Raw genomic sequence first — 54,594 nt, 5'->3', positions numbered from 1 at the left:
ATGTCGACATCGTCAAATGTGCGTCGCCTGCTATTGTGCGCGTCCACGGCCCTGGTTCATGTCCCCTATTCCGCATCTGCGCAGGATGACGAGAACGAAACCTTCACACTCGATCCGATCATCGTCAGGACCAACCGTGAAGAAAGCACCGTTCTCGATGTTCCGGCGAACATCTCCATCATCGACGGCGAAGAGATCAAGGATCGCAACATCACGGATTTTGGCGATCTGACCCGCACGATACCCGGTGTCACGGCCGGACGGCAGACAACGGCGACCGATCCCTTCAGCACCTTCGGCGGCATCAACATCCGCGGTGTCGGCGGAAACCGGGTGCAATTGCAGGTGGATGGCTCGCGCATCCCCGAACGGATCATTGACGGCACCCGCGACTATGTTGATTTCAGTTTCATCAAGCAGGTCGAGATTTTTCGTGGGCCGTCCTCCGTCCTGTGGGGATCGGATGCGCTTGGCGGTGTCGTCGCTTTCGAGACGATCGACCCCGAAGATATCCTCGACGGCCGGGACCGGGGGCTGAACGCCCGGCTTGCATATAGCTCGTTCGACAAGGGAACCACGGCGTCGCTCAGCTACGCACAAAGGCTGTCGCCAACTCTCGAAGTGCTACTCGGGCTTTCACATTACGCTGGAAGCGAGCCTGAACTGTCCAATGCCAGGGCAGATGGCGGGATCTATGGATGCCCGCGCAACCTGAATTGGGGTGCGACCCCCTGCAACGCGTTCGATCCGACAGACAGCAGCTCTGACAAGCTGCTGGCCAAGATGGTCTGGACCCCGGACAGCCGGCATCGTTTCGAGTTTACCGCGGACATTCTGAGTCGGGAAACAAACGTTCAGCAGAACTATCTCCTGGGGCCGCAATACTCGTCCTTTACCGGACTGCCGACCGGCGAAATCGTCCACAACAAGAACCGAAGCCTGGACCTGAAACGCGAACGCTATGCGATCGAGCACATCTGGACACCCGACAACGGGTTCGTGGAAAACGTCAGGACGGTGCTGTCGTATACACCCAACGGCTATGAACGGACCGGAACGGAGCTGTCCCAATCAGTTGTTGGTGACAGCATGAGCACACGGGACTATCTGAGCTACAGCGAAGACTTCCTCGAACTCGATGTCCAGGCCTATTCGGTTTTCATCGCCGGGCAGACCGAACACAACCTGATCTACGGGTTTGACGGTGATCTCACCAAGTCCGACTACTCACGGCTTGATGTCGAAACAAACCTGACGACCGGTGCAGTAACATCGAAACCGGCCGGCGGTTTCAACTTCGCCAATTCCGACACCCGCCGTGCGGATATCTTCATTCAGGATCGAATAGTCTTTGGCAACGGCCGGTTCGAGCTGACGCCGGGGCTTCGCTATGCGACCTACAAGATCACACCTCGGACCAATGCAGATTATCGGCCTGTCATCGGCCTCGAGCCCCGCGTGCGTGAGGACAAGAAGCTGCTCAAGAGCCTGGGCGCGCTCTATCGGTTCAATGACACCTATTCGGTTTGGGCCAAGTATGGCGAAGGTTTCAAGATGCCGACTGCCCAGCAGCTCTTTACCTCGGTTCCCGGCTCGTTCTTTGACCTGATTCCCGCGCCGAACCTGGAACCGGAAGAAGTGGAAAGCTATGAAATCGGCCTGCGCGGAGAATATGGCAACGGCTTTTTCGCGATCAACGGCTTCAACGCGAAATACGACAATTTCATTCAGAGCTTCTACAACATCCCCGGCACGGCGCAGTATACCTACAGGAACCTGTCGAGCGTCGATGTCTGGGGTGTCGAGGCATCTGCGGCATGGGCATTCTCGGATTTGCTGAGCGGTTCGATCTCGGCGTCATGGCAGAAGGGAACGCAAATGGTTTCCGCGGATGCCGATGAAACGCCGCACACGTTGCCGCCCCTCACGGCAGTGATCAGCCTCCGCCAGGACCTGCCGCAATATGATCTTTCGCTCGAAGCCGTCGGCACGTTCGCATCCGCGGTCAGCGAGACCGAAAACCCGGATGATTTCAAGCCCGCCGGATACGGATTGCTCGACCTCTATGCAAGCTGGCAGATCATTCCGAACGGGGCGCTCAACTTTGGCGTTCAGAACGTGTTCGACAAACGCTACTTCACCGCGAATGCGGCGACCTATTCGCAAAGCGCAACCGCAGCCGTCGCGCGTTCGAATCCGATTGAACTTCAGACCGGACTGGGACGCACCTTTACCGTTTCATTCGACATGGCGTTCTGATTGCAATGAACACGTTGTCGGGCGGCATCTTCCGCTTGATCGGTCGCGCGGCTCTCGGGCCGCGCGCCTGGATCGGTTTGGCGCTCTATGCCGTCGTGCTCGGACTCGAGTTTCTCGGTGTCTGGGTCTCGGTCCAGATGATTTCGTGGACCAGGGTTTTCTATGACGCGCTGGAACAGTTCGACGTGGCCGCGGCCGTGGCCCAGCTATGGGTCTTTGCCGGCCTGGTCGGGCTTTGGGCCGGGGCAGCCTTGTTCGGGCAATGGGTCCGCGACAGGTTGCTGTTGTTCTGGCGCGAACGGCTTACGGATGCCGCGTTGCAGCTCTGGCTGGGCAAGGCGGCATACTGGCACTTGCGTCCGGGGCTCTCTCCTGCGGCGGTGGACAATCCCGATCAAAGGGTGGCCGAAGATTGCCGCAACTTCATTCGTCTGCTGCTCGTGGTGTCGGTCGATGTGATCACGAACATCGTCGCACTCGTTTCCTATGTGGCGATCCTGTGGAACATTTCGGATTTCGCTCTGGAATTCGAACTGTTCGGGGCGGATGTGTCGATCCCCCGATACATGGTCTGGCTCGCGTTCATCTACGTTGCCGGGTCGACCTTGATTACCCATTTGCTGGGCAAACCTCTCAAGGGGCTGGTCTTTCGGCAGGAACGACGCGAAGCGGATTTCCGGCACGCACTGGTTCAGATCCGTGACAACGCGACCGAGATTGCCCAATCGCGGGGTGAAGAGGCAGAGCGCAAGCGGCTCGACCGGCGATTCCTCGCGATCAAGGACAACTGGAACCGGCTGATCGGCCGAGAATTCATACTCGGCCTGTTCACCAAGCCCTACTATCGTTCGATCCTGCGTGTGCCGCTGTTTTTCGCCTTGCCGGCCTATTTCGCCCGGTCGGTGAGCTTCGGTGGCCTGATGCAGTTGGCATCGGCATTTTCGTCGGTTGCGACAACACTCAGTTGGTTCATCTTCAACTACAGGGATCTCGCCGAGATCGCCGCTGTCGCGCAGCGTCTGGATGATCTCTTTGTCAATACGGCGGATCCCAAACCCTTGCCCGGCATCCCGCGCGCGATACGGCGACGCCGATCAACCGGCGCAGGGATGAGCGTCGACGGTTTGCGACTGTATACGCCCGACGGCAAGGCATTGGCGCCGGTCCCTGACATCAGGGTCGAAGCCGGTGAACATATCTGGATTTCCGGGTTTTCCGGTGTTGGCAAGACCACGCTACTTTCTGCCCTGTCGGGGCTCTGGCCCTATGGCGAGGGCGCGATCGACATGCCGGCTGCGGGATTGCTCGCTCTGCCGCAGGTGCCTCGGGTCTTCAACGAAAGCCTCGCCGCTGCGATCTGCTATCCGTCCGATCCCTCGGATGTTCCCGAAACGCGCCTGACCGAGATTCTGATGCGGGTCGGGATGCCGCATTGTTTGGATCGGCTCGCTCTCGACGGAAGCGAAGCTGTCGAAGGGCTCTCGATGGGAGAAAGACAGCGGCTCGCGATTGCCCGGTTGCTGATCCATGAGCCGACCTTCGTGTTGCTGGACGAAGCAACCAGTGCGCTCGACATAGAGGCCGAGGCGGAGTTGTTTGCCCTGTTGAGGGAAGACCTGCCGAACGCGACGATCCTGTGCGTCGCGCACCGGCCTCCCGAGGCGCTCGCGCCCTATCGCACCTGGACCATTGGACACAGAACCCGGATCGAAAGGAAATCCGCATGATGCAATCCGAAAAAGGCCGTTGGCATCTGGCTGGCGCAACACCGTCGGAGGTGCTTCTGATGCTCCCGGATATGGGAAAGATCATGGTTATCTTCCGTGAGAATGGCGTCACGCACGAACGGATCGGTGTCGTCGAGACTGCCACCGCACATGACTGTTGCGTGGACTTGAAAGGCGGGGCGCATGATGCCCGGGTTGATGCTTCGGTGCTGTCGGGCATGGTGCTCGACACCTCGTCCGAAATGCAGGGCAGAACGTATCCCCGGCTCGAATTTATCGGTGCCGGTGGCGAAACGGTCTTTGCCGTTGTCGGCATGGAAGGCGCCGCGCCATTCATCACGGCGCTTTCCAATGTTGGCCGCAGTGACGCGGAAGCTCGTAGTTCCGTCGGTTCATCGCGAGACCCCGAGCAACCCGGACTGGAAACGGACCGTGGACACGCCTTTCTGAAACAGTTGATCGGTTCGGCTGTCGAGATCGTCGCGCGCCGTCCGGGTTTCCGGCAGGCCTGGCAGGGGCGTATCGACGGCGTGAAGCCTGCGATGGGCTTCAGCAACGTCATGACCGGCGATTTTCACCTGCATCTGAAAGGTGGCACCGTGGCGGATTGGCAGGCAGACGGTGATACCTCTTTCGCACTGGATGACACGGGAGCGCGCACAGGTCTGGAGATCCGTCGCGTGGGTGCGCACCCATGAAGGCCGGAACCTGGGTATCGCCCCGTGACGGCAAGGTCCTGACCCATGCCGATGTGATCGACAGGGCCGGCAGATCACAGGTCGTCCTGCTGGGAGAGCAGCATGATCGGGCCGACAACCATCGTTGGCAGATGCATGTCACCGCCGGGTTGCTTGCCCATCGCCCGGATATCGTCATGGGGTTCGAGATGTTTCCCGCACGCCTGACGCCGGTTCTGATGCAATGGAGTGACGGCCAACTGACCGAAGCCGAGTTCATTCGCCAAAGCGAATGGAACGAGGTGTGGCGCTTCGATCCTGAACTCTACATGCCGATCTTCCGTTTTTGCAGGGATCACGCGATCCCGATGGTCGGCCTGAACTGCCGCCGCGGATTGGTCAGCGAGGTTGGAAAGGACGGGTGGGACGCGATTGCCGAAACACAGCGTGAAGGCATAACGCCGGCACGGCCCGCTACGCCCGAGTATCGGCAATATCTTTTTGACATTACCGGCGGTCAACGCGCCGACCGGGCCGCTCAATCACCTGATGACAGTGCATTTGACCGGTTCGTGCGCGCGCAACAGACGTGGGACCGCGCCTTTGCCTGCCGCATCGCCCAGGTTGTCCGACAACCGGGTGAACCGCTGGTCGTGGGGATTATCGGTCGTGGCCATCTGGAATTCGGGCACGGCACACCATTTCAGCTGACCGACCTGGGCATCACGGCTTCCACGGTCCTGCTTCCTCACGATTCCGGGGTTCCGATCGTTCCAGATGTGGCAGAAGCTGTCTGTTTCATGGCGCCGTCTCCGAACCTCGGCACTGACTAGGTGGGCATCGTCAGGCGGTTGACCGACCCCGCGAAGAGGTACGCGAAGGCGTGAATGAGTGAGGGTCGCGCACGGCGCCAGCCGTTTACTAAATCGTAGCCGCAACGAGAACGTCGCGGCTACATTTTGTAGGGCAGTGCGGAACGCCTGCAAATGATCGTGTGTCTGGATAAATAGATTGTAAGACGTCAGCCTTGATCTGACGGACGCCTCAGCGAACGGCGCTGAGAATGGGTTTCTGGCTGTCCGATGGCTCGGAAGCCCTGATCGTCTTGTCCACCGCGATGTGTAGCGTTTCACGGAAGGTCTGCCTAGGTGTTTTGCCATAGCACTATCTTCCTGAATGCGGCCGCTGCTCGTTGTATTTGTCCAGCCAGATATCGAGATCGGTCTGCAACTCCTCCACCGACCGGTAGAGATTCTTGCGGAAGGCAATTTCGTAGAACTCGTCCTTGATGGTTCCGGGACGGCTGGGTGAAAGTTCAGCGACGGGTCTCTAGCCGCTTTGTGTCCGCATTTGTTCAGTTTTCCAACGCCTCGGAGACACTCCGAAATGCTGCCGAAACGTGCGGGCAAAATGGGAAGGGTTATCGAAACCGACGCGCTGCGCAACGCTCAGGATGTTGCAGGTCTGTTCCTGCTCAAGCAGCTCGGCGGCATGTGCCAGTCTTCGCATGATTGCGAATTGCAAAGGAGAGCGCCCCGTGGCTGCCTTGAAGCGTCGTGAAAAGTGGTGTCGGCTGACCCCGGCAAATTCTGCCATTTCCGTCACCGAAACCTGGCGCTCGAGATTGCCATCCAGCATCGTTTGCAGTCGGTCCAGGGTGGCCTTGCCAAGAGGTATCACGCCACCGACGGGCGCCATGCCGATATCTGAAGGCTGATCGAGCAGTTGATGCGTTACCATATGCGCTGCATGGACCAGCCCGGCATCCGAGACGACACCGGGACGGGCATGGCCCATATCCATCATGGTCGCCTCGACCAGCGGGTCGCGGAATATGGTGGACAACACATTGCTTTTCAGTTTGTCGATCCAGGCCTTGCCAAAGCTCTCGACGACCGCATCGACTGCGATGGCAAATGTGATCGCCGTCATCCCGGGCCAGCGACCAGTTCCCCGGGCGCCTGGTGGAAAGACTCCGATCGCGCCGGGCCCAATGTGCTCTGAAATCTTTTGAAAGTTCGTGGCTATGGTTATAGGTCCGCCGCCGTCGACGCACAGATGCACGAAAAGTACGGGACTGGGTTGCACGGCATCAGCATAGGCTCCGTTTCACCACCAAGAACCGCGACTGGAACACCAAGGAGGCGCTGGAGGGGGGGCGAAGCCTGGGCGCGGGACAGCAACGCCGCCCTGGAACGCGCCGGCATCGAGGACCGGGTGGATCACCGGACCCTCGTGGCGCAGCGCGACGAGGCGCTTGAGCTGGCGGCGGCGGCGCGGGAGCGCGGCGACGAGGGCGCGGAGCTGCGCGAGACCGTGCAGGCCGTCGAGCTGAACTGTCCGCCCCTGCCGCAGCTTTCCTCAGGCGCTTGACAGATGAAGGCGCGGCATCGAGGTCGGCCGTGCCTGGCACGAGGCCAAGGCCCGCGCGGCCGAGGTCATGGAACTGGCGCGGGATCTGGCAGGCCATGTCTGCGACTGGCTCGACCGGGCCGCGGATCGGGTGCTGGACCGCCTGGGATCGGGGCAGGGTGAGCTGGCGCTTGCCGGAGACCGTGGCGGGCGGGACCAGGGCCCCGACCGGTTCGACCGGCGCGAGCTTGCCACGCGGCTCAGAGAGGCATGGGAGGCGCGGCATCGCGACCGTGAGATACCGGACGCGGCTATGCCGGAACGCGACGCCTCCGATGATCTGGCGGCACGGTTGCGCGAGGCGGCGCAGGGGGTCGACTGGGAGGCCCTGGCCGACCGCGCGGCTGCATTGCGCGAAGGCCGAGAGGCCAAGGAACGACAGGTTGCGGAGGACGCAGCGCGAGAACGTGAGCTGGAGATCGAAAAGGAACGGGACAGCATTGCCGAGCGCGATCGGGGCCGCGGGCACATCCTATAGACGGTTGCAGATGGCCCGCGCCCTCCCCGCCATATGGAGGCGGTCGGGCGCAATCGTCTCACGCCTGTTGCTTTCGTTATAGCTTAGGCGCGTCCCCACTCGGCACAGGCTTTTCTTTGGTCTTCTCAAAGGCTGTCGCTTCTTTCAGGTATCGAAAATCGGCCATACTCATCTCTAGAGATTTCAGAATGTCATTCGCAGGGTCACCCCTTAGCACGATCTTCAGAATGCCCTGGCATCCAACTGGCATTGCAGAAAACGGCTTGGTGACATCTACACGCACCGAGATTTTTTCGGGACAGTCGAACACCGCTCTCATACCCTCGAAGTAATCCACGCCCTCGTCCTTAGCTGCGTTAAGCGTGTTGCCTTTCATATCCTCAATCAGGTTTTTTGTCGCCTCAGCCGAGATGATGGAGACCAGATCAGGATTGAAGACGTATGTAAGGCCGCCAGGGGCAGTATAGGCAGTCGGTAGGCCGAATTTTTCGATGACATTGTCCTGCGTCTCCCGGAAGGACGGAGCCGCGGCGGGATCGAAAATTGTTTGTCGTGTGACAGCGAAAAGACGATTGCTAGACCCGGCACCCGTGAAACGTAACTGGATTTGCTCGGGCTGATTCCGTTGCCTATGAATAGTCAGTATACTTGTGAACTCCGACCCATCATGTCGGTTCTTACCAACGTTGGTTGCCACACGAACGCCCGGAAAACTGCTCTTCAATTGGGCCTAGGCTTCTTTAGCCGTCATTCCTACGTAAAGCCCGATAATTTCTGGTCCAGTCTTCCCGGACATCGCTGTACTGATGTGTTGCGAAAAGGCTGGAATTGAAAAGTTAGTAACGCCTAAAGCGGCAATGGAAAACGACAGCAACTAAAAAAAAGCACCTCTATGCCTCCTATTGAAAAAATTTCACTGACATTCCTAAGATAGAACGCCCTCGCTTCCAAGCTGCCACGGTGCGCCATGTAGAACAAGCCTCGTGGGCAGGCAGCGCCGTGGTTCGAGCATCTGACGTGCGAACTGAGCGATAATTCTGGCCTCTGCGGTGGGGTCGATCCGGATTTTGATCGGATCGACAATTGTTTGAGCAGATCAAGCGTGCCGCCCGACAGGGGTCTGTTCCGGCTCAGTGCAGAATGACACCTTAAGGCGTCACGTCAGTGATTTTCCACCTATACTCGCCGGTGAGCAGGATAGGGGCATCCGTCTGGTCTGGCGAAGTTCGTTATATCAGGACCCCGCCTTGGAGCTAAATTCGTTCGTTAGCTTCGGATCCCTGTGGATAGTTTCCTGTTTTGCGGCCAGTGGGTTAAAGGTAATTTTCGGTTCCGTAACATACTCCGTAGGTAACACTATGGGACTGTTGCGTTAATCACGGTTCGTGGCGAGGCTGTGGCTCTGGAGGTCCATCATACCGCTTAAAACATTGTTCAAGCACCACCGCTTTCCGCGCGATATCATCCTTTGCGCAGTGCGCTGGTACCTGAGGTTTCCGCTCTCGTACCAGGATGTCGTCGATCTTCTTGCGGAGCGTGGCATCACGGTTGACCGATCGTCCGTCTATCGCTGGGTTCAGAAGTTTGCGCCGGAACTGACGAAACGAACCGAGAAGCATCTGCGCCGGGCGAGCCTCGATTGGCACGTTGACGAGACGTATATCCGCGTCGGCGGCAAGTGGCGTTATCTATGGCGCGGATTCGATGCGAACGGCCAAATGGTTGATTTCCGCCTCACCGCGCGGCGGAATGCCAAGGCAGCGACAGCTTTTCTCAAAAAAAGCGATCAAGCGTGTACGGCTCCACCGGCCGGTGACGATCTGCACGGACAAAGCCCATGCGTATCGGCGCCTGATCCGCGAGAGTAATCACCGGTACGATCCACACTTTGACAAAAGTCCGGCACATCGACCGAAAGTGGTGCAACAGTCCCGCGCAGAATTGTCGCATCTGCGCCCTGATGCCGTGGCCGCCCTTGCCTTGGTCTTTGGTTGTAACCCGTCGCCGGGGTCAGCCGGTCTGGGCGATCTTGCGCGCGATGGCCTCAAGCCGGGTCGCGACCGTCTTGGCAAAGCGGTCACGCACCTGCGCGTTGTAGGCCCGGGTCCGCGCTGCGTCATCGGCGTTTTGCGGCCGCCGGATCATGAAGTTCATGTCCCGCATGGCAAAGCACATGGGTACGTCGATCCCCGCATTCAGGAAAAAGGCCGCCAACAGGACATCGTAATCTTGCGCCGGTTGAGCGATGTCGGGAAGGACGATGCATTCGTTCAGGTCGGCCCCGTCGAAGGCAATCTCGAAATCGTGGAAGGAGATCCCCAGCCCTCGCCGAGCCCGGGTCGTGGCAAAGCTGTCGTCCCCGCCGTCGCGATGCGCGGCCAGCATATGGGCGGCCAGATTGATGTCGGGGTTCAACTCCATGTAGCGACGGGCGGTTTCATGGGGCAGGTTGATCAGGAAAGGGGTCTGGTGCGTGTGCAGATCCTGCCAGCTCAGCCGGTTTGGCGTGTTGCCGACATATATGTGCAGGTCGGGGATGCCCGAGACCGGGTCCATCGCCTTCCACAGCGCCGAAAGTGTTTCGAACCGCTCGGATTCGAGCATGTGTTCGAGCACCGCATACAGCATGAAGACGCCGCCCGGCTCTGCTGCGTCTATGGCCGCCGGTACCACCTCGGCGGGGGGCAGATGGTGGATCACAAGCGTGTCGAGACCATAGATGTCCTTGCGCTCGCGGACGAGGTCGACCATGCTGGTGTTGATCTCGAAGGCAGTCACCTGCGCGAACATCTCGGTGAAGGCATGGGTAACCGATCCCGCGCCACAGCCGATTTCGACCACCTTGCGATCGCGCGGCGCCATCTCGTCACTCAGCGCGCGTTCGATATGGGGCCGAAATTCCCGGTGAAACCGGTCGCGCCGTGCGTAGGCGACGTTTGTGATGCCGGCCTCGCCATAGCCCCGGTCACGCAGTTTCTCAATGTAGATCGCCGTCGAGGGTTGTCCTAGCAAAGATTCGATCTGGCCGTCCGCCATGGTTTATGTCCTCCCCCCAGGGATAGCTTGTTCAGCCTTGGCCAAGGTGTCGACAATCAAGGCACCTGCTTATTGGTGGTTTGGATATCGGGGTTCTTCAGCCTCCACAAGCCGACATTCCCCAAGTCGGATGACGCCCCTTGCTGCATGTCACGTCCGTCGGGACCGTCCCGGTTCGGCCGTTCCGGCGCGGAATTGGACCGTTTGGTAAAATTTTGTTGACAGCGAGCCGTATCGGGTGCTCCCCTTTTTGCGAGGGAGGCGGAGATCCGGCATCGACATCATGGCTGAGACCTTCAGGAACTGGACGACCGGCGAACTGACCGCGCGGGCCTGCGATATCAGGGACCGGCATTGGGGCCGGACCGTCACCTATTCGCGCAAGGTGTTCGTGCCGCTGACCAACATGTGTCGCGACACCTGCGGTTACTGCACCTTCGTCAAGCACCCCGAAACGCCCGAGGCGAACATCCTGACGCCGGACGAGGTGCTGGCCATGGCCCGCAGGGGCGAGGCGAAGGGCTGCAAGGAACTGCTGTTCAGCCTCGGCGAAAAGCCCGAGCTGCGCTATGACAAGGCGCGCGACGGGCTGCGGCGGCTGGGCCATGCGCGGATGACCGATTACCTGCGCGACATGTGCCGCCTGGTGCTGGATGAAACCGGCCTGCTGCCCCATGTGAATGCCGGCACGCTCGCCGATGACGAGATCGACGCGCTGCGCCCGGTCTCCGCCTCGATGGGCATGATGCTGGAAACGGTCAGCCGCCGCCTGACCCGCAAAGGGCAGCCCCATTACGCCTGCCCCGACAAGACCCCGGTGCAGCGGCTGCGCACGCTGGACCGCGCCGGGCAGAAACAGGTGCCCTTTACCACCGGCCTGCTGATCGGGATCGGCGAGACCTGGGATGAACGGATCGACGCGCTGCACGCGATCGAGGCCGCGCATCGGCGCCACGGCCATGTCCAGGAGGTCATCGTGCAGAATTTCCAGCGCAAGCCGGATATCGCGATGGCCCGCCACCCCGAGCCGACACTGGACGACATGCTGCGCACCATCGCCGCGGCGCGGATCATCCTGAGCCCGGAAATCAGCCTGCAGGCGCCGCCCAATCTCAGCAAACGGCATATCGACTACCTGAATGCCGGGATCAACGACTGGGGCGGCATTTCGCCGGTGACCATAGATTTCATCAACCCGCAGCATGACTGGCCGGAGATCCGGCAATTGTCCGCGTCCTGCGCGGCGGCGGGGTTCACGTTGCAGGAACGCCTGACGGTCTATCCCCGGTTCTTTGCCAACCGCGACGATTTCATCGCGCCGGCGCTGCACATACGGGTTGCGGCCATGTCGCGCCCCGACGGGCTGGCCCGCGAACAATGTCTGGAGGCCGGCGCGTGAACATCCTCACCCGAACCCCGACCGAAACCGCAGCGGAGCTGTCCGCCGCGCTCGCCTCTGCCTCGGCCCCCGTAGCACGGGTCTTGACGCGCGCGCTGGACGGGCAGGAGGTCTCCGAGGCCGAGGCCGTCACCCTGTTTGAGACGCGCGGCGCCGACAAGCTGGCCGTCTACGCGGTTGCCGACACCCTGCGGCAGCGCGCGAATGGCGATCGGGTCACCTTCGTGGTCAACCGCAACATCAATTTCACCAATGTCTGCTACATGGGATGCCGGTTCTGCGGTTTCGCCAAACGCGCCGAGGACAAGGATGCCGAGTGGCTGGACCCGGACCAGATCGTTGCCCGCGCACAAGAGGCCTGGGACCGGGGCGGCACCGAGGTCTGCATCCAGGGCGGGCTGCACCCCAAGATGCCGGGCAGCTATTACCGGGACATCCTGCTGGCGATCAAATCGGCGTTGCCGGACATGCATATCCACGCCTTTTCGCCTTTTGAGATCTGGTATGGCGCGGCCAAGACCGGCCTGAGCTATGCCGATTTCCTGCGCGACCTCAGGGATTGCGGTCTGGGCTCGATGCCCGGAACCGCCGCCGAGATCCTCGATACCGAGGTGCGGCAGAAGCTGACCAAGAACAAGCTGAGCGCCGAAAAATGGGTCGAGATCATCCGCGCCGCCCACGGCGTCGGGATCCCGACCACGGCAACGATCATGTATGGCCATGTGGATGCCCCCCGGCACTGGGCGGCGCATATCGCGCTGCTGCGCGACATCCAGAAAGACACCGGCGGGTTCACCGAACTGGTGCCGCTGAGCTTTGTGCATACCGAATCGCCGCTCTACACGCAGAACCCCGGCGCGGTACGGCCCGGCCCCACCACCGACGAGGTGGACCTGATGCACGCGGTATCGCGGATCATGCTGCACGGGCATATCGACAATATCCAGGTCAGCTGGACCAAGCTGGGCGCCGAACGGGCCCGGCAGATGCTGACGCGCGGGGTGAACGACCTCGGCGGAACGCTGATGAACGAAAGCATCTCGCGCGCGGCCGGATCGACCCACGGGCAGGAAATCACCGCAAGCGAACTCGCCGGCCTGATCCGGTCGGTCGGGCGCGTCCCGGTACGGCGGAACACGGTCTATGACACGATCGAGGTCTATGACGATCACGACCCGGCCGAAATCGCACCGCTGGTGCCGCGCCGGGCGGGCGAGCCGCTCGATTTCCTGAAGATGTTCCCGGCGGTGGAGCCGTGAGCATGAGTGCGGACAGGGTAAATGTCACGCTGATCGCGGGCGGTGTCGGTGGCGCCAAGATGGCAGAGGGCCTCGCGGCGCTGGACAATGTGGCGCTGTCGGTCATCGGCAACGTGGCCGATGACGATGAGTTCCACGGGCTGTGGGTGTCGCCGGATATCGACACCATGACCTATACGCTGGCCGGGCTGATCGACCGCGATCAGGGCTGGGGCGTGGCCGACGAAGCGACGCGGGCGCTGTCGGTGCTCGACCGGCTGGGCCATGACACATGGATGACGCTGGGGGACAAGGATCTCGGCCTGCATATCCATCGCACCGCGCGGCTGCGCGCGGGTGACCGGCCATCGGCGATCGCGGCGGGTGTGGCCGCCCGGTTCGGCGTCCGCGCCCGCATCCTGCTGCCGACCGATGACCGGGTGCAGACACGGGTGCGCACCGATGCGGGCTGGCTGTCCTTCCAGGAATATTTCGTGCGCGAACGCTGTACGCCCGACGTGCGGGAACTGGCCTATGACGGGATCGAGGCCGCACGCCCGACGCCCGAGGCGCTGGCCGCGATCGGCGATGCAGACCTGTTGCTGATCGCCCCATCGAACCCGCTGGTCAGCATCGCGCCGATCCTGAAGATCGGCGGCATCGAGGATGCGCTGCGGCAATCGGCGGCCCCGGTCTGGGCGGTGTCGCCCCTGATCGCGGGCAAGGTGGTCAAGGGACCGGCCGATCGCATGATGACCGCGCTGGGCCAGCGTGCCGACGCGCTGGGGATCGCCCAGACCTATGCCGGGCTGGCCGAGGTGCTGGTGATCGACACCGCCGATGCGGCCCTGGCCGGCGATATCGCCGCGCTGGGCGTCACGCCGGTCTGCCGCGACATCCTGATGCCCGATCTCGCCGCCAAGCGGCGGCTCGCGGGCGAGATCCTCGACCATTTCGCCAGAACCAGAGGGGTGCCCGCGGCATGACCGGCCCGGATCGCCCGGATTGCCTGATCGTGGTGCCGATGAAGGATCCGTCGGCATCGAAGACGCGGCTTGGCCCCGGCTTGACGCAGGCGCAGCGGCAAACGCTGGCGCGTCTGTTGTTCCGCCGCACAATCGACGTGTTACGGCAGGCCCGCACCCTGCCCGATGCCCCGCGTTTCGATCTGGCAATTGTTACGTCGAGCATCGAAATAGCAGACATTGCCGAGCGAATGGGCGCCACCGTGATCGCCGAAGGCGCGCGGGACGGGTTGTCGCGCGCGGTGGAAACCGCCGCGCGCTGGGCCGGGAACCGGAGCTATGCCAGCCTGTGCGTGATCCCCGCCGATCTCGCCGCGCCGGACCCGGCCGATCTGGTCCGGCTGCTGTGCTGCGGGCGCAACCGGACCCGCGCGGTCATCTGCCCGGCGACCGACCTGGGCACCAACGCGCTGCTGGTCTCGCCGCCCACGGCCATTCCGTTTCTCTATGGCCCGAACTCCGCCATCCGCCACCTGCGGGCGGCGGAACGGGCCGGGCTGAACCCGGTCCTGCTGCGGCTGGACAGCCTGCAGTTCGACATCGACACCGCCGCCTCGCTGGAACGCGCGATGCGCGACGTGCCGGAACTGCCGCGGATGCTGGGGCAGGCATGACGGGCGCGGTGCAGATCACCGCCGTCGCGGGCATCCCCGACATCGCGCCCGGCGACGATCTCGCCGCGATCCTCGGCGACTGCCTCGACGCCGCCGGCATGGCGTTGCGCGACGGCGACATCCTGTGCATCGCGCACAAGGTGTTTTCCAAGGCCGAAGGCTGCATCATCGACCTCGCCTCGGTCACGCCCTCGGAGCAGGCGCGGGACCTGGCCGGACAGCTGAACAAGGACCCACGCAAGGTCGAGGTCGTGCTGGGCCAGAGCCGCCGGGTCGTGCGCAGTTTCAGGCGGCCCAACCAGGACGAAGGCACGATCATCTGCGAACATCGGCTGGGCTTCATCTCGGCCAACGCCGCCGTGGACGAATCCAACGCGGGCGCGGCCGGCACCGTGATCACCCTGCCCGACGACCCCGATGCCAGCGCGGGGCGGCTGGGCGTCGCGCTGGAGGCCCGGTTCGGCTGCACCATCGGCGTGGTGATGACCGACACATTCGGACGGCCATGGCGGCTGGGACAGGTCAACGTGGCCATCGGCCTGCACCGGGTTCCCGCGACGCGGCCGGACATCGGCGGCACGGATGCCTGGGGCCGGCCGCTGCTGGTGACCGAACCGGCCTTTTCCGACGAACTGGCCGCCGCGTCGGGCCTCGTGGTGCAGAAGGCGGCGAAAACCCCGGTGGTGCTGATGCGCGGCCTGGGCTGGGAGCCCGCCAAAACGACCAGCGCGCGGGACATCATCCGCGCCAGTGGAGAGGATGTATTCAGATGACCATAGCAATCATTGGCGGCACCGGGCCGCAGGGGCGCGGACTGGCGCTGCGGTTCGCACGGGCCGGGGTGCCGGTGGCGCTGGGCTCGCGCGATGCCGCCCGCGCGGGCGATATCGCCCGCGACCTGTCGGACAGGCTGCCGGATGGCAGCGCCACGATCACCGGGCTGGCCAATGACGACGCGGTGGCCGCGGCCGACGACTTCGTCATTCTCGCGGTGCCGTGGTCTGGCCACAACCGCACGCTCGACGCGATCCGCACCGGCCTGGCCGGCAAGATCCTGGTCGATATCGTGGTGCCGCTGGCCGAGGGCGACCCCAAGAAGGTGGACATGCCCCCCGAAGGGTCGGCCACCGAGGCGGCGCAGGAATTGCTGGGCCCCGACATCCCCGTGATCGGCGCGCTGCACAATGTATCGGCGCATACGCTGAACCAGCTCGACTGGGACATCAACTGCGACGTGCTTGTCTGCGGTGACAAGCTGGACGCGCGGCTGAAGGTGATCGAACTGGTCAAGACGCTCGGGGTGAATGCCTACAATGCAGGAGACGCGCAATCGGCGCGCTGCATCGAGGCGATCACCCCGATCCTGATCCGGCTGAATATTTCCAAGGCGGTGCCGTTCACCCATGCCGGGATCCGCATCTGGGCACCTGAACACTGAACAAGACGGGAGGAAAAGAAATGGAATTCGGAATTACGTTCAAGGGCTTCGTCGAACCCAACCGCGCCCGCGCGCTGGTGCGGCAGGCGGAAAATGCCGGCTTCAGCCATTGCTGGTTCTACGACAGCCATATCCTGTGGCGCGAAAGCTATCCGGCCATGGCCATGTGCATGGAGCATACGCAGAAAATGCGGTTCGGCCCCTGCGTGACCAACCCGAACACGCGCGACTGGTCTGCCGCCGCGTCGCTGTTCGGATCGCTGGCGCTGCAATCGAACGGCCGGTTCGATATCGGGCTGGGCCGCGGCGACAGCGCGGTTCGGGTGATGGGCAAGAAACCGGCGACGCTGGCCCGGCTCGAAGAATTCACCGACGTGGTGCGCAAGCTGGTGCGCGGCGACGAGGCGCAATATGGCGAATGCCCCAACCCGGTGCAGTTTCCCTGGGCGGTCGGCTATGAGCTGCCGATCTGGGTTGCCGCCTACGGCCCCAAGGCGCTGAGCTCGGCGGGGCGCGTGGGCGACGGGCTGATCCTGCAGATCGCCGAACCCGCGATCTGCAAATGGCTGGGCGATCAGGCCATCGCCGCAGGCAAGGAGGCGGGCCGGGACATGTCAAACTATCGCATCATGGCTGCCGCACCCGCCTATTTCGGCGATCTGGACACCTGCCGCGAGGCCACCCGCTGGTTCCCGGCGATGGTGGGCAACCATGTCGCCGATATCGTCGAGAAATACGGCACCGGCCGCGAGGATATCCCCGCGTCGCTCACCGCCTATATCAAGGACCGGAAGGGCTATGACTATTCCAAGCACGGCCAGAGCGATAACCCCTATCTCGATTTCATCACCGATGACATCATCGAAGGGTTTTCGGTCCTGGGGTCGCCCGACGACCACATCGCCAAGCTGCACAAGCTGAAAGCGGCCGGAGTCACCCAGTTCAACATCTATCTCGACAATGGCGACGAAGAGCAGATCATCGCCGAATACGGCAAATCGATCATCCCCGCCTTCAGCTGAACCCGCGCGGCCGGCGGGCCTCGACCCCGCCGGCCGCCCACCCTCTCCGCCGGCGGCCATGATCGGATCGGACTGCCGGCAACGCGGAACGTGACCGCAACGGGCAGGAACGCCGCCCCGGGTCCCCGCATCGACACCCCCCCGCGCCTGACCGTTCTTGCGGATGCACCACCGGCGTGCAACCACGGGAAAATTGCCAAAACCGCGGATCGCATCTAGGATGAAATCCTGTGCCAATGGGAGCGACGAACCATGCAAGTGGCGTCGGTGGCACGAAAATTCGGGAGGAGATCACGATGACGAAGGCAATCAGACGTCGCGCCGCATTGCGCACGATCGCCGGTATGGGGGCGGCCGGGCTCGCTGCGCCGCATATCGCCGGCGCACAGGCAGACGGAACCACCTGGAAGATACAGACATCCTGGCCGGGCGGCGCCGGGCTCCAGATCTTCAAGGACTGGTGCGCCACGATACAGGAAAAGACCGGCGGCGAGCTCGCCTTTCAGCCATTCGGCGCAAATGATGTCGTGGGGGATTTCCAGCTCTACGACGCGGTCAAGAACGGCGTCCTCGAAGCGGTGAACCCGTTCACGATCTACGCGCAGGGCATCATCCCGGCGGCGGTGTTCCTGTCATCCTATCCGCTGGGCCTGCGCAACCCGCATGAATACGACGTGTTCTATTACGGGCTGGGCGGTCTCGACATTGCCCGCGAACTCTATGCCGCGCAGGGCATGTATTTCGTCGGGCCGGTGCATCACGGTCCGAACATCATCCACTCCAAGGTGCCGATCCGGTCGGTCGACGACTTCGCGGGACGCAAGATGCGCCTGCCCGGCGGCATGGTGGCCGAGGTGTTCACCGAACTCGGCGCCGAAACCACCGTCCTGCCGGGATCCGAGATCTTCCCGGCGCTCGAAAAGGGAACCATCGATGTCGCCGATTATGTCGGCCCGGCGGTGAACTACGCGCTCGGCTTCAGCCAGGTGACCGATTACATCGTCATGGGACCGCCGGGGTTCATGTCGGTCTATCAGCCGGTCGACATCATGGACATCACCGTCAGCCAGTCGGCCTGGGATGCGCTCAGCCCCCAGATGAAGCAGTTTGTCGAGATGGAGACCCATGTCTATTCCGACCTGCATCACGCCGCCATCCAGAAGGCGGACCAGGAGGCCTGGCAGAAATTCGAGGCGGACGGCACCGAGGTGACGCGTCTGAGCCAGGATGACGTGGAGCTGATGACCGAGATCGCGGTTCCGATCTGGTTCGACTATGCGAACCGCGACACCGACGCGGCGCGTGTGTTCAAGCTGCAACTCGACTACATGCAGTCCGGTTCGCTCGGCTATGTCGATCCGGCGCTGACCGACGGGCTGGAACTCAAGCTCTGATCCACCACCGGATCCCTGCCCCCGCCGTCCGGTCGTCCGGGCGGCGGCGACGCGAATGACCCATCTGACGGATATCCGATGCCAGGCCTCGATTTCACCTTACCGCACTGGCTCTACTGGGCCGGCCTGATCGTCTTCCCGCTTGTCGCCATGGCGCTCGCGCGGCGGCCGAAACCGGCAGAGACCCGCTATTCCCCGATGCTTGCCTACCTGATCTGGCTGGCGGGCGGGATGCTGGGGATGCACCGTTTCTACCAGAAAAACCTGCTCGGCTTTGTCTACCTGCCGTTTTTCCTGTTCATCCTCTACGCCAACGGCCAGGAACAGGATGCCCGCGTCGTGGTTTCGGAATACACCAACTCGGTCCGCATGGCCGAACGCACGATCGAACGCGAACGCCCGCGGGTCGAACAGGCCCGGACCGAGGTCGAGGACCTGCGCGCAGCCGTCGGCGAAACCGAGGAGGGATCGGTGCAGCGGCGGCTCGCCGAGCGCCGTCTTTCCCGTGCCGAAGGCGCCATCGTAACCGGCGAAAGCCGCCTTGCCGAGGCCGAGGCGGTGATGGCCGAACAGGGCGGAAGCCTGGAAGCCGCCCGCGCGGATCGCGCGTTCTGGCGCGCGGCAGCGCGGTATTCCCTCTATGCGATCCTCGCGCTTCTCGCCATCGACGCGTTCCTGATACCCCGCCTGGTGAGGCGCGCGAACGCGCGGCTGGAAACCGCGACGGAAGAACATCACCTTGTCGCCGAGATCCCGGATGGCGCCGCCTCGGACGGCCCGAAAGCCGATGCCGATTATGCCACCAACCGGATCGACCGGCTGTCGCTGCTGGCGGGGGAATTCGCCGCCTACTGGGCCGTGATCGCGGTGTTCGTCTATTACTACGAGGTCATCGCGCGATATGTGTTCAACAGCCCGACCAACTGGGCGCATGAGGCGATGTATCTCATGTTCGGCATGCAATACCTGATTTCGGGCGCCTACGCGATGCTGACCGAAAGCCATGTCCGGGTCGATATCTTCTATGCGCCGATGCCCCGGAAACGGAAGGCCTGGGTCGACCTTCTGACATCTATCTTCTTCTTCATCTTCGCCGGCACGCTGCTCGTGACATCCTGGATCTTTGCCTTCGACGCGCTGGCCGTGCCGACCGGCAATGCGCTCGTCAGCGAATGGGCGCGCGGCCAGATCGGTTTTGGCGAGATGATCGGCGGCTGGACCATCGACCAGTGGCGCGACCCCAATATCCGCTGGGGCGAGATCAGCTTCAACGAATGGGAGGTGCCGCTCTGGCCGATGAAGTGGGTGATGGTCATGGGGGGCGTGCTGCTGGTGCTGCAGGGGATTTCGAAATTCGCCAAGGATATCCGCGCCCTGCAGGGGTCGGGCGGCCCGCCGGACCGCCCGTCTGGCACCACGTTGCATGAAAGGGAGGCCGCTTGATGGGTATCGAAATCGGCATCGAGTGGCTCACGCTGATCATGTTCGGGTCGCTTCTGGCGCTTCTCATGGCCGGGCTTCCGCTCGCCTTCGTCACCGGCGGGCTGGCCTGTGTCTTTCTTTTCGTGCTGGGGGATGCGCGGGCGCTCAACATCGTGCCGTCGCGCATCTTTCCGCTGATGACCAATTACCAGCTGTCGGCGATCCCGCTGTTCATCTTCATGGCGGCGATGCTCGAACGGGCGGGGCTGATCAACGAGATGTTCGACGTCATCTACAAGCTTCTTGGTGGTCTCAAGGGCGGGCTGGCGGCGGCCACGGTTCTTGCCTCGACCGTTCTGGCGGCGATGGTCGGCGTGATCGGCGCGGCGGTCGTGACCATGGGCATCATCGCGCTGCCGGCGATGCTGTCGCGCGGCTACGATCCGAAAATCGCCATGGGCTCGATCATGGCCGGGGGGACGCTCGGCATCCTGATTCCGCCGTCGATCCTCGCCATCATCTATGCGGTGGTCGCGGAACAATCGGTGGGCGAGCTATTCATCGGCGCGGTCATTCCGGGCCTTCTGCTGTCGGGCATGTATATCGCCTATGCCGTTGTCAGGAGCTACATCAACCCCCGGCTCGGGCCCCCGATCCCGATGGAAGAGCGGGTTTCCACGCGGGAAAAGATTCGGCTGCTCGGCAACATGGCGGCGCCCATCGCGCTGATCGTCGTCGTCCTCGGCGTCATCTTTTCCGGTGTCGCCACCCCGGTCGAAGCCGCCGGGATCGGCACGTTCGGCGCCTTCATCGTCGCGGCGATCCACCGCAAACTCGACTGGCAGACGATCCGCGAGGCCTGTCTCACGACATTGAAGGCCAGCGCGATGGTCATCTGGATCATGTTCGGCGCGACGATATTCGTCGGCCTTTATGTGCTCGAAGGCGGCCAGCAATTCGTGCAGCAGAGCCTCACCGCGACCGGGCTGGGGCCGTGGGGCATACTTCTGCTGATGCAGGTGATCCTGATCATCCTCGGCATGTTCCTCGACTGGGTCGGCATCCTGCTGCTCTGCGTGCCGATCTTCGTTCCCATCGTGAAGGCGCTCGGCGCGGCGAGTTTCGGGCTGGAAACCCCGGACGATCTCGTCCTCTGGTTCGGCGTCCTCTATCTGGTTAACATGCAGATGAGCTTCCTGTCCCCGCCATTCGGATACGCGCTGTTCTATCTTCGCGGCGTCGCGCCGCCCGAGATCCCGATGGGCGACATCTTCCGCGCCGCGCTGCCGTTCCTCGCGCTTCAGGTCGTCGGGCTGGCGCTGTGCATGTTCTTCCCGCAGATCATCATCTGGCTGCCACGGCTGGTATATGGCTGACACGGTGGATGGTCACGGATACCGACCCTGCGGGCGACCCCGGCAGGGGTAAAACTGCCAGATACCGTGACCGGGTGCGTCCGGGATGATGCGCGTTGACTCCCGTGCTGGCCTGAATGCTAATCTGAGACCCCGAGAACAGGAACCCGAGGATGTCGGAGCATCAGGAGCCGGATACATTTGCGGCGCTCGAACGGCGCGAATGGGCAAAACCCGACGTAGCACGATCCTATGCGACTGCGTTTGCCAGGGCTGCGGACATGGTCGTTGGCCCGATGGTCGCGGCCGTCGGCGCCGGGCCGGGCAGCGTTGCGCTCGACCTGTGCTCTGGTCAGGGCAACGTGGCCGCCGGCCTGTGCAAGGCGGGCGCAAAGGTTACGGGACTGGATTTTTCGCCCGCCATGCTGGAACTGGCCCGGGCGGCCGTGCCGGAGGCCGAATTCGTCGAAGGCGATGCCATGTCGCTCGACTTCGACGACCGGGCCTTCGATGTCGTGACGATCGGCTTCGGTATTCCGCATGTGCCGGACCCCCCAAGGGTTTTTGCGGAAGCCCGCCGGGTTCTGCGCCCCGGAGGCCGATTGGCGTTCTCGGTCTGGTGCGGGCCCGAGGTGGACACCGCCCTTGGCTATGTCTTTGGCGCCATTGGTCAACACGGGTCGCCCGAGATCGCGCTGCCCCCCGGCCCCGGGGCAAACGACTATGCCGATCCGGAGATGGCCTTCCCCGCGCTGGAGACGGCCGGCTTCGCGGACTGCCGGCAATCCACGGTCGCGTCGCGTTGGCGCGTTCGCGACCCCGGCGCCCCCTACGATTACTTTCTCGAAGGCACCGCCAGAGGCGGCGCGCTGTTGCGCCCGCAACCCCCGGGCCATGCCGCGGCAATTCGGGCGGCCGTCGCTTCGAAGGTCCTGGAAAAACACGGGGCGGGACCGGTCTGGGACGTGCCAATCCCCGCCATCGTCACCGTGGCGACCGCAGCCTAGAGCCGGTTGCGTCAAAATTGTTTTCCGGCTCTAAACTCTCGCATGTCTGACTTCAGGGATTCCTTTAAGAGGCATCTTGAGATGCACGGCACCTCGATGACCGAGATCGCACGGGACACTGGCGTGAGCCTTGACGTGCTAAAGAAGCTGCGAACCGACCGTGTGGAATCCACCACGGTCGAAAACGGCCTGCTCATCGCGTCCTTCTACGGAAAAACGCTCAACGAGTTTGTTCCATGACAGAAGCGACGGACCTATCCAGGATTACCGCGCTTGTAGATTTGCTTTCGCCAGGAGAGCGGCAACTCTTGGAATCACAGATTCGCGGGATACTTCATCGCCGCGACGACTAATAATATCCCAAAACGATACGCTCGACTTCTCGCTGGTCGTCACGGCTTAGATTCCGGCAGAAAAGCAGCGTGGCTAAAACCACGCCATCGACACCTCCGTTAGGAGGTCTGCACGGCGAGGGTCTTCTGCCTGCGGCACAGCGTGGAGAAGTCCGGAACCGGCCAGTCCAGCCCTGCCATCCTCAGCAGGCTGGCCACCATCCCGGCGGTCTGGCGTAGCGGAAGCTTGAACAGAGCTTTGATCGACAAGCAGAATTGTATGGCCGCATCGGAAAAAATCGGCGGACGTCCTGGACGCCCGTCACGCGGCGCCAGCCAGGTCATCTCCCTGTCGACCCAGATCAGCAGGGATCCTCGCTTGCGCAACGATGCATTGCAGCTGGCCCAGTTCGTGGTGCGATAGCGCGCGGAAGATGGCTTGCTCATGAGGGGGCGTCTAACGGCATGGATTCACGAAGTGAATCCTTCGCCGACCGACTTTTGCAACAATGCCCAAACCCTTCAAAAAAAACTGTCAAACCCTGAAAGGCTCAAAAAATGAATATCGAGCAATATCAAGCGTTTGAATGGTGCCGGGGGCGGAATCGAACCACCGACACGAGGATTTTCAATCTCCGATCATAGATTTCTTCGAAAATCTCGACCTGTCCCATACGATCTAAAAATATCCTGTTCTTGCAATGCCTTGGTGTTGATATTCTGTCTCTGACAGTCCAAATTTGAACCTGCCAAAACCATCCAAGCGCTTGCAAAAAGCGCCCCCAAAGCGCCCCCAGAATGGCCGGGGGCGCTTTCAGACCCGGGAAACCTGAAGATGAAAACCGAACTGACCGCAGTTGCCCTGCGAAAGCTGCCCCGCCCCGAAAGCGGCCGGCTCGAGCTGACCGACACGATTTGCCGCGGGCTCAACTTCCGATACACCGCCAGGGGGGAACGCACCTGGTCGATCCGGCTCAAGGTGCATGGCCGTGACCGGCGCTTTGTTCTGGGCAACTACCCGGCCATGTCTCTGAGCGATGCCAGGAACGCCGCCGGCCACATGCGCGCGGAAGTCACAGCCGGCCGCGACCCGGTTGCCGAACGTCGAGAAGCACGACACGCGGCGCGCGTGGATCAGGCAACATCGGTTTCCGAGGTGCTGGGCCGCTATGCAGATCTTCACCTGGCGAAGCTGAAGGACGAAGCCCGGCGCCACAATGCGCTGAAGCGCGCCTTGAAGATCCATATGGCGCGCCCAATGGCGGAATTGTCCAAGGCCGATCTGCAAGCGCTGGTGGATGACAAAGCGCGAAAGACGCCGGTTGCGGCAAATCGCCTGTTGGCCGGCCTGTCGCATTTCGCGGGCTGGGCGCACCGGCGCGGCTACACCGAAACCAATATCGGCGAACGGCTGGAAAAGCCGCACCGGGAAACAGGCCGCGACCGGGTGCTGACACTCGAGGAGCTGGGCGCGATCTGGAACGCTGCTGAAAAGCTGGGGCCACTGTGGGGCGGCTATATCCGGCTCTTGATGCTGACCGCCCAGCGCCGGGGCGACGTGGCCGGGATGCGCTGGGAAGAGCTCGAGGGCGACCGCTGGACGTTGCCGGGCAATCGCACAAAGAACGGAAAGCCACATATCGTTCACCTGTCGGAACCGGCCGTCGCCGAGCTCGAATGCATCCGCGAAGATGCCGAAAGCGCCAGGGGGCTGATATTCACCACCACCGGCAAGACGCCGATTTCCGGTTTCGGCCGCTTCAAGGAACGGCTGGACAAGCTGTCGGGGGTCGCGGGCTGGACGCTGCACGACCTGCGCACCGCCTTTGCTTCGCATTGCGCGGAAGCCGGGCTTTCCGAAAGCGTGGTTGACCGGGTGCTGAACCACGTCGCCACCGGCTCGAGAGTATCGGCCGTGGCGCGCGTCTATCAGCGATCGGAGTTGCTGCCCCAACGCGCCCAGGCGCTGGATCGCTGGGCTACAATCCTGTTGCGCGCTGCCGGTGAACCTTTGGCCGGGCAGGTCGTGAGGTTGGGGGCGTGAGCGATCGGGAAGCGATTGACCGCGAAGCCGGGCGAGCAAGATTGCTCCAGATCGAAATCATAGAGCTGACCCGAGAGATTGCGGGCATCGGTGACGAGGATCTTGAGAAACGATTGCGCTACGTCCTTCAGGAATGCGCCTGGCTCTGCAGTGAGCGCTCGACATTGATTGACCTTGCTGGGTCAAAATGGCCTGCGGCATTCGATCTGGCGCGGCCGTTGATTGAGGGTGCGCACCGAAGCAAATCCAACCTGGCCGAGGGCCCCGAGATGCGTAGTGCCAAGGCGCGCGACTGGAACACCCGCGCGAACCGTCTAAGGGATGAAGCCAAGGCGAAGGGGCTCAACTGGAATGATATGCTGCGCCATGTTTCGGAGAAGCTGAACGACTGGGCCAGAGAAGATCCATCGAACCGGCGCGCGCCCAGTGAAGCGACGCTGCGACGAAGAGAAGGCTTCAGGAAAAGCGACTATTCCTATTCCGCAAACGGGAAGGGCGACCGATGATCGAAATTGCGCTCCTGGTTGGCTTGGCGATCTGGCTCTACTTCTCCCAAATCAACCGCAAGGCCGAAGTCGAAGAGCTGCAGCGCCGAATTGAAAGGCTCTCCAACCGACTTGATAGGGTGGAAAGCTCACATCGATTCCGTTCGTAGCCGCCAGACTGGACCAGTCTGGCGGTCAGACTGGACCAGTCTGGCGGCGCCGGCATTGAACAGAATTCGAGCCCATGCAATCCGAATGTGTATCGCAAAGAAGCGAAACCAGACACGGGGGCAAAGATGGAACAGGAAACCTATCCCGAACGGCTATTGCCGATGGACGATGTTGAAGCGATGACCGGCAAGAAGCGGGCAACGATCTACCGCGACATTGCCCTGGGCCGCTTTCCTGCGCCCGTGAAATCCGGGGGCTCGAGCCGTTGGCTGCTGTCAGAGCTGCTGGGCTATATCGGGGAACTGAAGGCGATGCGCGACGGGATGCGCGAACCAGCGCAATGACGCGACACCGTGTCCATTGACCGCCTGAACTGAAAGCGCCGCGCGGACCCGGGAAAGGATACGCACGGCGCTGCCATCCACCGAAACCGATGGAACCATCAATGCGAAGCTATCCGCTTTCGCAGTCGGAGGCAATTTGCCATGTCCGATCTGCAAACCTGCCTGTTCCCGGAACTTCCTTTGCCGGATGCGGTCGAGCTGCACCGGCGCCGGAATGCCAGAGCGCAACAGACCTATCGCGACAATCCGGCGAGCGCCCCGAAGATTGCGGCAAGGCTCCAAGTCGCCCAGGCCATCCAGCGTGGCGAGCTCGAGCGCGCGGACCTGTGTGGCGACTGTGGGATGCGGCGCCGAACCGAAGGGCACCATGTCAACTATGCGCGGCCGCTGGACGTGATCTGGCTATGTCGAACCTGCCACATGGCGCGGCATCGGAACTCAAGGTCGTTGGCTGGGCAGTTGGCATTGCCCCTCGAGGAAGCGCTTTCCATGCGTTCGGATGACGATCAAGGCCCGCGCGCCTGGGAACGCCTGACGATGACGGGCGAGTTGCTGGCCCTGTGCGAACGCGCGGGCTGGAACATGGCCGCAACACTGGAGGCCGCTGGAGCGAATGACTGCGCCTTGCCGGGGGCGCCCCACGATCTGGTGCGCACGGCCATCCTGGAGGCGCTGGGCGCCCGGCTGGGCAACATCGGGCACCACCACATACGCCCGGGTGCGTTTCTGTCTCCCAACGAACTGAGCGGCGCGCTGGGCGTCTCCGAAGCGATAGCCGATGCCCTGGTTCTGGCGCTGCTGGATCTGGGAGTGCTGGAATTCGGGCCACCACAGCGAATTGCGCCTTGGATCTGGTGGCGCGCTGTCGCGGCCATGCGCGGCGAACTGGAGCGGTGTTGATGGGCCGGCGGAAGGGAGCGGGTGGGTTTCAGCGCGTGGGCAAGGTGCCGGTTTCAGAGAAAACCGCGGATGCCGATGCGAAGCGGCGGGCGTCGCTGCACGAGCTTTCGGCCAGGCTGGACGCTGGAGAAATTCGGCGCGGCAATTCTGGCATGGCCGATCGGCCGCTATCCTATTCGGCTTGGCGATCTGCCGTGAAAGCCCGCCTGGCGGAAGAGCGTCAAGCTGGCCGGGGATTGCCGGGGGCCGCACCGAATTCCATTCTCACGGGGCTGTTGATGCATGTGAACGATGCGGGCGAAACCTCACCTGGCGTTGAAACCTTGGCGCTTCTGTCGGGTGTTTCTGAACGCACCGTGCGGCGCTGTCTTCGACATCTGGAAAATGCAGGCTGGATCGAACCTGCGACCCGCCGCTTCCGAGAGCGCGGCGCCATGATCCGCCGAATATGTTGGCCGTTGCCGAATTTGCCCGATCGGCCCAGGCGAAGCGGCCGGGCGCAACCTCCCTAACCGGACATCTGGCGTCCGGTTGGCTGCTGGACCTACCCGGACATCTGGCGTCCGGTTGGCTGCTGGACCTACCCGGACATCTGGTGTCCGGTTGGCCGTTGGACCTACCCGGACACTGGTGACCGCTACCCGGACACTGGTGACCGCTACCCGGACATCTGGTGTCCCCCGAAGGAAAGAAGGAAAGAAGGAAAGGAAAAGCACCATGAAAAGCGAAGAACCGAAACCAACCGGCCTGTCGGCAATTGTGCAGGATGCGGGCAACGAACTGGCAGGGGCGCTGCTGGCATCGAAGCGGCCTGCGTTGATGTTGGTGCTTGAACCGGATGACACGGTTTCCGGCATAGCGACTGAAAGCCTGGGTGACCTGACACCAGACAAGCGCCTTTCGTTCCTGTTTGCCGCATCCGATATGCTGCGCGACTGCGTGGAGGGCATACCACGCCAACCTGACCGCCTGTCCTGAGCATGAAGGCCCGAGACAGGGAAAGGGCGGCGGGAAAGCGGGCGCTTGCCCATGCTTTCGGAGAGATGCGCGGCGATGCGGGGAAGGTCCAGGCGGCGCGCGCATGGCTGACCGGGGTGTCCGAGGAATTCGGCTTCGCCTGCGCGATTGCCGGGGTGCGGCCGGACAAGGTGCGCCGCCTGGTCATGGCAGATGCGGGCGCCGGTGATCCCGAAGCCGTGGCGGCGCTGCTGGGCCGCCTGCGGGCGCTACGGGTGATGGGTGAAGACGTGACCGGGCCACTATCCTGAATTCTGCCCAAACCTGCGCTATGGTGCCGATGCAGGAGCGCAGGCAAGGAAGGGCGAAGATCATGGGCGCAACGGCGCAAGCGCTCGAGCTGCATCCGGGCGTGTCGCCGGTTGTTCTCGCCGGCCGGGATGCCTGGCGCCGTTTCTGCGCCGCCCATGAACTCGGGCTGGATCAACTTCTATGCGTCGGCCGGGCGCTGCTGGAGGGGCGCCGCGCCGCGATGCTGAAGGCCGGGGCGAACACTCCGACAGGCGCGCCCTACATCGCCGCCTTTCGGAGCTGGTGCGCGGAAGCCGGGTTTTCCGAGGTGCCGACAAACTGGCGCATGGATCTGACCTGGTGCGCCGAACATGAAACCGAAGTGCGCGCCGCATGGGGGGCCCACCTTGCCGCGCGCGCGAAGGGTCGGCCATCGCTGAACCCGCGAACCCTTCGCCAGAGCGTGACGAAGATCCGCAAGGAAGGCCCGCCCAGGAAGCGCAAGGCGCCCACGGTCGCGGCGATGCCGATCGAAACGCTTTGTGTCAGCCTGGGCCGGCGCCTGGCCGCCCTGGACCCTCATTGCGCCCTGGGCGAGATTGCCCGGCTTGCCTCTACGCTTGAAACGGCCACGATCAGCGCCCGGAAGAATTCACGGTAGCGCCAAGGAAGACCGCCGAAGCGCCGCGCAATCATAGGTAATAAAACACCCTTTTCTGATATCCGCGCGTTTCTCGATCCAGCTAGGATTGACCATTTCAAGCCCGTGCAAAAGGCGCCCCCAGCGCGCCCCCAGAACAAAACAAGAGTGTGCGATGGGCATCAAAATTTGGTCTAAGCCATTGAATTTAAATGGTGCCCGGGGGCGGAATCGAACCACCGACACGAGGATTTTCAATCCACTGCTCTACCCCTGAGCTACCCGGGCACGGGAAAGGCTTGGCCTTTGGGTTGGCGCGTTCTAGGCGTTGATCGGGGCCGTGTCCAGAGGCAAAATCACCACCGTTCCGGCCGGTGCCGGGCCGGCGGAGCCGGTCAGTGCCGATCCCGGCGTTGCGGCACCTGGTTCTCGAAATGGCGGAAGATCAGGGTGATGATCCCGGCGATGACCAGGTAGAACAGCGCCAGCAGCAGCAGCGGCTCGTAGACGATGAACGTGTCCTGTCGCACCCGCGATGAAACCGCGTATAGCTCCATCACCGTGATCGTCGCCACCAGCGGCGTGGCCTTCAGTTGCAGGATGGTTTCGCCGCCCAGCGTCGGCAGCACGTTGCGCACCGCCTGCGGCAGCCAGACCCGGCGGAAGATGGTGAAGCGCGGCATGCCGAAGGCCTGCGCCGCCTCGAGCTGGCCGCGCTGAACCCCGGCGAAGGCGCCCCGCATCACCTCGCCCTCATAGCCGGCATAGGACAGGGTCAGCGCCAGGACAGCGTAGGGCCAGGCCTGGCGCAGATAGGGCCAGAGCTCGGACGACCGGATCCACGGAAACTGCGGGAACAGCGAGCCGAGCCCATAATACAGCAGCCAGATCTGCAGCAGCAGCGGCGTGCCGCGGATCACGGTGCAGAAGACGCGCGCGGGCGCGGCCAGGTACCAGGGTCCGGCGGCCTGGGCCAGCCCCAGCGGGATCGCCAGCAGGAACCCCAGGACCGTGGTCACCACGAGGATCCAGACCGTGCGCCACAGCCCCTGCAGCGCCAGCGGCGCATAATGCGGGATCCAGTCCCAGCGCAGCGCCCAGGCGCACCATGCCACCAGCAGCACGAACAGGCCGATCAGCAGCAACCGGTGCGGCAGCAGGACGGGGCGCAGCCAGGTCATCGGCCCGCCCGCTTCAGTGTCGGCTGGCCGCGCCGCGCCCATTTCTCGACCCGGGCGAATACCACGCCGGAAAACAGTGTGACGATCAGGTAGAGCCCTCCCGCGGCAAGGAAAAAGGTGAAATAGGCCCGCGTGCTGCTCGCGGCCTGTTTGGTTTCCAGCGTGAGTTCGTTGAACCCGACGATGGCCAGCAGCGCGGTATCCTTGGTGGCGATCAGCCACAGGTTGGCCAGCCCCGGCGCGGCAAAGGCGGTCATGGCCGGGATCGTCACCCGGCGCATCAGCATAAGCGGCGGCATGCCAAAGGCGCGTGCCGCCTCGATCTGGCCGGGCGGGACGGCCTGGATCGCGCCGCGCAGCACCTCGGTCGAATAGGCGCCCTGCACGATGCCCAGCACCCAGATCCCGGCCGCGACGCCGTTGATCTCGACCCGGCCATAGCCCATCGCCGTCGCGAGCTGGTTGATGAGATCCGAGCCGACATAGTAGAGGATGAGGATCAGCACCAGTTCCGGCACCGCCCGGACCACGGTGGTGTACACGGCGAGCAGATCGCGCAGGATCGGCCCGCCATAGAGTTTCCCATAGGCGCCGAACAGGCCGATCACGAGACCGAACCCGAAAGCGCCAAAGGCGATCTGCAGTGAATTGGCCAGCCCGCGCAGCAGGTTGCTGCCCCAGCCCGGTGGGGACAGGGACAGCAGGGCCAGGCTTTCGCTCAGGCCGAACGCGTCAATGATCGCCTCCAAGGCCGCGTCTTAGTAGATGCTGGTCGTGAAATACTTGGCGGTGATCTTTTCGTGGGTGCCATCCGCGAGGATCGCCGCGATACCGGCATTGATCTTCTCGCGCAGGGCATCGTCACCCTTGCGGATACCCGCCCCGACACCACGGCCGAGGATCGCCGGATCGTCGGCCACCGCGCCCTTGATTTCACAGCAGGCCCCCGAGTCGGAGCCAACGAAATCCGCCATCGCGATACTGTCCGCCTGGGTGGCGTCGATACGGCCCGCAAACAGGTCCTGGTTCGCCTCGTCCTGGGTCTGGTAGATGCGGATCTCGGCGGCGTCGGCAAAGTATTTCTGCGCATAGGCCGCGTGGATGGTCGAGGCCTGGACACCCAGCACCTTGCCGGCCAGGCTTTCGGGCGTGGGCGCGATATCCATCGACTTGTCGGCAACGACCACCGCCGGCGTGTTGTAATAGGGATCCGAGAAATCGATCGTCTTCAGACGTTCCTCGGTGATCGACATCGACGCCATGATCGCGTCGATCTGCTGGCCGGTCAGCGACGGGATGATCCCGTCCCAGGCCACCGGGGTGATGACGCAATCCAGTTCGGCGGCGGCGCAGACCGCGTTGATCACCTCGACTTCCCAGCCGACCCAGTTGCCCGAGGAATCGAGCGAGGCAAAGGGCGGATACGGCTCGGCGGCGATGCCGATCTTGACCTCGTCGGCCGCCACGGCCCCGGCGCCCAGCGTTGCGGCGGCGATCCCTGCCGCGATGATTGTCCTGAGTTTCATGTATTTGCTCCCTGTTGGTTTGGTTGTCATTGGTTTGATTTCAGGTGACCGAGGCCAGAAACTGCCGCAACCGCGCCGATTGCGGATTTCCGAATACCTCGGCCGGCGGTCCCTGTTCCTCGATCCGGCCCTCGTAGAGATAGACGACGTGGTCGGCCACCTCGCGGGCGAATTTCATTTCATGCGTGACCAGCAGCATGGTGCGCCCCTCGCCCGCCAGGTCGCGGATCACGGTCAGCACCTCGCCCACCAGTTCGGGATCGAGCGCCGAGGTCGGTTCGTCGAACAGCATCACCGCCGGATCCACCGCGAGCGCGCGCGCGATCGCCGCGCGCTGCTGCTGCCCGCCCGACAGGAACGCCGGAAAGGTGTCGGCCCTGTCGCCCAGTCCCACCCGCGCCAGCAGTTCATGGGCGCGGGCAATGGCCTTGTCCCGCGGCACTTTCAGCACATGCACCGGCACCTCGATCACATTTTCCAGCAAGGTCCGGTGGGTCCACAGGTTGAAGGCCTGGAACACCATGCCCAGCCGGGTGCGGATCCGTTCGATCTGGCGGCGGTTGGCCGGGGTGCCGTCGGCCCGCATCGCGATTTCCTCGCCACCGACGATGATCCGGCCCGATGTCGGCGTCTCGAGGAAATTGATGCAGCGCAGGAAGGTGGATTTTCCCGATCCGCTGCCGCCGATGATCGCAACCACGTCACCCTTGTGCGCGGTCAGCGAAACGCCCTTGAGAACCTCCATCTTGCCAAAGGTCTTGTGCAGATCCTCGACCCGGATCGCCTCGTCCGGGTGTGCCGCAACGGGATCGGGCGCACCGGCGGTTCTGGCGGTTCTGGCAGTCCGGGCGGTCGGCGGCAAAATCTGTCCTCGTTCGCTTTTTCGGCTTGTAGTAAGGCCCAGTGGAAGCAATTATGCAAGCGTATAATATCAATCGCCCAGCCGAGCCTTGCCGCGCCATGCATGACCGCCGAAAATTCACGCGCGAACCCGCCAGCCAGCGGCGCGATGACCTGATCCGCGCCACGCTGGCGCTGATCGGCGAACAGGGGCTGCAAGCGGCCACGGTGCGGGCGATCGCCGACCGCGCCGATGTCACCCAGGGGCTGATCCGGCATTATTTCTCGACCAAGGAAGACCTGCTGGCGGCCGCCTACGACCATCACATGCGCGACCTGACCGACCGGACCAGCGCCGCCGCCGTCGAGGCGCCGACCGCCGCCGGGCGGCTGGCGGAATTTGTCGCCGCCGGCCTGCACCCGCCGGTCGCGGACGGTCACGCGGTGGCCCTGTGGGCGGGATTCCTGAACATGGTGCGCCACGATGCCCGGATGAGGGCGACGCATGAACGCACCTATCGCGATTTCCGCGACCGGCTCGAGACGCTGATCGGCGCGGCGCTGGCCGAGGCGGGCCGGTCGCCGTCGCGGGACGACCTGCGGCGCATGGCCATTGCCAGCAATGCGGTGATAGACGGGCTGTGGCTCGAAGGCGGCGCGCTGCCCGAGGCATTCCCCCATGACGATCTGCCCGAGATCGGCCTGCACTCGGTCGGCGCGATCATCGGACTGAACCTGAAGGAAGAAAGGAACGCGGCATGAGATTCGCGACGATCACCGACCGGCTGGCCGGTCTGGGCGCCGACAAGTGGGCGGTGCATCTGCGCGCCCGCGCGCTGGCCGCGCAGGGGCGCGAGATCATCGAACTGACCATCGGCGAACCCGATGTGCCGACACCGCCCGAACTGGTGGAAACCGCGGCCGCCGCGATGAGGGCGGGGCGCACGGGATATTCCGACGGGCGCGGGGAACCGGGCCTACGCCGGGCGCTGGCCGACCGCTACACGGCGCGGATCGGCAAGACTGTCACGTCCGACCAGGTGATGTGCTTTCCCGGCACCCAGACATCGCTGTTCGCGGTGCTGACGGGCGTGGCCGAGACCGGCGACGAGGTCCTGGTGGGCGACCCGATGTATGCGACCTACGAAGGCGTGATCCGCGCAGGCGGCGCAACCATGGTGCCGGTGCCGCTGCGCCCGGAAAACGGGTTCCGCATGGCCGTCGCCGACCTGGCCGAGCGGATCACGCCGCGCACGCGGGCGATCCTGCTGACCACACCGCACAACCCGACCGGCGCGGTCCTGACCGCCGCCGACCTGGATGCGATCGGCGAACTGGCCCGCGCCCACGACCTGTGGGTGATCTCGGACGAGGTCTATGACGAACTGGTGTTCGACGGGGTCGATCATGCCTCGGCCCTGTCGCGCCCGGCGCTGGACGGGCGGGCGGTCGTGGTGTCGTCGATCTCGAAATCACACGGCGCGCCGGGGTTCCGCTCCGGCTGGTGCGTCGGGCCCGAGGCATTCACCGCAAAGCTCCTGCCCCTGTCGGAAACCATGCTGTTCGGCAACCAGCCCTTTATCGCCGACATGACCGAACGCGCGGTGCGTGACGGATCGCCGGTGGCGCCGGGGATGCGGTCGCGGTTCGCCGCCCGCGCGGCGCGGCTGGCGGACCGGCTGGGTGGAACCGGGCTGCGCGTGCACCGGCCTCAGGCGGGCATGTTCGCGATGATCGATATCTCTGCGACCGGGCTGAACAGCCATGACTACGCCTTGGACCTGCTCGAGCGGCAGGGCGTGGGCGTCATGCCCGGCAGTTCCTTCGGCAGCACGCTGACCGGCTGGGTGCGGGTGGCGCTGACGGTCGATGACCCGGCGCTGGACGAGGCCTGCACCCGAATCGCCGCGCATGCGGCCACGCTGATCGCGGACCCGGTGGCGTGACGACGGTCGGCGAGGCGCTGGTCGCGCGGCTCGAGGCGCACGGGGTCGATTGCGTCTTTGGCATCCCCGGCGTGCATACGGTCGAGCTCTATCGCGGGCTGGCGGCATCGGGCATCCGCCACATTACTCCGCGCCACGAACAGGGCGCGGGGTTCATGGCCGATGGCTATGCCCGCGTCTCGGGCCGGCCGGGCGTTGTTTTCGTGATCACCGGGCCGGGGCTGACCAACACGCTGACGCCGATCGGGCAGGCCCGCGCCGACAGCGTGCCGATGCTGGTCATCTCGGGCGTGAACCGCCGGCAGAGCCTCGGCCGGGGGATGGGCCACCTGCATGAACTGCCCGATCAGAGGGCGGTTGCCGCTGCGGTGGCGCTGTCTTCGGACCGGGTCGAGCGGCCCGGCGATCTGGCTCCGGCGCTGGATGCGGCGATGACGCGGACGACCGCCGCGCGCCCCGGCCCGGCCCATGTCGAGGTGCCGCTGGATGTGGCCGGCCTGCCCGGCCCGGACCTGCCCGCGCTGCCCGCGTCGCCGCCGCCACCGGCCCCCGATCCGGCAGCTATCGCCCGCGCGGCCGAGCGGCTCGCCGCGGCGCGGCGCCCGGTCATCCTCGCCGGCGGCGGGGCCAGGGGGGCCGCGCTGATCCGGCTCGCGGAAACGCTGGATGCGCCGGTGGTGCAGACCGTGAACGCACGCGGGCTGATGCATGCCCATCCGCTGGGCGTGCCCGCCAGCCCGAGCCTGAACGCCGTGCGCGCGCTGATCTGCGATGCCGATCTGGTGCTGGCCATCGGAACCGAACTGGGGCCCACCGATTACGACATGTATGACACCGGCAGCATGGGCGATGCCAGTCCGATGATCCGCATCGACATCTGCGCCGACCAGCTGGCCCGGCACGATACGGCGCTGGCGATCTGCGCCGATGCCGGGGCGGCTGTCGAGGCCCTGCTCGACCGGTTGCCCCCCCGTGAGGCGGGCGACGGGGCGGCCCGCGCGGATCGCGCCCGGACCGCGGCATGGGAAGAAATCGGCCCCGCCATGCGGGCGCTGACACGTGCGGTCGAGGCAATGCGCGACGCGGTGCCGGGGTCGATCATCGTGGGCGATTCAACCCAGCCAGTCTATGCGGGTAACCTGTTTTTCGATCACGACCGGCCGGGCGGCTGGTTCAATGCCGCCACCGGTTTCGGCGCGCTGGGCTATGGCATTCCGGCGGCAATCGGCGCCGCGCTGGCCGCGCCCGATACGCCGGTGCTGTGCCTGACCGGCGATGGCGGCGCCCAGTTCACCCTGCCCGAACTGATGACGGCGGTGGACGAATCCCTGCCCATCACCTTCATCGTCTGGAACAACCGGGGCTACGGCGAGATCGAAAACGCGATGGATGCGGCGGGCGTCACCGTGGTCGGCTGCAACCCGAGCCCCCCGGATTTCGCGCATCTGGCCGCCGCCTGCGGCCTGCCCTTTCATCGCTGCTCCACCGACCCCGGTGCCATTGCCGATACGCTGCGGGCCGCGCGCGCGCAGCCCGGCCCGTCGCTGCTGGAAATCAACGTCGCCAACCCGAAAGACACAACATGACCCATCCGAGCTGCACCTTTACCCGCGCCATCACCCGGCGCCCGGCCCCGTCCATCGTCGACGGGCTGCGCGCCGAGGACATCGGCACGCCCGATCTGGACCGGATGCTGGCCGATCACGCCGATTATGTCGCGGCGCTGAAATCGACCGGGGCCGAGGTGATCGAACTGCCCCCGCTCGACGCCTTTCCCGACGCGCAATTCGTCGAGGACACGGCGTTGTGCCTGCCGCAGGGGGCGGTTCTGATGCGGCCCGGCGCGCCGTCCCGGCTGGGCGAGGTCGCGGAAATGGAACCGACGCTGGCCGCCTGTCATGGCGACCTGCGCCGGATCGAAGGCCCCGGCTTTGTCGAAGGCGGCGATATCCTGGTGACCGGGCGCGAGATCCTGGTGGGCCGGTCGGCGCGGACCGATGCGGCGGGCGTGGCCGAACTGGCCGCCATCGCCTCGGACTGGGGGCACAGCCTGCGCGAGGTCCAGACCCCGGAGGGCGTTCTGCACTTCAAGACCGACTGCTCATTGCTGGAACCCGAAACCATTCTCGCGACCCGTCGGCTCGCCGCGTCGGGCTGCTTTGACGGCTACAAGGTGCTGCATGTCGCCGAGGGCGAGGAGGCCGCCGCGAACCTGATCCGGTTCAACGACCTGGTGATCATGCCGGCGGGTTTCCCGCGCACCGCCGAGATGCTCGAACGCGAAGGGTTCACGGTGACGCGGATCGGCAATTCCGAATGCGCCAAGCTCGATGGCGGCATGTCCTGCCTGTCGCTGCGGTTCTGGGGCTGATTTGCGGGGCTGAAGTCCGGGGCTGATCCCGCCCGCAACGATGCACCGACGGAAAAGGGCGGCGGAACACCCCGCCGCCCTTTTCGATTTCGCTGCGGACCGGCCTATTCGCCGCCGCCGAGCTGGTGAACATAGGCGGTGACCGCCCGCACCTGCGCCTCGGTCAGGCGGGTCTGCCAGGCGGGCATGACGCCGAAACGGCTGTTGGTCACGGTTTCCACCAGCGTGTCGTAGTCGCCGCCATAGAGCCAGATCGCATCGGCCAGGTTCGGCGCGCCCTGGTCGCGGTCGCCGGTGCCGTCCTCCATGTGACAGGCGGCGCAATTGTCGGCGAACACCTCGGCCCCCGCCTCGACCATCGACGCATCCTGCGGATCGCCCGACAGCGACATCACGAAATTAACCACCTCGTCGATCTGTTCCGCCTCGAGGATCTCGTCGCGGCCAAAGGCCGGCATTTCCGAATACCGCGCGTCGTCGTCATCCTCGTTGCGGATGCCATGCGCGACTGTGGTATGGATCGCCTCGACATCCCCGCCCCAGAGCCAGTCGTCATCCAGCAGGTTCGGATAGCCCTTGGCCCCGGCAGCGCCCGAGCCGTGGCACTGGGCGCACCAGGTGCGGAACACCGCGGCACCGGCCGAAACCGCATAGGCGTTCAGCTCCTGATCGGCTTCGATCTCCACCATGTCGGTCGAGGCCAGCCGGGTGTTGATCTCGGCATTGGCTTCTTCCGCCGCCGCGATATCCTGGGCGACCTCGGCCCGCGTGGAATATCCCAGGAGACCGGCGGTGGCCGAGTTTATCATCGGCCAGGCCGGGTAGGCGATGGTGTAACCCACGGCCCAGATGATGGTGATATAGAAGGTCCAGACCCACCAGCGCGGCATCGGGTTGTCCCATTCCTCGATCCCGTCCCAGACATGGCCGGTGGTGCCATGGCCCAGTTCGCTCTGCCTGTCGCCGTCGTTGTTGTCGTGCTTTGGATCGCTCATTGCCGCGCCTCCTTGGACTGGGCGGGTTTGTCGTCATGGCGGAACGGGATGTTGGCGCTGTCGTCGTGGCTTTCGGCGCTGCCGGGGCGGAACACCCAGACGACCACGCCGACGAAGAACACGAACAGCAGCAGGAGCATCCAGCTATCCGCGAATTGCCGCAGGATGGTATAGTTCTCCATGGCGCCCTCCCTAGCGGCTCGCGTCGGGGGTGAAGGTCGAGAAATCGACCAGCGTCCCCAGCATCTGCAGATAGGCGATCAGGGCATCGGCCTCGGACACGCCCTCGTGACCGTCGAAGTTGCGCACGTTCACGGTGTCGCCATAACGCTCCAGCAGCGCGTCATAGTCGCTGTCCGGATCCGCCTGCGCCAGGAAATCCGCCTGCCCGTTTTCCAGCATCTCGTCCGAATAGGGCACGCCCACCACGCGATGAGTGGCCATCACGTCGGCGATATACCTGCCGTCGATCTGCCGGTTCTCGAGGAACCCGTATTTCGGCATCACCGATTCAGGCACCACCGCTTCGGGATTGCGCAGGTGGTCGACATGCCATTCGTCCGAATACCTGCCGCCCACGCGGGCCAGGTCCGGCCCGGTGCGTTTCGATCCCCACTGGAACGGGTGGTCATACATGGATTCGGCCGCCAGCGAATAATGCCCGTAGCGTTCGACCTCGTCGCGCATCGGCCGGATCATCTGGCTGTGGCAGACATAGCAGCCTTCGCGGACATAGATTTCGCGCCCGGCCAGTTCCAGCGGCGTGTAGGGACGCATCCCCTCGACCTTCTCGATGGTGTTTTCGAGATAGAACAGCGGGACGATCTGGACGAGACCGCCGATGGTCACCACCAGGAAGCTGAAGATCAGCAGCAGCGTCGCGTTGGTCTCGAGGATCTTGTGCTTGTCGAGAATTGCCATGTTCCCGGCCCTCCTTATTCAGCCGGGACCGCAACGGCGAGGTCGGCCTCTTTGGCCGGCGCCCGCCTCACGGTCATCCACAGGTTGTAGCACATGATGATCGCGCCGGAGAGATACAGAACCCCGCCCAGCCCGCGAACCACATACATCGGGAACTTGGCCGCCACGGTGTCGGCAAAGCTGTTGACGAGGAACCCGTTGGCATCGACTTCGCGCCACATCAGGCCCTCCATGATCCCGGTCACCCACATCGACGCGGCGTAGAGCACGATGCCGATGGTCGCGAGCCAGAAATGCCAGCTGACCATCTGCAGGCTGTAGAGCCGTTCACGTTTCCACAGCACCGGCACGAGGAAATAGAGCGCGCCGAAGGTGATCATGCCGTTCCAGCCCAGCGCGCCGGAATGAACGTGCCCGATGGTCCAGTCGGTATAGTGCGACAGCGAGTTCACCGCCCGGATCGACATCATCGGCCCCTCGAAGGTGGACATGCCGTAGAAGCCGAGGCTGATCACCATCATCCGCAGGACCGGGTCGGTCCGCAGCTTGTCCCAGGCGCCGCTCAGCGTCATCAGGCCGTTGATCATGCCACCCCAGGACGGCATCCACAGGACGATCGAGAACACCATGCCCAGCGTCGCGGCCCAGTCGGGCAGCGCGGTATAGTGCAGGTGGTGCGGACCGGCCCAGATATAGAGGAAGATCAGCGCCCAGAAATGGATGATCGACAGCTTGTAGCTGTAGACCGGGCGCCCGGCCTGTTTCGGGACGAAATAGTACATCATCGCCAGGAAGCCCGCGGTCAGGAAGAACCCCACCGCGTTGTGGCCGTACCACCACTGGGTCATCGCATCCTGCACGCCCGAGAAGGCCGAGGCCGACCGCGACCCCCAGATCGACACCGGAATCGCCAGGTTGTTGACGATATGCAGCATCGCGATGGTGACGATGAAGGACAGGTAGAACCAGTTGGCCACATAGATATGCGGCTCCTTGCGCTTGATGATGGTGCCGAGGAACACCGCCAGGTAGGCGACCCAGACGATGGTCAGCCACAGGTCCACATGCCATTCGGGTTCGGCGTATTCACGGGACTGGGTCGCGCCGAACAGATAGCCGGTGGCCGCCAGCACGATGAACAGCTGGTAGCCCCAGAACACGAACCATGCCAGGTTGCCGCCCCACAGCCGCGCCGCCGAGGTGCGCTGCACCACATAGAAGGAGGTCGCGATCAGGGCGTTGCCGCCAAAGGCGAAGATCACCGCGCTGGTATGCAGGGGACGCAGGCGGCCGAAATTCGCATAGCCCTGGGCCCATTGGAAATTGAGCTCGGGAAAGGCCAGCTGGAACGCGATGAACGTGCCGGCCAGGAACCCGATGATGCCCCAGAACGCGGTGGCGATCACGCCGGCGCGAACCACGTCGTCCATGTATTCATTGGCGGGAACCGGGGTCTCCGGCTCGTCGGTCCGGCGCAACACCCGGATGAACATGAAAACCGCGACGATCAGAATGACGATCGCGTTGACCATGTACCCCGGATCGCGCGCGAAATTGATGGCCATCATCGCGAAGATCGCGACCAGGCCAAGCGCGATAAGCTTGATGTAGTTTGACATTCTGCGTCCCTTCATCCCGTCAACTCGGCAGTCGGCGCAGAAAAAATCTGCGCGCGGTACGTCTTTTAATTGTGCGCTAGATGCCCAGATATGAGCAAGCCTGCATTGATCTGCATCAACACGGTTGCCGCCAATCTGTGACAGGCATCGGACGGGCCGGGGCCCGTGTGGCAGACCCGGATTCAGCTCACTTGACGCACAGAAACAGACACATGCCTTACAAATCGCTACTGACCGTTCTGACCGATCCCTCCACCGCCGACGCCGCTCTGCGACAGATCATCGCGCTGGCCGGGGCGCAGGACGCCCACGCCGAAGCGTTGTGCCTTGGCGTGGATCGCACGCAGACCGGGTATTACTATGCGGGGGCCAGCGCCATGATCCTGCAGGAAACCCTGACCCGCGCCCACGAGGACGCAACCGCGATTCGAGCCCATGCGCAGAAGGTTCTCGAAGCGTCGGACGTGCGCTGGTCGGTCGAGGACGGCGTCGCGCAGATCGCGGATATCGGACGCCACATGGCGTATCACGCGCGGTTCTCCGACCTGGTGATCTCGCCGCGCCCCTATGGCGAAAACCGCGGTGCCGAGGCCGAGGCGATCGTCGAGGCGGCGCTGTTCGAAGGCCGCGCGCCGGTGATGGTGGTGCCGGACGGGGCCGAGGGACAGGGCGCCCCGAAATGCGTGCTGGCCGCGTGGAACGAGAGCCCCGAAGCGATGACCGCGATCCGCCGGGCGCTGCCGTTCCTGCGGAATGCCGAGCGCGTCCATGTGGTCGTGATCGACCCGCCGCGCCACGGGCCGGAACGGTCCGATCCCGGCGGGCGGCTGTCGCAGATGCTGGCGCGGCACGGGGTCAAATGCGAAATCGACGTGCTGTCGAAAACCATGACCCGCGTGTCGGACGTGCTGAACCGCCACGCCACCGACATCTCGGCCGACCTGGTGGTGATGGGTGCCTATGGCCATTCCAGGTTCCGCGAGGCGATCCTGGGCGGCGCGACCCGCAACATGCTGGAACAGGCCAGCGTGCCGGTATTCCTGGCACACTGAGCATACTGACCGGTTGATCGCCGGGGGCTGGTCAGGCTTTCTTGACCAGCCCGACGATGAACAGCAGGATCACCGCGCCGATGGTCGAATGCACGAGGGCGGAAATGACCCCTCCGCCCACCGACAGGCCCAGCACCGGAAAGACCAGCCCGGCGACACAGGCCCCGACGATGCCGACGATCATGTTGCCGATCAGCCCGAAACCGCCACCGCGCATGATCTGACCCGCGATCCATCCGGCCAGCGCGCCGACGATCAGCATCACAATCAGACTTAGTCCCATGGTGTCCTCCTGTTGGCTGTCGCAAGATGCCACAGGAAATCCGGCAGCGGCAAGCCTGCTCAGAGCGGGAAGCCCCCGTCGCCATCGTCGCCGGCCTCGTCCATCAGGCGGGCCATGTCGGGCACGGTGACGTGGCGTTTGCCCTGCAGGCGGATCACCCCGTCGCGCTTGAGCGCCGAGATCTGCCGGCTCACCGTTTCCAGCGTCAGGCCCAGGTAATCGGCCATCGCCTCGCGGGTCAGCGGCAGGTCGAACACGATCCCGTCACGGAATTCCGAGGGCGCCATCACCGAGTTCCGGCGCGCGATGATGCCCAGCAGGCTGGCGATCTTTTCCCGCGCGGTCTTGCGGCCCAGCACCAGCATCCATTCCCGCGCCGCGTCGAGTTCATCGAGGGTCATTTCCAGCAGCCGGTGCGCCACATGCGGGGTTTCGGCCATCAGCTGCTCGAACGGCTTGCGGCGGAAACAGCACATCATGATGTCGGTCGTCGCCACCACGTCATAGGCGGCGCTGTCGCGGCCGGGGCGGCCCACGAAATCGCTGGGCAGCAGCAACCCGACCATCTGCGTGCGGCCGTCTTCCATCGTCTGGGTCAGCGACGCGATCCCCGATACGACCGACCCGACGAACTCCATCCGGTCGCCCGACCAGATGATCGTCTGACCCGCTTCGAAGCTGCGGTAATACTTGATCTGCTCGAGCTGTTCGAGCTCGTCGGAATCGCAACGAGCGCAGACCGCCCGGTGGCGGATCGGGCAGTCTGAACATCTGATCATCTGAGCAGCGGCGGGCGCGTTCATCGGTCTTTCCTGTTGACCTAAGTCAAGGAGCATTTTCCGGTACGGTCCTAACCCTATTCCCATGACCGATACAACTCAATTGGCGCGGCTTGGACTGTTTGATGCCAAGGTTCCGCGCTATACCAGCTACCCAACCGCCCCCCATTTTGGCCACGATGTCGGGCCGGGGGAATTTTCCAGCTGGATCAAGCAGATACCGGCGGGCAGCGCGGTCTCTCTCTATATTCATGTGCCGTTTTGCCGCAGATTGTGCTGGTTCTGCGCCTGTCGCACCCAAGGCACGCAATCGGATGCGCCGGTCGCCGCCTACCTGAAGACGCTGCAGGCCGAACTCGCGATGCTGGGCGATCTGCTGCCCGATGACGTGTCGCTGTCGCGCCTGCACTGGGGCGGCGGAACGCCGACGCTGCTGTCGCCGTCGATGATGACCGACCTGGCCGGCGCCATCGCCGATGTCGCGCCGTTTCACCCCGATGCCGAGTTCTCGGTCGAGATCGACCCCAACGAGATCGACGGTCCCCGGCTCGACGCGCTGGCGGCCGCCGGGATGAACCGGGCCTCGATCGGAGTGCAGGATTTCGACCCCGAGATCCAGAAGACCATCGGCCGGATCCAGAGCTACGAGGTCACCCGCGACGCCGTCGACATGATCCGGGACCGCGGCGTGCGCAGTCTCAACGCCGATATCCTGTTCGGCCTGCCCGACCAGTCCCCCGCCCGGATGGCCGAAAGCGTCGAGAAACTGCTGTCGTTGCGCCCCGACCGGGTGGCGCTCTACGGCTATGCCCATGTCCCGTGGATGGCCAAGCGGCAACAGCTGATCCCGTCGGACAAGCTGCCGCGGCCCGATGAGCGGCTGGCGCTGTTCGAAACCGCGCGGCGGCTGTTCCTGTGGGACCAATACGACGAAATCGGCATCGACCATTTCGCGCTGCGCGATGACGGGCTGAGCGTGGCCCGGCGCGAAGGACGGCTGCGGCGTAACTTCCAGGGCTATACCGACGACCGCGCCGCCGCGCTGATCGGTGTCGGAGCCTCGTCGATCTCGCGGTTCCCGCAGGGCTATGCTCAGAACGCCCCAGCCACGGGCGCCCATACCGGCAAGATCCGCGACGGGCAGTTCTCGACCACCCGCGGCCACGCCTTTGCCGGCGACGACCGGATGCGGGCGCGGATGATCGAGGCTCTGATGTGCGATTTCCGGATCGACACCGCCGAGATCACCCGGGATTTCGGGATCGGACCGGACCGTTTGCAGGCCATGTTCGCCGATGCCAACCGGCAGTTCGACAACCTGCTGGAAGTGACCGGCAACGGGATCGCGATACCGCGCGCGGCGCGGCCGCTGACCCGGATGGTGGCGCGCGCCTTCGATGCCTATGACCTGAGCCACGCCGGCCACAGCTCCGCGATCTGACCGCCACCTACAGGTAGCCCTGCGCCCGGAAGCTGAGTTCGCAGGATCGTCCGATGATCAGGTGGTCGTGCAGCGTCAGGCCCAGCGCCTCGGCGGCGGCCTGCACGCGGGCGGTCATGTCGATATCGGATTGCGACGGGGTGGGATCGCCCGACGGGTGATTGTGCACCAGGATCAATGCGCTGGCATTGAGCTCCAGCGCCCGCTTGGCCACCTCGCGCGGATAGACCGGGACGTGATCGACGGTGCCGCGTGCCTGTTCCTCGTCCGCGATCAGCACGTTCTTGCGGTCGAGATAGAGCACCCTGAACTGTTCGGTTTCCCGATGCGCCATGGTGGTGTGGCAATAGTCCAGCACCGCGTCCCAGCTGGAGATCACCTGCCGCTGCATCACCCGCGCGCGCGCCATGCGCTGCGCCGCGGCCTCGACGATCTTGAGTTCGGTCACCACCGCGTCGCCGACACCGGACACATCCAGAAGCCGCGCCGTCGATGCGCTGCATACCGCGTTGAAATCTCCGAACCGGTCCAGCAGGGCGCGCGCCAGCGGTTTCACATCGCGGCGCGGGATGGCCCGGAACAGCACGAGCTCGAGCAATTCGTAATCCGGCATCGCCGCCGCGCCACCGGCCCTGAACCGGTCGCGCAGCCGTTTGCGGTGATCGGCGATATAGGATGGCAACCGCCCTGCCGGGACCGGGGCGGCAACCGCCTCGTCGGTGTCGAACAGCTGCGGCGCCTCGCGGAAGGAAGAACCGTTGACCATGGGGCCACGGTGCGCCGGCGGGGTGAAGAAAATGTTAAGACCGGCGGCGCACCGGCATGAAAAAGGGGCGCCGAAGCGCCCCCGGATCACGGTCCGTGATCAGCTTTTCATGCCGTCCCAGAAGGATTTGACCGACGAGAAGAACGATTTGCTCTCGGGGCTGTTGTCCTGCCCGATGTCCTGGAACTCGCGCAGGATTTCCTTCTGGCGGCCGGTCAGGTTGACCGGGGTTTCCACCGCCAGTTCGATGAACATGTCACCCGTGCCGCCGCCGCGCAGCGCCGGCATGCCCTTGCTGCGCAGGCGCATCTGGCGTCCCGACTGGCTGCCCGCCGGGATCTGCACCCGCGTGCGGCCGCCGTCGATGGTCGGCACCTCGATGGCACCGCCCAGCGCCGCGCTGGTCATCGCAACCGGCACCCGGCAATACAGGTTCACGCCATCGCGTTCGAACAGCCGGTGATCGGCCACTTCGACGAAGATGTAGAGATCGCCCGGCGGTCCGCCCCGCATCCCGGCCTCGCCCTCGCCGGCGAGCCGGATCCGGGTGCCGGTCTCGACGCCGGCGGGGATGTTGACCGACAGCGCCCGGTCCTTTTCGACCCGGCCCGACCCGCCGCAGGACTTGCACGGGTTCTTGATCACCTGGCCCGCGCCCGAACAGGTCGGGCAGGTCCGTTCGACGGTAAAGAACCCCTGCTGCGCGCGCACCTTGCCCATGCCCGAACAGGTCGGACACGGTGTCGGTTCGGCACCGCCATCGGCGCCCGATCCGCTGCAGGACGAACAGGCCACCGCGGTCGGCACGTTGATCGTCTTCTGCAGGCCGGAATAGGCCTCTTCCAGCTTGATCTGCAGGTTGTAGCGCAGGTCCGACCCGCGCGCGGCACGACGGCCACCGCCGCCACGCTGCCCGCCCATGAAGTCGCCGAACAGGTCATCGAACACGTCCGAGAAGGCCGACGAGAAATCGCCGCCGCCATAGCCGTGGCCACCGGGGCGCGGTCCGCCGCCGCCCATGCCGCCATCGAATGCCGCGTGGCCGAAACGGTCATAGGCGGCCTTCTTCTCGGCATCCTTGAGTATCTCGTAGGCTTCGTTGGCTTCCTTGAACTGCGATTCGGCGTTCGGATCGTCCTTGTTCCGGTCCGGGTGCAGTTCCTTGGCCTTGCGGCGATAGGCTTTCTTGATTTCCTCCGCCGAAGCGCCTTTCGACACGCCTAGCACGTCATAGAAGTCACGTTTCGACATGGCTTATCCTCTTTGCCTGAACGCAGGCGGGCCGGCCCGTTTTGCGGACCGGCCCGCGCTGGCCCAATCCGGCCTCAGGCCCGCTTGTCGTTGTCCAGGTCCTCGAACTCGGCATCGACGATATCATCCTCGCCCGGCCCGGCATCGGCTGCGGCGGGTTCGTCCGCGGCCTCTTCCTGGCTGGCCTTGTAGATCGCCTCGCCCAGCTTCATCGACGCCTCGGCGACGTTCTGGATACCGGACTTGATCTTGTCGGCATTGTCGCCTTCAAGTTCGTCCTTGAGCGCGGCAACCGCCAGCTCGATCGCCTCGACCGTCGCCGGATCAACCTTGTCGCCGTGTTCCTCGAGCGATTTCTCGGTCGAGTGCACCATCGATTCGGCCTGGTTCCTGGCTTCCACCAGTTCCTTGCGCGCCTTGTCGGCCTCGGCATTCTCCTCGGCCTCGCGGACCATCTTGTCGATGTCGTCATCCGACAGACCGCCAGAGGCCTGGATGGTGATCTTCTGTTCCTTGCCGGTGCCCTTGTCGAGCGCCGAAACCGACACGATGCCGTTGGCGTCAATGTCAAAGGTCACCTCGATCTGCGGCATGCCGCGCGGCGCCGGGGGGATGTCTTCAAGGTTGAACTGGCCCAGCAGCTTGTTGTCGGCGGCCATTTCCCGTTCGCCCTGGAACACGCGGATGGTCACCGCGCTCTGGTTGTCCTCGGCGGTCGAGAAGACCTGGCCCTTCTTGGTCGGGATCGTGGTGTTGCGGTCGATCAGCCGCGTGAACACGCCGCCCAGGGTTTCGATACCCAGGCTCAGCGGGGTCACGTCGAGCAGCACGACGTCCTTCACGTCACCCTGCAGGACACCGGCCTGGATCGCCGCGCCCATGGCCACGACCTCGTCGGGGTTCACGCCCTTGTGCGGTTCCTTGCCAAAGAACTTGGTGACCTCTTCGATCACCCTGGGCATCCGGGTCATGCCGCCGACGAGAACGATCTCGTCCACCTCGGAGGCCGACAGGCCGGCATCCTTGAGCGCCTTCTTGCACGGCTCCATCGACCGCTTGATCAGGTCGCCGACCAGCTGTTCCAGCTTGGCGCGGGTCAGCTTCATCACCATGTGCAGCGGCTGTCCGTTCGCGCCCATCGAGATGAACGGCTGGTTGATCTCGGTCTGCGAGGTCGATGACAGTTCGATCTTGGCCTTTTCCGCGGCTTCCTTCAGGCGCTGCAGCGCCATCTTGTCCTCGGACAGGTCGACGCCGTGTTCCTTCTTGAACTCCTCGGCGAGGTAATTGACGATCCGCATGTCGAAATCTTCACCGCCCAGGAAGGTGTCCCCGTTGGTGGATTTCACTTCGAACAGGCCGTCGTCGATCTCGAGGATGGTCACGTCGAAGGTGCCGCCGCCAAGGTCATAGACCGCGATGGTCTGGGTGTTTTCCTTGTCCAGGCCATAAGCCAGCGCGGCAGCGGTCGGTTCGTTGATGATCCGCAGCACCTCGAGACCGGCGATCTTGCCGGCATCCTTGGTGGCCTGGCGCTGGGCGTCGTTGAAATAGGCCGGAACGGTGATGACCGCCTGCGACACGTCTTCGCCCAGGTAGCTTTCGGCGGTTTCCTTCATCTTGCCGAGGATGAAGGCCGAGATCTGGCTGGGCGAATACTTGTCGCCGCGCGCCTCGACCCAGGCATCGCCATTGCCGCCGTTCACGATCGAGAACGGCACCATTTTCTTGTCCTTTTCCACCTCGGCGTCGTCCACGCGACGGCCGATCAGGCGCTTGACGCCGAAAATGGTGTTGTCGGGGTTGGTCACGGCCTGGCGTTTTGCCGGCTGGCCAACCAGGCGTTCGTCGTCTGTGAATGCGACGATCGAGGGCGTGGTGCGGGCCCCTTCCGCGTTCTCGATGACCCGGGGCTGCGAACCGTCCATGATGGCGACGCAGCTGTTGGTGGTGCCGAGGTCGATACCGATAACCTTGCTCATTCTGTTTGATCCCTTCTTACTTCAAGGCGATTGCCCGAGGCCATGACCCGTTGCGGCATCCCGACCCCGATTGAGGTGCGAACCGGCGCTGTTCGCCTGTCCGCGTCCCGGCGTATATAGGGACGGGCCAAGACCCCTGCAACCGCCGTTCATGCCGGTAAAACCGCAATTTGCGGCCTTATCGGCAAGGTTTCGGCAAGGAAAGGCAAACTGGAACGTGACTCCCCTGCTCGTGCGCGGACTGGAGATCCATCAGGGCTATCTCGACAGGGCGTCGCAGACCGCGCTGGTCGGGGATCTGCGCGCGGTGCTGGAGACGGCGCCGCTGTTTTCGCCCGACACGCCCTATGGACGCAAGATGTCGGTGCGGATGTCCTCGGCGGGACAATATGGCTGGTTTTCGGACCGCAGCGGGTATCGCTATGTCCCCCGGCATCCGAACGGCACGCCCTGGCCCGCGATCCCCGCGTCGGTGCTGGCGATCTGGAACGACGTGTCGGGCTGCGCGCGGAGCCCCGAATGCTGCCTGATCAACTGGTATGGCGAAGGCGCGCGGATGGGGTTGCACCAGGATCGCGACGAAACCGATTTCGATTGCCCGGTGGTGTCCATATCGCTCGGCGACGAGGCGCTGTTCCGCATCGGCAACCCCACGCGCGGCGGCAAGACCGAATCGCTGTGGCTACGGTCCGGCGACGTGGTGGTCATGGGCGGCAGCGCCCGGCTGACCTATCACGGCGTGGACCGGATCCGGTTCGGATCATCGGCGCTGCTGCCGCGCGGCGGGCGGATCAACCTGACCCTGCGCGTGGTCAGCTGACGCGCCGCGTCAGTTCACGGCCAGCGAACAGCACCCGTCCATCAGGGTGCGCGGGGCCGCTCCGGTCAGCAGGTCGATGGCCAGCCCATAGGCCCGATCCGACATGCCGTCGGAACACTCTGCCCGGTGTATCACGGCGACCGCGCCGGCGCCCATGTCCAGCAGCCAGGGTTCCGTCCGGTTCGACGCCGCGGCCAGCATGCCGACCGGAAAGGTCTGATCCGGCCCCGAGGGTGTCGTCAGAACGGCGGTGTCCCCCTGCGTGAGTGCAAGTGCCCAGAAGGGTTCGGTCCCGAAACACCGGAAGCTCGCGGTCAGCGGGCGGTCCGGATCGTCGGGCTGCCGCGCGAGATAGGCGAGGAACACCCAGGCCGCCTGTTCCTGGTGATTGACGCGCCCCCATGTCCCGGCCTCGTTCACGCCGGTCACCTCGATCCCGGTGTCGCCGGGCAGGAACCTGCCCACTTTGGCAAAGCCGGTTCCCGGCCCCTGCCGGATGTTGAGGAAAGAGCTGACCCCGGTGATGTCGTGCAGCGCCGGATAGGATTGCGCCGACGCAGCCGGTGCCGCCAGCACCAGTATCAGGGCCATGATCCATCTCGCCATCATTGTCTTGCCTTCCAGCTGATTGATGCGTGCCGGCGGGTATAGAATTCGCCCATGAGCCCGATCATGGTCAGGGCGATACCCACCCACATAGCATATTCCCAGGACGAGTAGCGCGGAAAGTAGTTGATGAAGACATAGCCGCGGGCCTGGTCGATGCAGTGGAACAACGGGTTCCAGTCAAACATCGCCAGCATGAAACTGGGAAGGCTGTTGGCAACGAACATCTTGCCCGATGCAATCATGTTGGCGCGGGTATAGAGCGTCGTCAGGACGCCCACGGCATTCGGGAACCACGGCTTGAGCGCATAGAGTATCAGCCCGACCGCGACCCCGGTATACCAGGCCAGCAGGAACATCGCGAAGGCGCCGATCGGATCGTCGATCGTAACGGGCGCGATGGCAACGTGATAGCCGAACAGGACCAGGAACATCGACAGCGTCTGAATGTAGAGCGACGACAGCGCCGATGCGCAGATCGAGATCGCCGTGTTCATCGGCGCGTGCTGCATCATCGGGCTGCTGGACCCTTCGGCGCCGGACACGGCACGGACAGCCTTGATATGGGTCATGAAGAGGAAGATGCCCGACATGACATAGAGCAGGAAGTCACCGCGAATGGCCGAGCCGCGCAGACCCAGCACCGAGAACATCAGGTAGAACACGGCCACCATGATCAGCGTCTGAAGCAGGTTCATGCCCAGCGCGACAAAGGCATTGTGGTGCTTCTTGCGCACATCGCGGACGACCGAGTGAAAGATCAGCTCGCCGATCTGGAGCGCCCCGCTGAGCCGGGACTGGCGTCTTCGTCCGTCGAACATCGTTTCTTGTTCCTGTGCCGCCGGATCGTTCTGGCACGGATTCCTTGCCGTTTCCTTGCCATACCAGCATAAGTGGCGAAACCGGACCCTACAACAAATCCTGCAAGGGGAACAGCAATTGGACTATGACACGCTCGTACCGGTGATGCGCCGGCTGGCCATCGAAGCGGGCCACCGGATCATGGAGATCTACGGCTCGGACGATTTCGGGGTCAGGGCGAAATCCGACGACAGCCCCGTGACCGCCGCCGACGAAGCCGCCGATGCGCTGATCTCGGCCGGGCTGCGCGCCGCCTTTCCCGACATTGCCCTGGTGACCGAGGAACAGGCCACCACCCACGGTTCGCGGGCCGAGACCTTCCTGATCGTCGATCCGCTGGACGGAACCAAGGAATTCATCCACCGCCGCGGCGATTTCACGGTCAACATCGCGCTGGTCGAAAACGGCACGCCGACCCGCGGCGTCGTTTACGCGCCGGCCAGGGGGCGCATGTTCTACACCTTGCCCGATGGCAGCGCCGTCGAGGAAACCGGCGCGCTGGACCCCGAGAGCCCCGGCAAAACCGCCCCGATCCGCGTCTCGCAGCCCGACAACGGCGCGTTGCTGGTGGTGGCCTCGAAATCGCACCGGGACCAGGCCACGGATGACTACATCAGCAAATACGCGGTCCGCGACAGCAAGAGCGCGGGTTCGTCGCTGAAATTCTGCCTGGTCGCCACCGGCGAGGCGGATCTCTATCCCCGGGTCGGACGCACGATGGAATGGGACACCGCCGCCGGTCACGCGGTGCTGGCGGGCGCGGGCGGCGCGGTGGTCCGGTTCGACGATCACAGGCCGCTGCGCTATGGCAAGGACGGTTTCGCCAATCCCTTCTTCATCGCCCATGCGCCGGGCGTCGATCTCAAGCCCGCGTGATGAGCGTTCTGGTCGCCATCCCCGCCCGTTATGCCTCGACCCGGTATCCGGGCAAACCGCTGGTGCCGCTCACCGGCGCGACCGGCATCGCGCGCAGCCTCGTCGAGCGCTCCTGGCGCGCCGCCTGCGGCGTGGCCGGGGTGGACAAGGTGGTGGTGGCAACCGATGACGACCGCATCCGCGCGGCCTGCGAAACGTTCGGCGCAGAGGTGGTGATGACATCGCCGGACTGCGCCAACGGCACCGAACGCTGCGCCGAGGCCCACGCGGCGCTGGGCGGCGGCTATGACATCGTCGTGAACCTGCAGGGCGACGCGCCGCTGACCCCGCACTGGTTCGTCGAGGATCTGGTCGCCGGGCTGCGGGCCGATCCCGCCGCCGGCATCGCCACCCCGGTGCTGCGGTGCGACGGCGCCGCGCTGAACGGGTTTCTGGACGATCGCAGGAACGGCCGCGTCGGCGGCACGACGGCGGTGTTCGGCGCCGATCACGGCGCGCTCTATTTCTCGAAAGAGGTCATTCCCTACACCGCCGACGCCTACGCCGATACCGACGATACGCCGGTTTTCCATCATGTCGGCGTCTATGCCTACCGCCCCGATGCGCTGGACGCCTATCCGGGCTGGCAGGTGGGTCCGCTGGAAACGCTGGAAGGTCTCGAACAATTGCGGTTCCTCGAAAACGGCCGCCGCGTGCTCTGCGTCGAGGTCGAGGCGCGCAACCGGCAGTTCTGGGAACTGAACAACCCCGAGGACGTGCCCCGGCTGGAACGGATGATGGCCGAGATGGGCCTGGAATGACCGGTCCGCTGACGATCAGCGTCGTGATCGTCAGCCGCGACCGGCCGCAGGCGTTGCGTCGCTGCCTGCTGGGCGTCTCGCAACTGTTCTACCGCCCGTTCGAGGTGGTGGTGGTCGCCGACGCCGCCGGACTGCGGGCAACGGGCGACCTGCCCTTTGCCGACCGCCTGAAAACCGCCCGCCTCGACGAAGCCAACATCTCTGCCGCGCGCAATCTCGGCATCGCGCAGGCGGCCGGAGAGCTGATTGCCTTCATCGACGACGACGCCGTGCCCGAGCCGACTTGGCTTGATTTTCTCTCTGCGCCGTTCCGCGACCCGGCTGTGGCTGCCGCGGGCGGCTTTGTGCGCGGGCGCAACGGGATTTCCTTTCAGTCCCGGGCGCGGATGGTGGACCGAACGGGGGCCACGACCCCGATCGGGATCGGGATCGGCCCGGATGGCCATGTCATACCACCGGCACAACCGGGCCTCGCGGTCAAGACGGAAGGCACCAACATGGCGCTGCGCCGGTCGGTTCTGGCCGGGCTAGGCGGGTTCGACCCGGCCTATCGGTTCTTTCTCGATGAAACCGACCTGAACCTGCGTCTCGCGGCCAACGGGCTGGCCACCGCCATCGTCCCGCGCGCCGAGGTGCACCACGGATTTGCCGCCAGCCCGCGACGACGCGCCGACCGGGTGCCCGTCGACCTGACCCAGATCGGCGCCAGTTGGGCGGTGTTCCTGCACCGGCACTGCCCGTCCACCGACCGGGCCGCGGCCTGGAGACGGGTGTGCCGAAACGAGCGGCAGCGGGCCTTGCGCCACTTGGTTTCGGGGGCGCTGGAACCGCGAGATGTGCGTCGGCTGATGCACGGCCTGCACCGGGGATTTGAAGCCGGGCTGGCGCGGTCAGCCGCTCCGTTGCCGGCATTGCCGGACCCGGTTGCCCCGTTTCGGCCGCTGCATGACGCTCCACCGCCGCCGCCACGAATCGTCGCAGGCCGCTGGTCATCGCGCCACAACCTTGCCGGGCAGGCGCAGCAGGCCGCGGCCCGGGGCGGATCAGTCACGCTGTTCCGGTTTTCCCGCACTGCATTTTACCATAAGGTAAGGTTTACGCCGCAAGGCTACTGGGAACAGACCGGCGGCCTGTTCGGCAAGAGCGAGCGCAGCCAACCGCTGCTGCATTGTCATCGATTCGCCGAAAGGTTGCGGTATGAGATAAGACGAGTAGGAATTCCCCGTGGACTGCACGGCAATTGATGCAAGAACAGCGATGGCCCGGTTCGGTTGATTCCATGACGAATTCTTTCGGCGGTTTCATTGATGAACCGCGACATGTACCAGTGCCAGATGTTAGACAGCGAGGACCGTAATGGGACAGAAAGTTACCAAGGCAGTATTTCCGGTTGCGGGTCTGGGAACGCGGTTCCTGCCAGCCACGAAATCGGTTCCCAAGGAAATCATGACGCTGGTGGACCGCCCGCTGGTCCAGTATGCCATCGACGAAGCCCGCGCCGCCGGGATCAAGGAATTCCTGTTCGTCACCTCGCGCGGCAAGAGCGCGCTCGAGGATTATTTCGACCATTCCCCGGTGCTGGAACAGGCGCTGCGCAAGGCGGGCAAGACCGAGCTTCGCGAGATCCTGAAATCCACCAACATGGAAAGCGGCGCCATCGCCTATATCCGTCAGCACAAGGCGCTGGGGCTGGGGCACGCGGTCTGGTGCGCGAGGCGGCTGATCGGCAATGAACCCTTTGCGGTGATCCTGCCCGACGACGTGATCGCGGCCGAAACGCCCGTCCTGCAGCAGATGGTCGAAGCCTATGCCGAAACCGGCGGCAACATGGTCGCGGCGATGGAGGTTCCCCCGGAACAGACATCGTCCTACGGCGTTCTTGATATCGACGAGGACAAGGGGGCGACCGTCTCGGTCAAGGGCATGATCGAAAAGCCCCAGCCCGGCGAGGCCCCGTCGAACCTCGCCGTCATCGGGCGCTACATCCTGAGCCCGTCGATCCTGAGCAACCTCAACAAGATGAAATCGGGCGCGGGTGGCGAGATCCAGCTGACCGATGCCATCGCCGAGGATATCAGGAACGGCAACAGCGTGCACGGGTTCCGGTTCCGCGGCCAGCGTTACGATTGCGGGTCCAAGGCCGGGTTCCTGCGGGCCACGGTGGCGTTTGCGCTCGACCGCGATGACTTGCGGGACGACCTGCTTCGGTTCATCCAGGATGTCGTGCAACTCGACCGCGCAGCCGAATGACCCCGATCCTTGTCACCGGCGGCGCCGGTTACATCGGGTCACATGCCTGCAAGGCGCTGCGCGCCGCGGGCTACGACCCGGTCACCTATGACAACCTGTCGACGGGCTGGCGCGACGCGGTGAAATTCGGGCCGTTCGAACAGGGCGACCTGCGGGACCGCGCGCGGATGGACGAGGTGTTCGCCCGATACCGGCCCGTCGCGGTGATGCATTTCGCCGCGCTCAGCCAGGTCGGCGAGGCGATGTCGGAACCGGGCCCCTACTGGCACAACAACGTGGTCGGGTCGCTCACGCTGATCGAGGCGGCGGTGGCGGTCGGCTGTCTCGATCTCGTGTTTTCCTCGACCTGCGCCACCTATGGCGAACAGGACAACGTGGTGCTGAACGAACAGACACCGCAGCAGCCGGTGAACGCCTATGGCGCATCGAAACGCGCGATCGAGGACATGCTGCGCGATTTCGGCGCCGCCGCCGGTCTGCGCAGCGTCGTCTTCCGGTATTTCAACGTGGCCGGCGCCGACCCCGAGGGCGAGATCGGCGAACATCACCGCCCGGAAACTCACCTGATCCCGGTGCTGCTGGAAGCCATCGACGGCCGGCGCGACGGGCTGACGGTCCACGGGGACGATTACGACACGCCGGACGGCACCTGCATCCGCGATTATGTGCATGTCTGCGACCTGATCGACGCGCATCTGCTGGGGTTGCAGTGGCTGCGCGACGACAAGGGCAGCCGCGTCTTCAACCTGGGCACCGGAACC

Annotated in this window: 58 protein-coding genes, 1 tRNA gene and 2 pseudogenes (1 of these 61 only partly in view); 40 read left to right on the top strand and 21 right to left on the bottom strand. The window is 64.3% G+C overall.

The genetic code is table 11. From position 1 onward, the window contains the following. From C6Y53_RS09775 to C6Y53_RS09760, 4 genes are read left to right on the top strand one after another with little or no spacing between them, the layout of a single operon-like run. The gene (locus C6Y53_RS09775) at nt 1–2,259 is read left to right on the top strand and encodes a TonB-dependent hemoglobin/transferrin/lactoferrin family receptor (protein ID WP_106472267.1); all 2,259 of its coding nucleotides are present in this window, start codon (nt 1–3) and stop codon (nt 2,257–2,259) included. 5 nt (nt 2,260–2,264) lie between these two features. Next, nucleotides 2,265–3,986, top strand: a complete 1,722-nt coding sequence (locus C6Y53_RS09770) for an ABC transporter ATP-binding protein/permease (protein ID WP_106472266.1) — start codon at nt 2,265–2,267, stop codon at nt 3,984–3,986. After that, nucleotides 3,983–4,684, top strand: coding sequence for a ChuX/HutX family heme-like substrate-binding protein (locus C6Y53_RS09765; protein ID WP_106472265.1), 702 nt, complete (start codon nt 3,983–3,985; stop codon nt 4,682–4,684). The genes C6Y53_RS09770 and C6Y53_RS09765 overlap by 4 nt, the downstream gene beginning before the upstream one ends. Then, the gene (locus tag C6Y53_RS09760) at nt 4,681–5,496 is read left to right on the top strand and encodes a ChaN family lipoprotein (RefSeq protein ID WP_106472264.1); all 816 of its coding nucleotides are present in this window, start codon (nt 4,681–4,683) and stop codon (nt 5,494–5,496) included. The genes C6Y53_RS09765 and C6Y53_RS09760 overlap by 4 nt, the downstream gene beginning before the upstream one ends. Before the next feature lie 331 nt (nt 5,497–5,827). Here C6Y53_RS09760 and C6Y53_RS09755 read toward each other — a convergent pair whose 3' ends face one another. Next, nucleotides 5,828–5,932: an integrase core domain-containing protein gene (locus C6Y53_RS09755; RefSeq protein WP_425300360.1), complete on the bottom strand. Its 105-nt coding sequence runs from the start codon at nt 5,930–5,932 to the stop codon at nt 5,828–5,830. A 60-nt stretch (nt 5,933–5,992) separates the two neighbouring features. Then, nucleotides 5,993–6,595, bottom strand: a complete 603-nt coding sequence (locus tag C6Y53_RS09750) for a helix-turn-helix domain-containing protein (RefSeq protein ID WP_106472263.1) — start codon at nt 6,593–6,595, stop codon at nt 5,993–5,995. A 150-nt stretch (nt 6,596–6,745) separates the two neighbouring features. Here C6Y53_RS09750 and C6Y53_RS09745 point away from each other — a divergent pair, with 150 nt between their 5' ends. Further along, nucleotides 6,746–7,036 carry a hypothetical protein gene (locus C6Y53_RS09745; RefSeq protein WP_149615507.1) on the top strand — a complete coding sequence of 97 codons (291 nt, stop codon included), beginning with the start codon at nt 6,746–6,748 and terminating at the stop codon, nt 7,034–7,036. A gap of 67 nt (nt 7,037–7,103) precedes the next feature. Next, nucleotides 7,104–7,553 carry a hypothetical protein gene (locus C6Y53_RS09740; protein WP_106472261.1) on the top strand — a complete coding sequence of 150 codons (450 nt, stop codon included), beginning with the start codon at nt 7,104–7,106 and terminating at the stop codon, nt 7,551–7,553. Nucleotides 7,554–7,629: 76 nt separating this feature from the next. Here the strand turns inward: C6Y53_RS09740 and C6Y53_RS09735 are convergent, their stop codons facing one another. After that, nucleotides 7,630–8,250: a hypothetical protein gene (locus C6Y53_RS09735; protein ID WP_106472260.1), complete on the bottom strand. Its 621-nt coding sequence runs from the start codon at nt 8,248–8,250 to the stop codon at nt 7,630–7,632. A 718-nt stretch (nt 8,251–8,968) separates the two neighbouring features. Here C6Y53_RS09735 and C6Y53_RS09730 point away from each other — a divergent pair. Next, nucleotides 8,969–9,483 (top strand): annotated as a pseudogene (locus C6Y53_RS09730) (IS6 family transposase); the annotation flags it as partial. Between the two features lie 80 nt (nt 9,484–9,563). Here the strand turns inward: C6Y53_RS09730 and C6Y53_RS09725 are convergent. Next, entirely contained in the window at nt 9,564–10,589 is a 1,026-nt protein-coding gene (locus C6Y53_RS09725) for a class I SAM-dependent methyltransferase (RefSeq protein ID WP_149615506.1), read from the bottom strand. A gap of 283 nt (nt 10,590–10,872) precedes the next feature. Between C6Y53_RS09725 and cofG the strand changes: the two genes are divergently transcribed. The 12 genes from cofG (at nt 10,873) to C6Y53_RS21005 (ending at nt 22,743) form a co-directional block, all read left to right on the top strand. Continuing rightward, on the top strand, nt 10,873–11,988 hold the full coding sequence (gene cofG, locus C6Y53_RS09720; RefSeq protein WP_106472259.1) for a 7,8-didemethyl-8-hydroxy-5-deazariboflavin synthase CofG: 1,116 nt from the start codon (nt 10,873–10,875) through the stop codon (nt 11,986–11,988). A 38-nt stretch (nt 11,989–12,026) separates the two neighbouring features. After that, nucleotides 12,027–13,247, top strand: coding sequence for a 5-amino-6-(D-ribitylamino)uracil--L-tyrosine 4-hydroxyphenyl transferase CofH (gene cofH / locus C6Y53_RS09715; RefSeq protein ID WP_425300359.1), 1,221 nt, complete (start codon nt 12,027–12,029; stop codon nt 13,245–13,247). 2 nt (nt 13,248–13,249) lie between these two features. After that, entirely contained in the window at nt 13,250–14,212 is a 963-nt protein-coding gene (cofD, locus tag C6Y53_RS09710; RefSeq protein ID WP_211299507.1) for a 2-phospho-L-lactate transferase, read from the top strand. Continuing rightward, nucleotides 14,209–14,865, top strand: a complete 657-nt coding sequence (cofC, locus tag C6Y53_RS09705) for a 2-phospho-L-lactate guanylyltransferase (protein WP_106472256.1) — start codon at nt 14,209–14,211, stop codon at nt 14,863–14,865. Before cofD ends, cofC begins: the two co-directional genes overlap by 4 nt. Further along, nucleotides 14,862–15,638 (top strand): coenzyme F420-0:L-glutamate ligase, encoded by a 777-nt coding sequence (cofE, locus tag C6Y53_RS09700; protein WP_106472255.1) that lies wholly within the window; start codon nt 14,862–14,864, stop codon nt 15,636–15,638. The genes cofC and cofE overlap by 4 nt, the downstream gene beginning before the upstream one ends. Further along, nucleotides 15,635–16,303, top strand: coding sequence for an NADPH-dependent F420 reductase (gene npdG / locus C6Y53_RS09695; RefSeq protein WP_106472254.1), 669 nt, complete (start codon nt 15,635–15,637; stop codon nt 16,301–16,303). The genes cofE and npdG overlap by 4 nt, the downstream gene beginning before the upstream one ends. Nucleotides 16,304–16,323: 20 nt before the next feature. After that, nucleotides 16,324–17,325: a TIGR03842 family LLM class F420-dependent oxidoreductase gene (locus C6Y53_RS09690; protein WP_106472253.1), complete on the top strand. Its 1,002-nt coding sequence runs from the start codon at nt 16,324–16,326 to the stop codon at nt 17,323–17,325. Between the two features lie 296 nt (nt 17,326–17,621). Further along, on the top strand, nt 17,622–18,719 hold the full coding sequence (gene dctP, locus C6Y53_RS09685; RefSeq protein ID WP_106472252.1) for a TRAP transporter substrate-binding protein DctP: 1,098 nt from the start codon (nt 17,622–17,624) through the stop codon (nt 18,717–18,719). A 78-nt stretch (nt 18,720–18,797) separates the two neighbouring features. Then, entirely contained in the window at nt 18,798–20,162 is a 1,365-nt protein-coding gene (locus tag C6Y53_RS09680) for a TRAP transporter small permease subunit (RefSeq protein WP_106472251.1), read from the top strand. Then, a complete protein-coding gene (locus C6Y53_RS09675; protein ID WP_106472250.1) occupies nt 20,162–21,517 on the top strand; it encodes a TRAP transporter large permease in 1,356 nt (451 codons plus the stop codon). The genes C6Y53_RS09680 and C6Y53_RS09675 overlap by 1 nt, the downstream gene beginning before the upstream one ends. 152 nt (nt 21,518–21,669) lie before the next feature. Beyond that, on the top strand, nt 21,670–22,503 hold the full coding sequence (locus C6Y53_RS09670; protein ID WP_106472249.1) for a class I SAM-dependent methyltransferase: 834 nt from the start codon (nt 21,670–21,672) through the stop codon (nt 22,501–22,503). A 96-nt stretch (nt 22,504–22,599) separates the two neighbouring features. Next, nucleotides 22,600–22,743: a hypothetical protein gene (locus tag C6Y53_RS21005; protein WP_211299506.1), complete on the top strand. Its 144-nt coding sequence runs from the start codon at nt 22,600–22,602 to the stop codon at nt 22,741–22,743. Nucleotides 22,744–22,964: 221 nt separating this feature from the next. Here C6Y53_RS21005 and C6Y53_RS09665 read toward each other — a convergent pair. Further along, a pseudogene (locus tag C6Y53_RS09665) lies at nt 22,965–23,282 on the bottom strand (transposase); the annotation flags it as partial. Nucleotides 23,283–23,670: 388 nt separating this feature from the next. Here C6Y53_RS09665 and C6Y53_RS09660 point away from each other — a divergent pair. The 9 genes from C6Y53_RS09660 to C6Y53_RS09625 all read left to right on the top strand — a co-directional run bounded on the left by C6Y53_RS09660 (nt 23,671) and on the right by C6Y53_RS09625 (nt 28,688). Then, nucleotides 23,671–24,879 (top strand): tyrosine-type recombinase/integrase, encoded by a 1,209-nt coding sequence (locus C6Y53_RS09660; protein ID WP_106472247.1) that lies wholly within the window; start codon nt 23,671–23,673, stop codon nt 24,877–24,879. Next, nucleotides 24,876–25,385 (top strand): hypothetical protein, encoded by a 510-nt coding sequence (locus tag C6Y53_RS09655; RefSeq protein WP_149615505.1) that lies wholly within the window; start codon nt 24,876–24,878, stop codon nt 25,383–25,385. Before C6Y53_RS09660 ends, C6Y53_RS09655 begins: the two co-directional genes overlap by 4 nt. Beyond that, nucleotides 25,382–25,534 carry a hypothetical protein gene (locus tag C6Y53_RS21000; RefSeq protein ID WP_211299505.1) on the top strand — a complete coding sequence of 51 codons (153 nt, stop codon included), beginning with the start codon at nt 25,382–25,384 and terminating at the stop codon, nt 25,532–25,534. Before C6Y53_RS09655 ends, C6Y53_RS21000 begins: the two co-directional genes overlap by 4 nt. A gap of 126 nt (nt 25,535–25,660) precedes the next feature. Next, entirely contained in the window at nt 25,661–25,879 is a 219-nt protein-coding gene (locus C6Y53_RS09650) for a helix-turn-helix transcriptional regulator (protein ID WP_106472245.1), read from the top strand. Nucleotides 25,880–26,020: 141 nt separating this feature from the next. Then, nucleotides 26,021–26,779: an HNH endonuclease signature motif containing protein gene (locus C6Y53_RS09645; protein WP_106472244.1), complete on the top strand. Its 759-nt coding sequence runs from the start codon at nt 26,021–26,023 to the stop codon at nt 26,777–26,779. Further along, entirely contained in the window at nt 26,779–27,291 is a 513-nt protein-coding gene (locus tag C6Y53_RS09640) for a helix-turn-helix domain-containing protein (protein ID WP_106472243.1), read from the top strand. The genes C6Y53_RS09645 and C6Y53_RS09640 overlap by 1 nt, the downstream gene beginning before the upstream one ends. A gap of 205 nt (nt 27,292–27,496) precedes the next feature. Beyond that, complete coding sequence (locus tag C6Y53_RS09635; RefSeq protein ID WP_106472242.1) at nt 27,497–27,757, top strand: hypothetical protein; 261 nt, start codon at nt 27,497–27,499, stop codon at nt 27,755–27,757. A 65-nt stretch (nt 27,758–27,822) separates the two neighbouring features. After that, a complete protein-coding gene (locus tag C6Y53_RS09630; RefSeq protein ID WP_106472241.1) occupies nt 27,823–28,047 on the top strand; it encodes a hypothetical protein in 225 nt (74 codons plus the stop codon). Between the two features lie 62 nt (nt 28,048–28,109). Next, on the top strand, nt 28,110–28,688 hold the full coding sequence (locus tag C6Y53_RS09625; RefSeq protein WP_211299504.1) for a hypothetical protein: 579 nt from the start codon (nt 28,110–28,112) through the stop codon (nt 28,686–28,688). A 192-nt stretch (nt 28,689–28,880) separates the two neighbouring features. Here C6Y53_RS09625 and C6Y53_RS09620 read toward each other — a convergent pair. From C6Y53_RS09620 to C6Y53_RS09600, 5 genes are all read right to left on the bottom strand, one after another. Then, nucleotides 28,881–28,955 (bottom strand) — tRNA-Phe (locus tag C6Y53_RS09620). Between the two features lie 107 nt (nt 28,956–29,062). Next, nucleotides 29,063–29,848: an ABC transporter permease gene (locus tag C6Y53_RS09615; protein ID WP_106474032.1), complete on the bottom strand. Its 786-nt coding sequence runs from the start codon at nt 29,846–29,848 to the stop codon at nt 29,063–29,065. Continuing rightward, entirely contained in the window at nt 29,845–30,597 is a 753-nt protein-coding gene (locus tag C6Y53_RS09610; RefSeq protein WP_106472239.1) for an ABC transporter permease, read from the bottom strand. Before C6Y53_RS09610 ends, C6Y53_RS09615 begins: the two co-directional genes overlap by 4 nt. Nucleotides 30,598–30,606: 9 nt before the next feature. After that, on the bottom strand, nt 30,607–31,374 hold the full coding sequence (locus C6Y53_RS09605; RefSeq protein ID WP_106472238.1) for a transporter substrate-binding domain-containing protein: 768 nt from the start codon (nt 31,372–31,374) through the stop codon (nt 30,607–30,609). Nucleotides 31,375–31,414: 40 nt separating this feature from the next. Continuing rightward, on the bottom strand, nt 31,415–32,155 hold the full coding sequence (locus C6Y53_RS09600; RefSeq protein WP_280178366.1) for an ABC transporter ATP-binding protein: 741 nt from the start codon (nt 32,153–32,155) through the stop codon (nt 31,415–31,417). A 179-nt stretch (nt 32,156–32,334) separates the two neighbouring features. Here C6Y53_RS09600 and C6Y53_RS09595 point away from each other — a divergent pair, with 179 nt between their 5' ends. The 4 genes from C6Y53_RS09595 to C6Y53_RS09580 are packed head-to-tail and all read left to right on the top strand — an operon-like array spanning nt 32,335 to nt 36,531. Then, entirely contained in the window at nt 32,335–32,976 is a 642-nt protein-coding gene (locus C6Y53_RS09595) for a TetR/AcrR family transcriptional regulator (RefSeq protein ID WP_106472237.1), read from the top strand. Continuing rightward, complete coding sequence (locus C6Y53_RS09590) at nt 32,973–34,160, top strand: pyridoxal phosphate-dependent aminotransferase (protein ID WP_106472236.1); 1,188 nt, start codon at nt 32,973–32,975, stop codon at nt 34,158–34,160. Before C6Y53_RS09595 ends, C6Y53_RS09590 begins: the two co-directional genes overlap by 4 nt. Further along, entirely contained in the window at nt 34,157–35,746 is a 1,590-nt protein-coding gene (locus C6Y53_RS09585) for a 5-guanidino-2-oxopentanoate decarboxylase (protein WP_106472235.1), read from the top strand. The genes C6Y53_RS09590 and C6Y53_RS09585 overlap by 4 nt, the downstream gene beginning before the upstream one ends. Next, complete coding sequence (locus C6Y53_RS09580) at nt 35,743–36,531, top strand: dimethylarginine dimethylaminohydrolase family protein (protein WP_106472234.1); 789 nt, start codon at nt 35,743–35,745, stop codon at nt 36,529–36,531. Before C6Y53_RS09585 ends, C6Y53_RS09580 begins: the two co-directional genes overlap by 4 nt. Nucleotides 36,532–36,635: 104 nt before the next feature. On the opposite strand, the gene ccoP is transcribed toward C6Y53_RS09580, so the two are convergent. From ccoP to ccoN, 4 genes are read right to left on the bottom strand one after another with little or no spacing between them, the layout of a single operon-like run. Beyond that, a complete protein-coding gene (gene ccoP, locus C6Y53_RS09575) occupies nt 36,636–37,526 on the bottom strand; it encodes a cytochrome-c oxidase, cbb3-type subunit III (RefSeq protein ID WP_106472233.1) in 891 nt (296 codons plus the stop codon). Then, complete coding sequence (locus C6Y53_RS09570) at nt 37,523–37,708, bottom strand: CcoQ/FixQ family Cbb3-type cytochrome c oxidase assembly chaperone (RefSeq protein WP_106472232.1); 186 nt, start codon at nt 37,706–37,708, stop codon at nt 37,523–37,525. Before C6Y53_RS09570 ends, ccoP begins: the two co-directional genes overlap by 4 nt. A 10-nt stretch (nt 37,709–37,718) precedes the next feature. Beyond that, on the bottom strand, nt 37,719–38,447 hold the full coding sequence (gene ccoO, locus C6Y53_RS09565) for a cytochrome-c oxidase, cbb3-type subunit II (RefSeq protein WP_106472231.1): 729 nt from the start codon (nt 38,445–38,447) through the stop codon (nt 37,719–37,721). 14 nt (nt 38,448–38,461) lie between these two features. After that, on the bottom strand, nt 38,462–40,066 hold the full coding sequence (gene ccoN / locus C6Y53_RS09560; protein WP_106472230.1) for a cytochrome-c oxidase, cbb3-type subunit I: 1,605 nt from the start codon (nt 40,064–40,066) through the stop codon (nt 38,462–38,464). 212 nt (nt 40,067–40,278) lie between these two features. Between ccoN and C6Y53_RS09555 the strand changes: the two genes are divergently transcribed. Continuing rightward, on the top strand, nt 40,279–41,118 hold the full coding sequence (locus C6Y53_RS09555) for a universal stress protein (RefSeq protein WP_106472229.1): 840 nt from the start codon (nt 40,279–40,281) through the stop codon (nt 41,116–41,118). Between the two features lie 31 nt (nt 41,119–41,149). Here C6Y53_RS09555 and C6Y53_RS09550 read toward each other — a convergent pair whose 3' ends face one another. Next, nucleotides 41,150–41,401, bottom strand: coding sequence for a GlsB/YeaQ/YmgE family stress response membrane protein (locus C6Y53_RS09550; protein ID WP_106472228.1), 252 nt, complete (start codon nt 41,399–41,401; stop codon nt 41,150–41,152). A 59-nt stretch (nt 41,402–41,460) separates the two neighbouring features. Then, complete coding sequence (gene fnrL, locus C6Y53_RS09545) at nt 41,461–42,204, bottom strand: transcriptional regulator FnrL (RefSeq protein WP_106472227.1); 744 nt, start codon at nt 42,202–42,204, stop codon at nt 41,461–41,463. Between the two features lie 61 nt (nt 42,205–42,265). On the opposite strand from fnrL, the gene hemN reads away from it, so the two are divergent. After that, complete coding sequence (gene hemN / locus C6Y53_RS09540) at nt 42,266–43,621, top strand: oxygen-independent coproporphyrinogen III oxidase (RefSeq protein ID WP_106472226.1); 1,356 nt, start codon at nt 42,266–42,268, stop codon at nt 43,619–43,621. A gap of 7 nt (nt 43,622–43,628) precedes the next feature. Here the strand turns inward: hemN and radC are convergent, their stop codons facing one another. The 3 genes from radC to dnaK form a co-directional block, all read right to left on the bottom strand. After that, nucleotides 43,629–44,387 (bottom strand): RadC family protein, encoded by a 759-nt coding sequence (radC, locus tag C6Y53_RS09535; RefSeq protein WP_106472225.1) that lies wholly within the window; start codon nt 44,385–44,387, stop codon nt 43,629–43,631. 99 nt (nt 44,388–44,486) lie between these two features. Beyond that, nucleotides 44,487–45,638 (bottom strand): molecular chaperone DnaJ, encoded by a 1,152-nt coding sequence (gene dnaJ, locus C6Y53_RS09530; protein WP_106472224.1) that lies wholly within the window; start codon nt 45,636–45,638, stop codon nt 44,487–44,489. 74 nt (nt 45,639–45,712) lie between these two features. Further along, complete coding sequence (dnaK, locus tag C6Y53_RS09525) at nt 45,713–47,620, bottom strand: molecular chaperone DnaK (RefSeq protein ID WP_106472223.1); 1,908 nt, start codon at nt 47,618–47,620, stop codon at nt 45,713–45,715. A gap of 217 nt (nt 47,621–47,837) precedes the next feature. On the opposite strand from dnaK, the gene C6Y53_RS09520 reads away from it, so the two are divergent. Continuing rightward, nucleotides 47,838–48,440, top strand: coding sequence for an alpha-ketoglutarate-dependent dioxygenase AlkB family protein (locus C6Y53_RS09520; RefSeq protein WP_106472222.1), 603 nt, complete (start codon nt 47,838–47,840; stop codon nt 48,438–48,440). Nucleotides 48,441–48,449: 9 nt separating this feature from the next. Here the strand turns inward: C6Y53_RS09520 and C6Y53_RS09515 are convergent, their stop codons facing one another. Both C6Y53_RS09515 and C6Y53_RS09510 read right to left on the bottom strand, forming a co-directional pair. Beyond that, complete coding sequence (locus C6Y53_RS09515) at nt 48,450–49,031, bottom strand: COG3650 family protein (RefSeq protein WP_211299502.1); 582 nt, start codon at nt 49,029–49,031, stop codon at nt 48,450–48,452. A 14-nt stretch (nt 49,032–49,045) separates the two neighbouring features. Then, nucleotides 49,046–49,867 (bottom strand): ABC transporter permease, encoded by an 822-nt coding sequence (locus C6Y53_RS09510; protein WP_106472220.1) that lies wholly within the window; start codon nt 49,865–49,867, stop codon nt 49,046–49,048. 118 nt (nt 49,868–49,985) lie between these two features. On the opposite strand from C6Y53_RS09510, the gene cysQ reads away from it, so the two are divergent. The 5 genes from cysQ to galE form a co-directional block, all read left to right on the top strand. Continuing rightward, on the top strand, nt 49,986–50,783 hold the full coding sequence (gene cysQ / locus C6Y53_RS09505; RefSeq protein ID WP_106472219.1) for a 3'(2'),5'-bisphosphate nucleotidase CysQ: 798 nt from the start codon (nt 49,986–49,988) through the stop codon (nt 50,781–50,783). Continuing rightward, the gene (locus C6Y53_RS09500; protein WP_106472218.1) at nt 50,783–51,583 is read left to right on the top strand and encodes a 3-deoxy-manno-octulosonate cytidylyltransferase; all 801 of its coding nucleotides are present in this window, start codon (nt 50,783–50,785) and stop codon (nt 51,581–51,583) included. Before cysQ ends, C6Y53_RS09500 begins: the two co-directional genes overlap by 1 nt. Further along, nucleotides 51,580–52,827: a glycosyltransferase family 2 protein gene (locus tag C6Y53_RS09495; protein WP_106472217.1), complete on the top strand. Its 1,248-nt coding sequence runs from the start codon at nt 51,580–51,582 to the stop codon at nt 52,825–52,827. The genes C6Y53_RS09500 and C6Y53_RS09495 overlap by 4 nt, the downstream gene beginning before the upstream one ends. A gap of 112 nt (nt 52,828–52,939) precedes the next feature. Continuing rightward, nucleotides 52,940–53,833, top strand: a complete 894-nt coding sequence (gene galU / locus C6Y53_RS09490) for a UTP--glucose-1-phosphate uridylyltransferase GalU (RefSeq protein WP_106472216.1) — start codon at nt 52,940–52,942, stop codon at nt 53,831–53,833. After that, a protein-coding gene (gene galE / locus C6Y53_RS09485) for a UDP-glucose 4-epimerase GalE (protein WP_106472215.1) crosses the window boundary here: on the top strand, nt 53,830–54,594 show its 5' portion. Its footprint extends 219 nt past the window's final position; the window shows 765 of its 984 coding nt (coding positions 1–765); it begins with the start codon at nt 53,830–53,832; its stop codon lies beyond the right edge, outside the window. The genes galU and galE overlap by 4 nt, the downstream gene beginning before the upstream one ends.

The organism is Pukyongiella litopenaei, from assembly GCF_003008555.2.
Lineage (GTDB): Bacteria > Pseudomonadota > Alphaproteobacteria > Rhodobacterales > Rhodobacteraceae > Pukyongiella > Pukyongiella litopenaei.
This window is presented reverse-complemented; position numbering and strand designations above follow the sequence as displayed.

What these genes read in the sequence shown, in the direction of transcription:
- cofC (WP_106472256.1), top strand. Translation starts at nt 14,209, where the DNA reads ATGACCGGCCCGGATCGCCCGGATTGCCTGATCGTGGTGCCGATGAAG.
- C6Y53_RS09550 (WP_106472228.1), bottom strand. Translation starts at nt 41,401, where the DNA reads ATGGGACTAAGTCTGATTGTGATGCTGATCGTCGGCGCGCTGGCCGGA.
- C6Y53_RS09660 (WP_106472247.1), top strand. Translation starts at nt 23,671, where the DNA reads ATGAAAACCGAACTGACCGCAGTTGCCCTGCGAAAGCTGCCCCGCCCC.
- cofD (WP_211299507.1), top strand. Translation starts at nt 13,250, where the DNA reads ATGAGTGCGGACAGGGTAAATGTCACGCTGATCGCGGGCGGTGTCGGT.
- radC (WP_106472225.1), bottom strand. Translation starts at nt 44,387, where the DNA reads ATGGTCAACGGTTCTTCCTTCCGCGAGGCGCCGCAGCTGTTCGACACC.
- C6Y53_RS09570 (WP_106472232.1), bottom strand. Translation starts at nt 37,708, where the DNA reads ATGGAGAACTATACCATCCTGCGGCAATTCGCGGATAGCTGGATGCTC.
- C6Y53_RS09630 (WP_106472241.1), top strand. Translation starts at nt 27,823, where the DNA reads ATGCGCGGCGATGCGGGGAAGGTCCAGGCGGCGCGCGCATGGCTGACC.
- C6Y53_RS09595 (WP_106472237.1), top strand. Translation starts at nt 32,335, where the DNA reads ATGCATGACCGCCGAAAATTCACGCGCGAACCCGCCAGCCAGCGGCGC.
- ccoP (WP_106472233.1), bottom strand. Translation starts at nt 37,526, where the DNA reads ATGAGCGATCCAAAGCACGACAACAACGACGGCGACAGGCAGAGCGAA.
- galU (WP_106472216.1), top strand. Translation starts at nt 52,940, where the DNA reads ATGGGACAGAAAGTTACCAAGGCAGTATTTCCGGTTGCGGGTCTGGGA.
- C6Y53_RS09770 (WP_106472266.1), top strand. Translation starts at nt 2,265, where the DNA reads ATGAACACGTTGTCGGGCGGCATCTTCCGCTTGATCGGTCGCGCGGCT.
- C6Y53_RS09555 (WP_106472229.1), top strand. Translation starts at nt 40,279, where the DNA reads ATGCCTTACAAATCGCTACTGACCGTTCTGACCGATCCCTCCACCGCC.
- C6Y53_RS09615 (WP_106474032.1), bottom strand. Translation starts at nt 29,848, where the DNA reads ATGACCTGGCTGCGCCCCGTCCTGCTGCCGCACCGGTTGCTGCTGATC.
- C6Y53_RS09515 (WP_211299502.1), bottom strand. Translation starts at nt 49,031, where the DNA reads ATGGCCCTGATACTGGTGCTGGCGGCACCGGCTGCGTCGGCGCAATCC.
- dnaJ (WP_106472224.1), bottom strand. Translation starts at nt 45,638, where the DNA reads ATGTCGAAACGTGACTTCTATGACGTGCTAGGCGTGTCGAAAGGCGCT.
- C6Y53_RS09640 (WP_106472243.1), top strand. Translation starts at nt 26,779, where the DNA reads ATGGGCCGGCGGAAGGGAGCGGGTGGGTTTCAGCGCGTGGGCAAGGTG.
- C6Y53_RS09680 (WP_106472251.1), top strand. Translation starts at nt 18,798, where the DNA reads ATGCCAGGCCTCGATTTCACCTTACCGCACTGGCTCTACTGGGCCGGC.
- C6Y53_RS09510 (WP_106472220.1), bottom strand. Translation starts at nt 49,867, where the DNA reads ATGTTCGACGGACGAAGACGCCAGTCCCGGCTCAGCGGGGCGCTCCAG.
- C6Y53_RS09580 (WP_106472234.1), top strand. Translation starts at nt 35,743, where the DNA reads ATGACCCATCCGAGCTGCACCTTTACCCGCGCCATCACCCGGCGCCCG.
- cofE (WP_106472255.1), top strand. Translation starts at nt 14,862, where the DNA reads ATGACGGGCGCGGTGCAGATCACCGCCGTCGCGGGCATCCCCGACATC.
- C6Y53_RS09725 (WP_149615506.1), bottom strand. Translation starts at nt 10,589, where the DNA reads ATGGCGGACGGCCAGATCGAATCTTTGCTAGGACAACCCTCGACGGCG.
- C6Y53_RS09650 (WP_106472245.1), top strand. Translation starts at nt 25,661, where the DNA reads ATGGAACAGGAAACCTATCCCGAACGGCTATTGCCGATGGACGATGTT.
- C6Y53_RS09635 (WP_106472242.1), top strand. Translation starts at nt 27,497, where the DNA reads ATGAAAAGCGAAGAACCGAAACCAACCGGCCTGTCGGCAATTGTGCAG.
- cofG (WP_106472259.1), top strand. Translation starts at nt 10,873, where the DNA reads ATGGCTGAGACCTTCAGGAACTGGACGACCGGCGAACTGACCGCGCGG.
- C6Y53_RS09605 (WP_106472238.1), bottom strand. Translation starts at nt 31,374, where the DNA reads ATGAAACTCAGGACAATCATCGCGGCAGGGATCGCCGCCGCAACGCTG.
- C6Y53_RS09690 (WP_106472253.1), top strand. Translation starts at nt 16,324, where the DNA reads ATGGAATTCGGAATTACGTTCAAGGGCTTCGTCGAACCCAACCGCGCC.
- npdG (WP_106472254.1), top strand. Translation starts at nt 15,635, where the DNA reads ATGACCATAGCAATCATTGGCGGCACCGGGCCGCAGGGGCGCGGACTG.
- C6Y53_RS09625 (WP_211299504.1), top strand. Translation starts at nt 28,110, where the DNA reads ATGGGCGCAACGGCGCAAGCGCTCGAGCTGCATCCGGGCGTGTCGCCG.
- C6Y53_RS21000 (WP_211299505.1), top strand. Translation starts at nt 25,382, where the DNA reads ATGATCGAAATTGCGCTCCTGGTTGGCTTGGCGATCTGGCTCTACTTC.
- C6Y53_RS09590 (WP_106472236.1), top strand. Translation starts at nt 32,973, where the DNA reads ATGAGATTCGCGACGATCACCGACCGGCTGGCCGGTCTGGGCGCCGAC.
- C6Y53_RS09765 (WP_106472265.1), top strand. Translation starts at nt 3,983, where the DNA reads ATGATGCAATCCGAAAAAGGCCGTTGGCATCTGGCTGGCGCAACACCG.
- ccoO (WP_106472231.1), bottom strand. Translation starts at nt 38,447, where the DNA reads ATGGCAATTCTCGACAAGCACAAGATCCTCGAGACCAACGCGACGCTG.
- C6Y53_RS09670 (WP_106472249.1), top strand. Translation starts at nt 21,670, where the DNA reads ATGTCGGAGCATCAGGAGCCGGATACATTTGCGGCGCTCGAACGGCGC.
- fnrL (WP_106472227.1), bottom strand. Translation starts at nt 42,204, where the DNA reads ATGAACGCGCCCGCCGCTGCTCAGATGATCAGATGTTCAGACTGCCCG.
- C6Y53_RS09495 (WP_106472217.1), top strand. Translation starts at nt 51,580, where the DNA reads ATGACCGGTCCGCTGACGATCAGCGTCGTGATCGTCAGCCGCGACCGG.
- C6Y53_RS09500 (WP_106472218.1), top strand. Translation starts at nt 50,783, where the DNA reads ATGAGCGTTCTGGTCGCCATCCCCGCCCGTTATGCCTCGACCCGGTAT.
- C6Y53_RS09750 (WP_106472263.1), bottom strand. Translation starts at nt 6,595, where the DNA reads ATGACGGCGATCACATTTGCCATCGCAGTCGATGCGGTCGTCGAGAGC.
- C6Y53_RS09775 (WP_106472267.1), top strand. Translation starts at nt 1, where the DNA reads ATGTCGACATCGTCAAATGTGCGTCGCCTGCTATTGTGCGCGTCCACG.
- C6Y53_RS09760 (WP_106472264.1), top strand. Translation starts at nt 4,681, where the DNA reads ATGAAGGCCGGAACCTGGGTATCGCCCCGTGACGGCAAGGTCCTGACC.
- C6Y53_RS21005 (WP_211299506.1), top strand. Translation starts at nt 22,600, where the DNA reads ATGACCGAGATCGCACGGGACACTGGCGTGAGCCTTGACGTGCTAAAG.
- C6Y53_RS09645 (WP_106472244.1), top strand. Translation starts at nt 26,021, where the DNA reads ATGTCCGATCTGCAAACCTGCCTGTTCCCGGAACTTCCTTTGCCGGAT.
- dctP (WP_106472252.1), top strand. Translation starts at nt 17,622, where the DNA reads ATGACGAAGGCAATCAGACGTCGCGCCGCATTGCGCACGATCGCCGGT.
- C6Y53_RS09740 (WP_106472261.1), top strand. Translation starts at nt 7,104, where the DNA reads ATGGAACTGGCGCGGGATCTGGCAGGCCATGTCTGCGACTGGCTCGAC.
- ccoN (WP_106472230.1), bottom strand. Translation starts at nt 40,066, where the DNA reads ATGTCAAACTACATCAAGCTTATCGCGCTTGGCCTGGTCGCGATCTTC.
- hemN (WP_106472226.1), top strand. Translation starts at nt 42,266, where the DNA reads ATGACCGATACAACTCAATTGGCGCGGCTTGGACTGTTTGATGCCAAG.
- dnaK (WP_106472223.1), bottom strand. Translation starts at nt 47,620, where the DNA reads ATGAGCAAGGTTATCGGTATCGACCTCGGCACCACCAACAGCTGCGTC.
- C6Y53_RS09675 (WP_106472250.1), top strand. Translation starts at nt 20,162, where the DNA reads ATGGGTATCGAAATCGGCATCGAGTGGCTCACGCTGATCATGTTCGGG.